Raw genomic sequence first — 46,856 nt, forward strand, 5'->3', positions numbered from 1 at the left:
ATCGTCCCGATACTGCTATAACCATCACGATGGTATTGATCTTCTTGGTCTCCTAAAATATCCGTTTCTTCCCCAAAGGTAAATTCTTGTCTTTGGGTGGTTTTAACTCTTTTATCATAGGTTTCTTGGGTTAGTTTTGCTGGACTCGTGTGTTCTTGATTGTATTCGTTCAACGATGTAACGATTTTGATCGAATGGTTTTTATCCAGTTCTTTTTTCAGCTTCTCTGTTTCAACGGTTTTTCTTGGTTTATCATGATCTTTGCGCCACGGACGATCTTTTGGTAAACAACGTAAGCGATCAGTCATGGTCGGCTGTTTCGCTACAGCCGTCAAGATTTCATGTAAGGTAACATCTTGATTGTTTAAAGATAATTGGGCTGTTCGGTCAGTTTGTTTCATCCAAGCTTTTAGATCGGTTTTAATTCGACGCCCATGTTCGGTTGCCGTACCTTTGATCACACGATTACCTAGTGCATCGTAGCCGTAAAGGGTATAAACACCGTGACTGCTCGTTTCTTGGATCAACCGGTCTTCTACATCATAAAGATAGGTCGTCACTTCCCCAGTCATGGCGATCTTTTTAGAGACATTGCCATTGGCATCATACTCAAATTTGCCACCTTTCGTACTTTTAAAATCAGACAATGAGCACATGGTCGCTCTTTCTTTCACTCCTTACTATAGACCTAAAAATAGAGGGTAAACTCATTCGGCGATGATTTTACCCTCTAATCTTAGTATGTTTCTATTGTTCGTATTTTGGCCTATACCGTAAAACCTTATTCTATTGAGATAGAACCTTGGAAACCATCCTATACATATTTCTTATCCATTTTATTAGGTATTATCTAATTTTAGCCAAAAAAATTAGCTGTTCTGTTACGGTCCAATTCGGCTGAATACGACTTTTTGAATACCAAAGGGAGCCTTTTCTTATCCAATTTTCTCGCCATTTTTGTATTCCTTTATTTTTGTTTGGATAATCATCCAAGCCAAATTGAAAACCACAACATGGACAAATTTCATCAGAAGGGTAGCCATATTCTTCATCATAGGCTGGTTCAAATAATCCATCAAATGCACAAACTGGACAACTATTTTTTATCACATTACTCTTTTTATACGTGACTCCGATCTCTTTTAATTGTTCTTCTACATCCCAATTTTCTGGACAATCAGGACTATACCAAAAAGGACACCCTTTTTTTATCCAAGATTCTCTCCACCCATTATGAGAAATCCCTTTATCATCATCTTCACCAAATTGAAAGCCGCAACAAGAACATACTTCTCCTGATGGATACTCTTTTCCATATGATTCCATTTCCAAATCTTTATAACCACAAATAATACATATATGCACTATTTATCATCTCCTATTTCAAATTATTTTCCCGGTTGTTTATCCCAATAAGCTTTTCCTTTTCCGGGTTTAAATATAGTTCTACTACTACCATCTCTGTTATATGTGCATGTATGCTAATAAAGTAGACAGCTTTTTTGTTATACTATTAATAAATTAGACACTATTTCAGAAAGGGCTTTTGATTATGGTAGACAAACGTAAAACAAAGCGAAAGTTTGACGAGGAATTTAAAAAATCAATCGTAAAACTTTATGAAAGTGGAAAATCACAAAACGCATTAGCTAACGAATATGGTATTGCCCTATCTTCTGTCGCTCGTTGGGTGAAACAATATTCTGAAGTTAAAATCGATGACGATACGATCCTCACGGCTCGTCAGATTAAACAACTTCAGAAAAGAAATCTCCAATTGGAAGAAGAAAATTTAATTCTAAAAAAAGCGATTGCCATATTCACGCCACACTTGACGAACGATTAAACGCGATTCGTATTCTACGACATGAGCACTCTGTTGTCACTCTCCGCAGGGTTCTTAAGGTCAATCGTTCGACTTACTACAAACGTTTTTCTGGGAAAATAGCTCCTAAGAATAGTAGTGAATCAACAATTAAGAACGATCATTTTAGAAATCTATATGACTTCTAAAAAACGAGTAGGTCTTGCAAAAGTAAGACGTATGCTTCTACGTGACTATGGCATTTCTATTAGCATTGGTCGAGTCTATCGTTTAATGAGTACCATGAATCTACCTAAAATGTCTACAGTAAAACCTACCTTTAAACCGACCAAAGGTCAGGTTTCTTTGAAGCACCCAAACCATTTAAAACAAGCTTTTAATCCTCCAGCACCGAATCAAGTATGGACGAGTGACTTCTCTTATATTCCTGTTGGGAGAAAATCTTTTGTTTACCTTTGCGTGATTCTAGATCTATTTTCCAGAAAAGTCATTGCTTGGACTGTCAGCCGAAAAATAGATACTGCTTTGGCTATTACAACAATAGAAAAAGCCATTCAAACTAGGAATCCTAAGGCGTCTGTTCTTTTTCACACAGATCAAGGTTCCCAGTATACTTCTTTTGAATTCAGACAATATTTAGAAGATCATTCTATTGTCCAATCATTATCGAAACCTGGTTATCCTTGGGACAATGCTGTCACAGAAGCTTTTTTCAAATATATGAAAAAAGAAGAACTCAACAGAAGAACTTTTTCTTCTCTTAAAGAAGTACAACCGGCATGCTTTGAGTACATCTATCTAAGGGTTCTATAACTCCCTACGCCCTCACGGCACCCTAAATATGCTTACACCAAATGAAAAGGAGGATACATACTTTGACTCTCACTAGGTATTTGCTCTTTTTGTGTCTACTTTATTGACATTTATCCACTCCTTCTTCTTTTTTTAAAATACTTCTATTGCCTCATCTGTTCTTTTAATTCAAGCATCTCCCTTATCTAAACTGTACTTATTTCTTTAATAAGATAATTTAATTTATTTAACCATTTTTTACATTGATCTATTGTTAAGAATTCTACAGCGTATGATTCATATTTTTCTAAAAACGTATCAAATGAATTGATTTCTACGTTTTCTTCATAAAAATATTTGTATAACGGTGTTACTTCAAAAATAACAGCATCATTTTTATTATATAGCCAAGAGCAGTTACTTTTATCATAACTTGTTACTGTTTCCCACAATAAATACTGTGCTGTATTATCTTCAACAGTAAAATTATCATCACTTATATTTTTCAAATATATCATATATTCATAACCCAAACCATTCAGCAATAATTTTTCATTTATATATAATTCTTGATTTAACGTTTTCTGCAAAATAGTCTGTAAAGTTTTAATACCTTCACCTAAATAATCTTTAAATAACAACAGCTGTAATTCAAGATTAGTATAGTATATTTCCACCTCACTAAAATACGATAGTTGTTCAGCATTTTCAACAATATACATACTTAAAAAAGCTGTTTTTGAAAACTTAAAAGTACTTATTAATTTCATTTTTTTATCCGCCCTTTTTTATCCACTTTTCCAGATTTTCTTAAAATACTTTTCATTTTTTCTGTTAAATCATCCCATTCTCTAACATGACCATGGAATAATCCATCACTTGTTTTATCTAAAATAACTATTTCTCCATCACTAATTCCAATTCTTCTATCAGTTGTGTCTGGGCTTATTGGTTCAGAATTGTCTAAAGCTTTTTGTCCATTTTTTGGTTTTTTACTTTTTACTGAGTTACCTTTATCACTATGGTAATCAGCATCTTCATAAGTACCATTCTTTGCTATTTTCTGAATATAATCCCCAATAAACCATCCTACTATCCCATTTGCAAGGTCTCTTGCACTTGGTATTTTTGGTAATGATGGAAATGAGAAGTTTCCAATATCTAGGCCTGGTTTAGGGATCATCGTTATAGGCGGGACTGGACGTACTCTTGGTATTGGAATCACAAATGCCATACCTACTACCAGACCTTTATTCTGACCCGTCCATTTCTTATCTGCCGTATCACAAACTTTCTTGATCCGAACAATTGCCCTAGTACGCGTTGCTTGCGCACGTTGAACTTGTACTTGATAGCGATAAGCCGCACTTTGATAGTATAACGCTTGATTGTACGTCTGATACCCTACAGGTTGCCAATTTCTTCCTCCAATGTAGTTGGATCCAACATAACTACGCTGTGCCGTATATGATCTTGCTACATAATTTCCTATATAGTTAATCCCTGAGGCAACCCCGCTCCAAGAACTTGGTGACCGATATCTTGGTGGGACAATCGCATTCCAGACAGTGTTGACCACTCTCTTTACGCCATTCCAAACATTTCTCACTGATTTCTTCACATTATTCCACGCTTTAGCCCACCAACCGGCATTTCCACTACGGTCACGGTATTTTTGCGGATTGTTTTCTACGTAAATATAGCGATTTTGACTCTGGGGTTGTTCCATTTTTCCATACCAGGTATCTTCTTGTAGGAAACGTCCTGTTGTGGTGCTGTATTCTCTTGCACGTAAATGGATCCGATTCGACTGATCATGGTATTCACTGCGGTATCCGTATTCGTTTTCTAAACGCAAGGCGGCTTCCCCATATTCATTATACAAGGTATTGGTGATTAATTCACCGCTTTGTCGATTCGTAATCGTCCCGATACTGCTATAACCATCACGATGGTATTGATCTTCTTGGTCTCCTAAAATATCCGTTTCTTCCCCAAAGGTAAATTCTTGTCTTTGGGTGGTTTTAACTCTTTTATCATAGGTTTCTTGGGTTAGTTTTGCTGGACTCGTGTGTTCTTGATTGTATTCGTTCAACGATGTAACGATTTTGATCGAATGGTTTTTATCCAGTTCTTTTTTCAGCTTCTCTGTTTCAACGGTTTTTCTTGGTTTATCATGATCTTTGCGCCACGGACGATCTTTTGGTAAACAACGTAAGCGATCAGTCATGGTCGGCTGTTTCGCTACAGCCGTCAAGATTTCATGTAAGGTAACATCTTGATTGTTTAAAGATAATTGGGCTGTTCGGTCAGTTTGTTTCATCCAAGCTTTTAGATCGGTTTTAATTCGACGCCCATGTTCGGTTGCCGTACCTTTGATCACACGATTGCCTAGTGCATCGTAGCCGTAAAGGGTATAAACACCGTGACTGCTCGTTTCTTGGATCAACCGGTCTTCTACATCATAAAGATAGGTCGTCACTTCCCCATTCATGGCGATCTTTTTAGAGACATTGCCATTGGCATCATACTCAAATTTGGCACCTTTTTCACTCGTAATTTCGGTGACTTGATTCATATTATTGATTTTGTATTCATAGAAGGTTTTCTCTTTGTCATTGACCTTTTCTGAATAAGTGATTCGATTACCAGCATCATCGTAATAGTATTCGATTTCGGTCTTTTTCTTGCCTTCGATTTCGATGACTTTCGTCAATTGATCTTCGGCATCATACTCATACGTTTTTTCAAGGGTTAATTTCGGGTATTGAATCGTTTCTTTTTGGAGATTATCATTTTCATCGTACGCGTAGGTCATTTTTGCTAATGATTTTCCATTTGCTTCTAAGGTTTCAGCCGAGCTGATTTCGCCTGTGGCTAAATAATCATAGTGTGTGATTGTACCATTTGGATAGCTGATTTTTTTGATTTGACCTGCTCCGTCATGCTCGTACACCGTTTTTTGATCACCATCAGCTACAACGGTTAGTTGGTTTTTCTTGTCATATTCATACGTGATTTTTCGTTCACTTGGGTAGGTTACGCTAGTCTTGCGTCCTAAAGCATCATAGCCGTATGTTAAGTTTTCACCTAATTCATCTGTTGCTTTTGTTAAATCTCCGTATTGATTGTATTCAAATGCAACTTCGCCTTTAGTTGGGACAGCTTGTTTCAGAGCTTCATTGCCGATTTCTACAGTTGGCTCCGTTGTTTCATAGGCTGCACTTGCCATTTTTTCTTCATCCGTATAAGTATACGTGAAGTTAGCATTTTTGGTGACTTTTTCGACAAGCTGATTCATTTCATCGTACTTGTATTGAATCGTCTCTTCTTTTGGTGTCGTTGTTTGTGCTAGTTGTCCATCTAATGTGTACTCATAGCTTTCTTTTTTGCCATTCGCTGAAAGAACACTATCCAACTCACCCGTTGGCGAATAGTTGAACGTAGTCTGATTGCCAAGTGCATCTTTGACACTAGTCAAATTACTTTGAAGATCGTAGGTATAATTGGTTGTTTTTCCTAATCGATTTTTCACGCTAGTCAGTTGATCATTTGCATCATAGCCAAAGTGTTTTTCTTGGCCTTTTGCATCTGTTTCTTTCACTAAATTTCCGTTTCCATCATATTCCATTGTCTGTTGATGGTTTCTAGGATCTGTGATTTTTTCGACTTGTTGTAATGGATCATAAGCATACGTTGTTTTGTGTCCAAGTTCATCGGTTTCTTCTGCTACTTGATTTAATTTATCGTACGTGTAACTAGAAGTAAACGCCATTGGATCCTGTTCTTTGGTTACATTTCCATTACTGTCATATTCATAGGTTGAAACTTGTTCACCAGGTGCGATAAAGCGGGTCACTTGTCCGTTGGCATCATATTCTGTCTTGGTTTTGTTGCCGCGTATATCCGTTAGTTCAGATACTCGATCTAGTAGGTCATAACTATATGAGACATTGGTTTGATTTGGATAGGTTAGTTTCGTTAGTTGTCCAAATTTATTGTAGTCGTAAGTCGTTTGTTTACCTGCTGCATTCGTTTCTGATACGCGTTGCTGGTAATTATTGTAGCTATATTGTTCAAGTGGTTCTTTTCTGACGTTGTCTTTTACTGCAAGTAAATTGCGATACGAATCGTACTCGTATGATCGTTTATAGCCTTTAGCATTCGTTTCAGATGCCAATTGACCATCGGCAGTATAGGTCATTTCAGTCACAGCTTTTTTAGGATCCGTGATTTTTGAAAGATTTCCATGTGCATCATATTCATAGGTTGTGATGCGTTTATTTGGTTCTGTTTTTTTCAATAGTTGGTCATTGACATTATACTCGTAACTTGTTTTATTGCCATTGAAATCTGTTTCAGCAATTTTTCGTCCAACTGGATCATAACTAACTGTTTGTTCGAATTTTTTAGCATTGATGGTTTGAATCAGCTGATTATTGCCATCATAGGCATAGGCTGTTTGATTTCCTTCAGCGTCGATTTCCGTTATAACATTCCCATTAGCATCATACTTGATTTTTTGACTATTGCCTAAAGGATCTTTGGTTTCGATCAAGCGATTATTTTTGTCATAGCTATAGGTTGTGACCTCATTTTTAGCGGTTGCTGATTGAATCAGCTGACCGTTTTTGTTATAGGCATAGCTTTGTATTTCGCCTAGTGGATTGGTTTCTTTGATCAAATTTCCACGTTTATCATAGCTGTAGGCATATTTCCCGCCGTTTGGCATCACTTCTTCCAAAACATGTCCTAATTGATCGTAGGTTAACGTTTGATTTGTTTCCTGTGGATGAGTGATTGTCGTTTGTTGTCCTAGCTTATTATATCCGTAGCTTGTTTTGTTTCCAACAGTATCCGTTTCGGCAATTTTTTCACCAAAAAGATTGTATTCATAAGTCACTTTTCTTTTTTGTTCATCTGTTGCTGTAAGCATCTGACCATTTTTATCATAGGTGTAGCTTTCACTTTTACCATTACTGTCAGATTGCTTAATACGCTGACCAAGAACATCATAGCTATACTTGATTGTGACTTTTCCTGGCGTTACTTCTTTTGTTAATTGATTTAGCAAATCATAAGAATACGTTGTTTTTCGGCCGATGGCATCTTCAAATGAAACTAAATTCCCACTAAGATCATAAGAGAGCTGCTTTAGTTGTCCCAATGGATCTGTTGCTGCTTGTAGCTGATTCTCTTTTGTATAACTATAGGTTGTCTTATTCCCTAATGCATCGATTTTTTCAACTAAATTACTGTTGGCATCATAATGATATTGGGTAATATCCCCCGTTGCTTCAACGGTTGTAGCTAGCTGATTCAATGAATTATAGGTAAATAATTTTTTATTTCCTAGTGCATCGGTTTGTGACAAGACGTTTCTTTCTCCATCATACGTGTAGGTTAACACGTTATTATCTGGATCTGTAATTTTCGTCACATTTCCTTGATTGTCAGTTTCATAGACTGTTTTATTCCCTGCAGCATCCGTTTGCTCTGAAAGATAACCTAGCGGATTGAATCCAAAAGAACGCTGATTAGTTTCAGCATCAGTTTCAGATGTCTTGTTGCCTCGTATATCATAGGCATAATTGGTTTCACGATCACCTGACAGTTCCTTTAATAATTGACTTTTTTCATTGTAAGAATAGGTAGTTTTCAGTCCATTACGATCCGTTTTAGCTGTCACATTGCCCAACTCATCATATTCATAAAGAATCGTCGTTTGATCTGGATAGGTTTCTTTGATCCGTTGATTTTTTTGGTCATATTCATAGGTTGTTTCTTGTTTTAAGGCATCAACTTTTTTGATTAGATTTTGATTTTTATCGTAAGCATAGGTTGTTTTTTTCTTGTCATCAACTGTTTCAGTTAGAGGATTCCCCAGGGCATTTAAGGTATAACGCGTAATGGAGCCTGTAGCCGTTTTTTCTTCGATTACTTGGTTTACTTCATTATAAGTAAATGTTTTCGCATTCCCCAGATAATCTGTTTCCTTTGTTATATTTCCATTTGCATCATATTCAAACGTTTTTTTCCCACCAGCGGGGTTGGTCTCAGCCGTTTTTCTGCCTAATTTATCATAGGTGAAACTTGTCTGATTTCCGTTGAAATCTGTTTCTGAAAGCAAGTATCCTTCTGGACTATAAGAATAGGTCTTTTTATGCCCATTGAAATCAGTTTCTTCAATCAGTTCACCACGCTTATTTCGTTTAAATGTTTTAGCATTTCCAGCTGCATCAAATTCTTTGGTGATTAAGCCTTTTGCATCATATTCATACCCTGTTTTTGCTCCATAAGCATCACTAATCGACGTTAAATTCCCCGCCTGATACGTATAATTTTCAGCGGCTCCATTTGCATCGGTCTTACTCGTCACTTTTCCTTGTCCATCATAAGAATAGGTGATTGTTTTTCCATCTGGACGTGTGGTTTGTAATAACTTCCCTTGTTCGTTATAGTGATAACTAGTTTTCTTTCCTAAACGATCGGTTTGCTCTGTCAATTGGTTATGAGCATTATACAAACTGACTTCTGTACTTCCATCTGGAAAGATTGTTTTTGTCACATTCCCGTTTGCATCGTTTTCATAGGTTGTTTTATTCCCTGCTCGATCGATTTCCTCAATCAGTTGGTAGCGATCATTATAGCGCTTGGTTTCACTTTTACCATCAGCGTACTCAATCTTTGTTGGTTGGAAATGGTCATTATAGGTGGTGATTTCTTGATTTCCGTTGCCATCGATCGTCGTCGTTTTATTTTTATCATATGTGATCGTAACAGTATTGTCTTTGGCATCCGTTTGTTCGATAACACGGCCTTCTTTATCAAATTTATTTTGATAAAGTAATGTTCCTTCGTCATCAGAATACGAGGTCATAAAGTGATTATCATTGTACGTATAAGCTATTTTTTTCCCTAACGCATCGGTCACTTTTGTTAAGTTTCCTTTTGCATCGTATTCGAAGGTGTTCGTTGTCTGATCTGGGAAAGTGGCTTTTTTTATGTGCCCATTACCATCCCAATCAAATAAAACTTTGCCTCCGTTAAATTGTTTGATTGCTTTTAAAAATCCAGTTTCTTCTTCGTAGCTGTATTCTTTAGTTTGACCGTAGGCATTCGTGATTTTTCTTATTTGCCCTGTTGCATCAAATAGATAGGTCAACTTTTGTTCTGTATTCGTTAATTCGAAGCTGCGTTTTTCATCTTTGATTTTTTTCATCAATGTATAAGGCGAATCGTCTGATACTTGATAACGCCCATCTTTCCCACGGTCAAAAAAGATTTTACCACCATCTTCTTTTGTGAGCATCATTGATTTGTCTTCTAATTGGTTTAGGGTCAAGTATTGATTTAGTGTCCAGTTTCTGCCGACTGGGCTATCCATACCGCCGCCTTTAGAATTATAGGTTCTGGCAAAAAGTTGCTCTTCTTCAAAATCGTACCAAACACTATCTGTCATTTCGTAAATTAGATTCCCGCTACCAATGTTGATTGGTTCAAACCCGTATTTACAATGTTTCCCTCGGCCAACAGACAAGGCATCTAAACGAATTTTATCCGCTTTAGAAAGTGTCTGTGATTGATACGCTTTTCCTTGATTTTTTTTGGGATTTCGGATAAAAACAGTATTTCCTTGGGTCAATAACTCATCTTTCATGTTATTATCCCGCATAAATGTAGCCCGCTGTTTTTCTAATCCATAAAATTTTAAGAGACGTGGTAATGTATCTTGGCTCGTGACCTTATAGAGTTGGAACTGATCGTAGGTTTGTTTTGATTCTTCCTTCCCATGCGTGATCGTGGCTTCTACTTTATAAAGATGATTTTCCTTCAAAGAACTGGGCAGTAATGTATTGGTTTGCCAATTGCTGGAAAGTTCTAAGTAACGATTCGCATGTTCAAATAGTTTTGGGTAATTAGGAAAAATATAATCTCTCCCAATCGATGGATCTGTTCCTGAAAAGGTTACTTTATTTTTATCACTTGTATCAATCACACGATAATTTATCTTAGCATCTGGTCGACCGATGCCATCCATCCCTAATGCTTGAAACTGAACTAAACCATCATTATCGGAGCTGACAAAGGGTCTTAGTTTCAAGGAGGTATCTTTGAGCGGCATATTTTTATCGATTGGCGGACGTTCACGATGCTTAATCACCAAATAAGGAGATGTCGTCGTTACGCCACCTTTAGGTGCAGCAAAAACTTCGGCAGTGGAATAAGGTAATTCATGTGACGTTACTTTATTGGTTTTAACGATCATCCCGAAATTACTGCCGCCATTGATCCAGTCGTTGGCCAAATTAGTGATGTCAAAATTAACTCTACGGTTATTTGGATCGATACCACCAATCATGGTTTCTTTGCCAGATTCATTAGCAGGTGGTCCATAAGGGAATTTTGCATCACTAAACCCTTTATACGTAGCTTTAGAAAAGGCTCCGATATCTTTAGTCAAGCCATGAACTTCAAAATGACGGTTGACTACTTTTCCGCTGCCATCTTTTGCACGATCTCCCCAAAAACCTGGTGCTCCTGTTCTAAATAATGAAAGATTTGCTGATTCGATTTCTCTACCTTTACCAATTTTTTTCAATTCTGCATCAGGGATCTTGATTAACCCATAGGTAACAAAATGTGCTGCGCCTAATGTTCCGTTATAGCCATCATCATAGCCAATATACATATAATCTTGGAACCAATAATTCATTTTGTCATCATACTGACGAATACTAGTTGCTTCAATCCCTTGCTCGATTTTCGCTTGGACAAATTGGACATTGACACGTGCTGCTTTTATGTTTTGACGTTTTTCTTTATCAAGGGCTTTTAGTGTCAAGGTATTCGTTTTACTGTCAAAATCAGCCTCTGCAGTTGAAATAAAATCGCCAGCTATTGTTTCAATCGTTGGTGTAGGAACAGCACTCACAAGCTTTTCACCATCATAAAGACCAATAATCCCCTGCTCTTTTTCATCTTTTGCTTGTAGGGTATCAGGTAGCTTTAACGTAAATTTAACGGTGGTCAGATCCGTTTCTTCTGAAATATATTGACTGACTTTCACTCCAGTTGGCTGATATGAAATTTCTACAGGCTCTAAATTATTTTCAGCAGCTAATAAAACTTTGTCGTCTTTAACTGACTGCACTTCATATTTATCGTCTGATAACCCGATTCCGACTGTTGCATCACCAACCTTGACTGTCGGCACTTCTTTTTCAGTCACTTCTTTTGGTACTTGAACTTCAATCTGCTCTTTTGCAATAAACGTATCTTTTTCTGCTTGAAACGTACCATCAAATTCTTGCCAATTGTCTTTCTCTTTTTCAAAATGTATCGGTTCTGTAAAAACAACAGTTTCCCCTTCACCCGTTTCAGGATGAACAAACGTTTTTGTTGTTTCTGAACGATCGGCTACCAGTTCTGTCAGCCCTTTTTTCGCCATATCGTCTTTAACTGACGTTAGCATACTGTTTTCGTCTGCTTCAAACGCTGATTTTAATTGTGGTGCAACGTCTAACGTTGTTTCCGTTTTATCCTCTGTTTTTTCAGTTGTTTCGTTTTCTTTCTCAGTACTCTCATCCGCTTTTTTAAGTTTTTGTTGTGTCTGCTGATCGAGATCTTCTTTTTTCACTTTTTCTTGTGGAGCGATTGCTTCACTTGAACCAACCGTTTCTGCTTGTTCATTTTCTTGTGCAAAACTTTGAAGTGCTCCCCAAGGAAATAACCCTAATAGTTGTATACCTGTCACAAACAATGTCAGGCTTTTTCTTTTCCACCCTTTTCTACTCATTCCCCTACTCCTTCACGCCTTCTTCTTTTTCTAAAATTAGTTCATATTGTGTATTTGCTTGTTCAAATTTCGATTTTTCAATTGTTTTCGCCAATTCCTTGATTTCTGATGATAATTGTCGATAGGTTTCATAAATCATTTTATCTTCTTCACTAAGAAGTTTTTGATAGCTACTTAATTTTGCTTTATCCCCAATAATTTTAAACTCAGTCGCTACTTTTCTTAGATCTTTGGGATATTCTTTATTCTTGATTTCTCCCATATTCTTCATATCTACCCACAATTGATATGTTTCTTTGAAACTTGTTTCTAGATCATAGATTTTTTTATCTAGATCTCCTTCATTTGCTTTACTACTACATCCCGTAAAGAATAATAATGAAGTAAAAACAATGCATAAAGTTATTTTTTTTATCCTTTTCACTTTTTAACCCCCTTTTTGTATTTTAAACTTAACAAAAAGAAGAGCTAATATCAATAGAATAACAAAATAAGATAATAATAAATTCCCGAAAAATATAAAAATACTACGTTTAATACAAATTAAACAGAATAAAAATAACACTTAGACACATATATAAAATCGCTTCTAAAAAAAAACTTTTTAATATCTAGTTATTTTTTTAGGTTTATCGATAAAACTGCTATCTTAAAATGTGAAAAAGCATTATAGTTATCTTAATATGAAATAAAGTAAAACTTTATAAGGAGTGAAGTCTGTGTCGGTTTATGAAAAATTTATTCAAAACGATCGTTTAAGACGATTTTTTGTTTTAGCGATTGTTATTTTTATTTTGTTTTTAGCTAGAAGTATGATCACGATGATTTTATTAACGTTTATTTTTACGTTTTTAGCGCTCCATTTCGTGAAATTTGTTCAGCGCTATTTAAAAATCCCCTCCCTCATTCTTGTTTTGGCGACCTATTCTTTGATTGTTTTTTTAGTCTATCTAGCCATTACAAAATATGTGCCGGTTCTGATTCATCAATCAGTTCAAATGTATAATTCTGTGATTCATTTTTATCAAACTCCGACAGATGATCATAATCAACTTTTAGTCGTCATTGATAATTATCTAGAGAAATCAAACTTAATGTCTCAAATTCAAAATGGGGCTAGTATTCTTTTGCGTTATGTTCAAGATATTGGATCGATTGGCCTTTCATTTGTCCTTTCGTTCATCCTAAGTTTCTTTTTTATGATCGAGAAAAAACAAATGGCAGATTTTTCTAAGTTATTTTTAAAAAGTGATTTTGACTGGTTTTTCCAAGATATTTACTTCTTTGCAGATAAATTTGTCAATACATTTGGTGTTGTTATGGAAGCACAATTTTTTATCGCAGTCGTTAATACTGGTATCACAACGATTTGCTTAGCTTTAATCGGGTTCCATCAGCTACCAAGCTTAGCGATCATGATTTTTATTTTAAGCTTGATACCAGTTGCGGGTGTGATCATTTCCTGTATTCCATTAAGCTTTATTGCGTATTCTGAAGGCGGCATTAATGATGTGATTTATATCTTAGTGGTGATCATTGTCGTGCATTTGTTTGAATCTTATGTATTAAACCCAAAATTTATGTCTAGTAAAACAGATTTACCGATTTTTTATACCTTTGTTATCTTACTGATCAGTGAACGTTTATTTGGGGTTTGGGGCTTAATCGTGGGCATCCCAATTTTTACCTTCTTTTTAGATATTTTAAAGGTTAAACCAATTCATTCAGTTTCAGTTACTGAGAAGAGCTCTGTTCCACCAACAGAATAAAAAAAAGTGAACGTTTGGATGTTACTCCAAGCGTTCACTTTTTTGTGGTTGCGGCTATTCTCGTATTTGGAAAATCAGTCAGGTAGCAAAGACTACTTGATTTCGGACCAAATAACGATATCTTAACTGCTACCTGTTCTACTAACACCAATACCTAGCCATATATAAGGAATGGTACTTCATTCCTTTGCCTCTTTTGAAGCGAAAAGCTAGTTATTTTCTCTGAAAGAAAAGCTAGCTAAACCACCTTTTTCAACCCTTTTACATCCCCAATTTACTGTAAAATAAACTCTTTTGTTAATTTCACTTTGTTACTAAATAATTTGGTTGCCTCAACGGATACCGGTGCGGTCATATCTGCTAATTTATAAGGAACCTTTAAATTCAATGTCGCTCCTGGTTGGATTTCAGTCAAGGAATCCACATACCCTGATTCCATCATAATAGCCGTTTCTAAAGCAATCCCATTTTGAAAAGCTTTTGTTGTGATCGATGATACAAACATCGCATTTTTATCGCTGTTATTTGTAAACTCATAATCAATCACCGCAACATCTGCTCCATCGTAATCTTTTGCAAAGGTCAATTCTTTAATCACAACATGATAATCACCTAAATCACCTGCATCAGTTTCAGCTGGAGCTTCTTCTTGTTTTTCTAGTACTTTACTTGTGGTCGTCCCTTTTTTAGGTTTTGTTACGTTACTTGTAGTCGCTTCTTTTTTGGTGCTTCCTTCTTCTTTAGAATCAGAACCCATATTTGCTAGAATACCGCCTACTACTAAAATGCCGACCCCAATCAAAACAATTTTCTTCATGCTCATTTTTTTGTCTCCTTTGTTATTTAGTCCGCTGATACATGTTAATCATACTAAAATGCTAAAGGAGAATCTTATGCATTTTGCATAATTTTAATGAAATAACTATTCAATTACTTTCTAACGCCTCCGTTGGTAACAAATAAAAATAAACCATAATAGACCAACCAACTAAGAACCAACAAACTATATCCAATTCCACGCAGGATATTTTTTTTAGCGTTCAGCAAGGGAATTTTTTCATGAAAGTTTAGAAAGTTCGTAAATAACAGCACAGGTAAAATGAAAAGAATACTGCCGTCTAGACCTAATAACAGCTTTTCACTCATTGTTCTGCCTTCGTAGATAGTTCCTGGTAATCCAATCAATACAAACACATAATAAATAATTGCCAATGTCATCTTCCATGGCTGGCCGGTCCGAAATCCCGGTACATATTTGCTTAAAAACGAACGGATTGGCGTCGTTACATGTTGCTGTTCACTATCATCAATGACCCTTTTAGAAATTCCATCTGGTTCAACTGTCTGCTGTTGAGCTAGGTTTAACTGATTCCATTTTTCTTTAACCTCTGCTTGCATTTCCATTGCTGACTGATAGCGATTTTTAGGGTCCAATTTTGTGGCTTTCACAATAATATCATGTAAAAACGGATCGTAGCTCAGTTGATTTTTAGGATACTCTTTGATCGAACAAACATTGATCACGACTCCTACCGCATAGAGATCACTTCTGGCATCTGTTTGCGCAAAGCCAAACTGTTCCGGTGAGGCAAAACCGATTGTTCCCAACTGCACCGTGTCCGTTTCTTTCTCCTCTTCAAATACCCTCACCGCATCAAAATCGATCAATTTTAACACACCATCATTCGTCAGCATAATGTTTCCAGGTTTCACATCACGATGAACTAACCCTTCGCTGTGAAGAGCAATCAGAGCCTCTAATAAATCCAGCGTTAGTTTCAAAATCATTTTAGTCTCCAACGTTTCGGACGTTTTAATGATTTCTGACAATGTTTTCCCGTGAATAAATTCTTCGTATAAATAAAGTTGCCCATACTCGCTCACAACTTCTTGAATTCGAGGTAAATTACTTTGTTTAATTTTTTGAAGTGTCATCAAATTATCCTGCAAATAAAGCGGGTAACATTTTTTGACAAAAAATTCTTTCGTATCGTTTTCTCTAACAAGAATCGGTCCATTGATTTGATCTGTTAATGGTTCAATTTCTTTATAAGAAAATTGCTTTAGATTATTTACATTTCCCATTATTACACTCCATTTTTTGGTTTACTTTTTTTATTATAGCAAATAAACTAAAGAAATACGTGCTCACTTTGCTAAAATCAATGTATAATAGCAATATGATATTGTAAATATGGGAGATTTTACTATGCAAGAAAAAGATACGGATACATTACTTCATTCATTAAAAAAAGCCGAAAATTTTCAAACCGCCCTTTCTGAAACTCGGGACCACACGATCGACCAAATGCTAAAAGACTATCTAAATACTTGGCTGCTTAATAAGAAAATAACCAAAAGCACTGTACTAAAAAAAGCCGGAATCACTGAAGCAACTGGGTATCAATATTTTGATGGAAAACGAAATCCCTCAAGGGAAAAAGTAATTGCTCTAGCCATCGGTTTGGACTTACTTTTAGAAGAAACCAATGAGTTGATGAAAAAAACTGGGTATGCCCAACTTTATCCTAAACACCCTTGGGATGCAGTCGTGATCTATGGTATCACTCATCATTTAACTATCACGGAAATCGATGATTTATTGTATAGTGAAGAACTTAAAACATTCGGCGAATAAATAAAAACAATACAACCTAATTCCTTTTTCAGAGTAGGTTGTATTGTTTGATTTATTATTTTTCAGTTTTCTTTTTACTCATAATCGTAATAAAAAATGACACTAATGGTAAAGCGTAACAAAATACCGCATAAGGTAAATAATTGATTGTGGCGATACCTAAGGTTCCTGAAATAAATACCCCACTCACACCCCAAGGGATCAACGGATTGACAACTGAACCTGCATCGTTCAAGCTCCTAGATAACATTGTTAACGGAACTTTTTTTTCTTTAAATTTATTTATGAATGATTTTCCAGGCAAAATGATTGAAAGATATTGTTCACCGATCAACACATTGATACCAATCGAACTCATCATCGTAATAAAAATCAATTTTTGACGGGAATTGATCACTGTTTCAAAGCGCTGTAGTAAGCACTCGATAATTTCCATTTTTACTAATAAGCCACCTAGAGCTAAAGCTAAAATAATCAGTGAAACTGACCACATCATACTTTGAATACCGCCTCTAGAAAGCAGTTCATCCACTTGTGCATTTCCTGTATGAGCAACAAAACCATTTTGGATAATATCAGCTGTTTCAACAAGCGAAAAATGATTCGTTGTAAAGAACAGTAAAATAAGTGAGGCACAAATACTCAATAACAAGGTCGGAATTGCTGGAATTTTTTTCCAAGCACAAATGAACAAGATCGCTAAAGGAATTAGCTCAACAAACGAAATCGAAAAATTAGCATTTAACGTATTAACAATTTCATGAATACCTGTACTGTCCAAAGCCCCATCATAGCGCAACCCCATGACCAAAAAATAACCAAACGAAAGGATCGCTGCAGGAATCGCTGTTTTATATGTATTTTTAAAATGTTCAAATAAATCGACTTCTGAAATTGCTGCAGCTAAGTTCACTGTGTCTGAAAGTGGTGAAATTGAATTCCCTAAGAAAGCCCCAGAAACAATGGCACCTGTTGTCAATGCTGGATCAACCCCAATCAAACTACCCATTCCTAAAAAGGCAATTCCGATCGTCGATATCGTGGTAAATGAGCTACCTACAGCACCACCTACAATCCCGCAAACAATAAAAACAGTCGGCATAAAAAACTTCACCGATAAGAAAGAAAAACCTAAAACCATGATCGTTGGAATCGTTCCAACGGCGATCCATACACTAATCAAAGCACCAATCAAAATAAAGACCAGCATAGGAATGATGCCAGAAGTAATCCCCTCAATCAAAGCATCATGAACAAACTCCCAAGAAAACTTTTTATACATCGCAAACAAAAGCAAATAGCCAATCGCAAGCAATATAGCGACATGAGCAGGAATGCCAAAGCCAATAATACTTGTACCGATCATCAACAATAATGTTATTAATAAGAAAACTGCTTCATTAAAATTTACTTGATATTTTTTCATACATGTTCCTCACATTTTTATAGAGAGTTGGCAACTAGGAGCCCGTGCCCAACCATTCCCTCTTATTTATTTTTTTATAGAAAAGCTGCAGCTGCGGTAAAGCTGTTTTATCGCCTTACCGCACCCACAGTATTCAACTCTATTGCTCAGCGTAGATCGCTTCTAATTTTTCTTGGATCGCTGTTTTGATTTTTGCTGCATAGTCATCAAAGACTTCTTTGTCATTCATGTATGGTGACATACCAGCTGCACGTAAAATCGTTACTTTATCAGCACGTTCCCATTCAGCACGAGAGAAACCAAGGCTGTTAACAAATTCAAATGGGCTGTGACCATATTCTTCGATAGCAAAATCGGTATGTGATGTGATGAATTCATTGTTATATAATCCGCCTTTTGCATAAGAAGCATAGTCATAGAAATCATGATTCAATTTATTCATTTTCACAAGATCTGTATTGCCTTTTTCATTGAATACATAATCGACCATGTTAAAATCTGGTTTTGTTAAAGCATGGATTTCGATTGTTTTGTCACTGACTTTAAATTCTAAGCCATCGATGAAATGATAGAAGTGATAAGCTCCTTCAATACTTGCGCCCATCAATCTACCATAACCAGTTACGTTTAGTGGCAATACTTTATGAGCAGTCCAAACAGCAGCTGCAGTTGCACCAGCTTTAGACCCTTCAAGAATATAAGCTCCTAGTAATGCAGGAATATCTGCACCTTTTTCAAATACGTATGTTGCAAAGTAAGAAATCACGTCACGCATGCGGATATCTTTGATCACGACACCACCAGCTGAATAAGGGATGTAACCCATTTTGTGTGGATCGATCGTTACTGATTCAGCTTGTTCGATTGCTTTAAATGATTCATAAACTTCTCTTGTTAACCAATCATTTTTTTCTTGGAAGATGTTATGTTTTGCATAAACTTCTTCAATTTTATCCCATTCGATAAATTGGTCATTTTCATCTAAGAAGATTGAGCGACCATAACCACCATAGGCAGCATCCACATGTACGTAGAAATAAATACCTTCTTTTGCTAGTTTTTCACGTAATGCAATGATTTGATCGATACGGTCAACTTGACCTTCTTCTGTTGAGCCGACAACCCCAACTACACCAAGTGTAGGAATTCCTTGTGCTGCTAAATCACGGATTTGGGCTTCTAATTTATCAATATCCATGCGATATTCACTGTTGACTTCCCCAGCAATCACTTGATCTAACCCAATTCCGATAATATCTGCTGCTTTTAACCATGAATAATGTTTTGTTTGTGGTACGATCCATTTACCTAATTTATCTAAGTTTTTACCACTACGAGCAGATTGCGCTTTGATTTCATCAAATTGGTCTTGCACTTGATCTAAAATATCTAGCACTTCTGTTGTAGACATATTTAATAATTCCCAATCTGTTTTACCTGCAACCATTTCTGGTACAACTGCTTTGATAGCGAATGGTAAAGATTTCATATTGCGGGCATACCATAGACCTTCTAAGTTAGCGATTGAACCATCTGCTGCGATGTGACCCCAACCATTTTTATAGCTCATCAATGTAGCAAATTCTAAGCCAACTTCTTCTTCCATTTGTGATGTTGCTGGTGATGATTCATAAGCCACGTTATTGCCGTTCCAAAGCATTGCTGTTGTATAAGCAATAATTGATGGCATTAATGTTTCAGCGTTCATATGGCCCCAGAAACGGCCTGCTGAGTGCCAAGGAAGAGATTCTGTTCTTAAACGTGAAGACAACACATTGAAAACACTTCTCATATTGTCGGCCGTTTCTTGGAAACTTTTAGAACTTCTATCTTGCGGTGTAATAACTGGTAAATCTTGTGGCATATAATTTTGTCTCCAGCCTACATGCTCATCGAGCATTTTATTTAATAATTCTTTGAATAAATCAACGTTTTCACCTTTGTCACCTATAAATAATGCTTTTAAATTCGTATCGTCAGTATTGAAATTTTTCACGATAATTTCCTCCAATATTTTCATAATTTGTCATACTAAAAAATTTATATTTATGCTCGTCTCTTATTTATCAAGTTTCTTCCATTCTGGTTTTTTGTTTTTATAAATGATCAACGCAATACCAATCATGATCACAGTTGCTGCTACTTGATAAATCACATATGCTAAATGTCCACTTTGAGGAACAGAGGTTGGTGGAATCAAGCTGACTAAGATCGTAACAATCACACTCACGATAGCTAAGACTGAAACAAACCACATTAACCCATTTCCTTTGCTGCCTAATCTAAATGGACGTTCAACATTCGGCATGCTGTAACGCAATTTAATAGCTGAAAGTGAAATCAATAGATAGACTACGCAATATAAAATTGTTGTTGTAATTGTAATAATCAAGAACGCTGCACTAATATCTGGTACTACTACATACAAGAATGAAACAAGTGAAATAACGATTGCTTGGATCATCACAAAAACGATTGGAATACCTTTTGCATTACGTTTTTGGAAGAATGGTGGTAAATTCCCTTCTTCTGCAACTTTGATCATTGATTTACTTGGTCCTAAAACCCAAGCACTTAATTGAACAAGTACACCGATTAAGATCATCAAGGAAATAATATTATTGAAAATCGCTGGAATTCCAAGATCTTGCGTCATGATTACAAATGGTTGTGTAATATTTGCTAATTCCATTTTTCCAGCTGGTACGCTATCTGCTACACTTAAGCCAGCCGCTAAGTTGAAGACCACTAATAGTAAAACAGATGCAATAACCGCGATTGGATAATTCCGTTTTGGATTATCAATATTATTGGCGTGAACAGAAGAAATTTCTACTCCGGCAAAAATGAAGATGATCCCTGTCAAGGTTGGTAAGCTACCTAAGTCACTAAAATCTGGTAATAACTTGCTTGCTTCAAAATGACCTAAATAACTATCTTGGTTGATCCCATGTTTTGCCATGTACATTATCCCTAAAATAACTAGTGCAACAAAAGGAATATAGACACCGATCACAGCACCCCAGTCACCAGCAATTTTAACCATGTCAAATTTCAAATTAAGTAATGTAATACCCCAATATGAAATCAATATCATAATGAAAATAAATAAGTTGTTGTGTCCAAGATCGGGACGGTTGATTACATAACCAAGTAATACACCAACAGTTGATGCTACCATTACCATTCCGAAAAACATTTGTACCCATAATAACCATGACGTAACAAAACCCCATTTTTCACCAAAAGCATTACGCACCCAAACTTGTGGTCCGCCTTCTTCTGGCCAACCAGTTGATAATTCAGCTGAAATCAACGCAATTGGTAAAGCAAAACAACAAGCTGCAATCAACATATAAAATATTTGTGCCCATCCTGTCGATGCTAACGTTGGAACACTACGAACCGTTCCGAAAAAGGCCATGGTAATTCCGATTAATCCAAATAATGATAATTTCTTATTCATGTTTCTATTGACCTCCTGATTTAATTTATTTTTTGTTTCCCACATGTGAAATCACTCCCAAAGTATAGGTACGATTTACCTTCAAGTCAAAAAGAGTAGAATTAAAAAAAAAGCCTATTATTTAACATTTTTCTACTCTATCTAGCGCGTCGACGCTTTACTGCGTTAAAGTAATTATGTGAAAAAAACAGCATAAAAAAGCTTTTTGTAAAAAGCTCGTTCGTAATTGTCAGAAATTCCATTTCACTCTTGCCACTTTCAATAAACCTAGATTAAAGAGAGAACCGCTTGTATGAGAATCCCCTCATTCAAAAATAATAATCGAAAAAAAGAAGTATTTGACAAGTTGGCTTATTTGTCGTAGAATTGCTACAAAATAACATATCAAACTTTAATAAAGCGAAGTAGCAAGAATGTCCCTATTTCAGAGAGTCAACATTTAGTGAGAGTTGGCATATACATTTTTTGTGAATTACACTTTTAGTTTCCTACCGTAAGTAGGCGTCTATCTACGATACAGATTTGAGAGGTATATGATAAATTCATATACAATTTGGGTGGTAACACGGCGGAGTTCGTCCCATAGGCTAATAGCCTATGGGGCGTTTTTTATCTTATTTAGGAAAGGAAGAAGAAACATGACAAATATTATTGATGAATTAGAATGGCGTGGCGCCATCAACCAACAAACAGATAGCGAAGGTTTACGCGCATACGTTGAAACCGAGAGCATTTCACTATATTGCGGTGTGGATCCTACAGGAGATAGCATGCATATTGGGCATTTGATTCCTTTTATGATGCTAAAAAGATTCCAAGCATTTGGACACCATCCATTTATTTTGATCGGTGGCGCAACTGGAACAATTGGAGACCCAAGTGGAAGAACAACAGAACGTCAGTTACAAACAATGGAAACAGTTCAACATAACGTTGACTCTTTAACACGTCAAATGGAAAAATTATTTGCAGTCGACACTGACAACACATTGACTCTGGTCAACAACTACGATTGGACACATAGTCTTACTCTATTAGATTTCCTAAGAGACTTTGGTAAATTCTTTAACATCAACACCATGCTTGCAAAAGATATCGTAGCGAGTCGTTTGGAAACGGGAATTTCATTTACAGAATTCACGTACCAAATCCTACAATCAATGGACTTTTTACACCTATTCCAAAATAACAACGTCCGCATGCAAATCGGTGGTGCTGATCAATGGGGGAATATCACAGCTGGTCTGGATTTGATTCGAAAAAAGGAAGGCGCAGATGCCAAAGCCTTTGGTTTAACGATTCCATTAATGTTAAAAGCAGATGGCACAAAATTTGGGAAAACTGCTGGTGGTGCCGTTTGGCTTGATCCAGAAAAAACAACTCCTTACGAGTTCTACCAATTCTGGGTAAACCAAGATGATCGTGACGTAATCAAATACTTGAAATTCTTTACTTTCTTAACAAAAGAAGAAATCGATGCACTTGAAGTCAAAGTAGAAACTGAACCACATTTACGTGAAGCACAACGCGTATTAGCTGCTGAAATGACTAAATTTGTGCATAGTGAAGCGGACTTAAATGACGCATTAGCGATTTCAGAAGCATTGTTTTCTGGTAATGTAAAAAATCTAACGTCAAAACAAATTGAAGAAGGCTTTAAAAACATGCCAACTGTTGAAACAGAAACGCTTGATCAAAACCTTGTAGATTGGTTGATTGAATTAGGCATTGAGCCTTCAAAACGCCAAGCTAGAGAAGATATTACAAATGGCGCAATTTCAATCAATGGTGACCGTATCAAAGAATTAGACTTTGTTGTAACCTCAGATCACAGCTTTGATGGGAAATTCATCATTGTTAGAAAAGGGAAAAAACAATACACTTTAGTAAAATTGATTTCTAAGTAAAAGAGCTTATTTTTAAAAGAGTGAAGTAAAACGAAAAGTTCGTTTTACTTCACTCTTTTTATGTCATCTTTCTCTTAAGGCTATTCAATTTACTGGACAAAATAGAAAAAAGTTTTATAATAAGAAAATGATTGCGCACAATTACTATTGAAATACGGGGGTATTTTTATTTATTTGTGTAAATTAGTCTGTTATTTTTAACCAGAGTTTGACAAACCTGTTATCTAGCTACACGGACTAGCCTTTCGGGAAAAAGATAAAAATGGCGTGAGACAAAAAAACGTCTCAATCAATTTTTCCTATTTTCCTGTCAAGCCTAAACGTGTCCGCTTCGCTTTTAAATTAGGAGGAACTTATGAAAATCGACAAGATACAAGACGGCCACGGCGATGAGTTTTTCCGTTCTCTATTAGCTTTAGAAACATTGGAAGATTGTTACAATTACTTTGACGACTTGATGACATTAAAAGAACTTGATTCTATGATTCAACGGTTTGAAGTCGCAAAGCTACTTTTACTAAATAAAACCTATACTGACATCGCTGAAGCAACTGGTAGCAGTACCACGACTATTTCTCGAGTAAAACGAATTTTAGATGAAGGGAACGGCGGATTGCTCGAGATGGTTCATAGAATTGATGAACAAGATGGCGAAGAGCTTCATCACTAAGTTTGAAGAACGTTAATCTCTAAAAAAGCCGACTTTTAAAACGAGTATTTCTGCTCATTTTAAAGGTCGGTTTAATTTTTAGTGCGACTATATAAGTAAAACAAAAGACCGAGCTTGGCCAGCTCGGTCTTTCTTTGTGTGACAAATATGCTATTTAAATATGAATTGGCAAACCTAAAGCCAATTCAGAAGCATCCATAGTAATTTCCCCTAAAGATGGGTGTGGATGGATCGTTAATGCGATATCTTCAGCATTCATACCAGATTCAACCGCTAATGATAATTCAGAAATCATATCACTTGCGCCAACTCCGCCGATTTGTGCTCCGATAATCACATTGTCTTCGTTTGTTGTTACCAAACGTACGAATCCTTCAGTTTTACCTAAAGAAATAGCACGGCCGTTACCAGCGAATGGGAATTTATAAGCTGTTGCTTCTAAGCCCGCTTCTTTGGCTTCAGCGATTGTCATACCAACACTTGCTAGTTCAGGATCAGTGAAGGCTACAGCAGGCATTGCTTTGTAGTCCACTTCTACTTTTTTACCAGAAATTGCTTCAGCAGCAATTTTCGCTTCGTAGCTTGCTTTATGCGCAAGCGCCGCGCCTGGTACGATATCACCGATAGCAAAGATATTTGATACATTTGTTCTACCTTGTTTGTCCACTTTAACTAAACCACGTTCGCCAACTTCAACACCCGCTTGTTCTAAACCAAGATCATCCGTGTTTGGACGACGTCCAACAGTTACCATTACGTAGTCAGCAGTGACTGATTCTTCTTTACCGTCTACTTCATATTTAACTGTTACGCTGTCACCATTGTCGATGGCTTCTTTAGCCATTGCTTTCGTTACAACTGTTACATTTTTCTTCTTGAAATCATCTGTAACTAGTTTAACCATATCTTTTTCGTATGTTGGTAAAATTGAAGGACTACCTTCTAAAATCGTTACTTCAGAACCAAGGTTCGCATATGCGCCACCTAATTCTGCACCGATAACACCGCCACCGATGATCACAAATTTCTTAGGTACTTCTTTCAAGTTCAAACCACCAGTAGAATCTAAGACACGTCCGCCAAATTTAAATCCTGGGATTTCGATTGGGCGAGAACCTGTTGCCACGATTGCATTATTGAATGAGTAAGTTTGCGCTGAATCTGGATGGATCACACGTAATGTGTTTTCATCAACGAAGAAAGCTTCTCCTTCAATAATTTCGATTTTATGTTTTTTAAGAAGGAAACCAACACCGCTTGTCAAAGTATTAACAACTTTGTTGTCTTTCCATTCTTGTGTCTTTGTAAAATCTAACTCAACGTCTTTAGCTGTTACACCAAACATAGTTGAATCTAGTGATTCTTGATAGTGATGTCCCGCTGCGATCAATGCTTTAGAAGGAATACATCCAACGTTTAAACATACACCGCCGATAAACTCACGTTCAATGATCGCAACTTTTTGACCCATTTCAGCAGCACGAATCGCTGCAACATATCCTCCAGGGCCTGAACCAATTACGACTGTATCTAATTCAATGGCGAAATCTCCTACTACCATGTGATAATCATCCTTCCATTAATAATAATTCTGGATCAGCTAATAAACGCTTGATGTTGTTCATTGCTTTTTGAGCAGTTGCGCCATCAACGATACGGTGGTCAAAACTCATTGAAAGTTTCATGACACGTCCAACAACGATTTCCCCGTCTGCATTTACAACTGGTTGAGTTGCAATTGTACCTACACCTAAAATGGCTACTTCAGGGTAGTTGATAACTGGTGTGAACCAGCCGCCGCCAACTGAACCGATATTACTGATTGTGATAGAACCGTCACGCATATCCGCAGCAGTTAGTTTACCATCGATTGCAAGAGCTGCTTTTTCGTTGATTTCATCAGCGATTGCAAACATGCTCTTAGTGTTCGCATTTTTAACATTTGGTACATATAAACCATGATCAGTGTCTGTTGCAATACCAATGTTATAGTAGTTTTTATAAACGATTTCTTGTGCTGCATCATCAATTGATGCATTCAAGATTGGGAATTTTTGAACCGTTGCAGTCAATGCTTTCACAACATATGGTAAGAATGTTAATTTCGTACCGTTAGCTGCTGCAACATCTTTAAATTTCTTACGGTGATCCCATAATTTAGATACTTCAACTTCGTCATGCAGTGTAACGTGCGGTGCAGTATGTTTACTGTTAACCATCGCTTTAGCAATTGCTTTACGAGTTGGTGTCATTTTTTCGCGTGTTTCAGCTTCACCTAAGTCAGAAACAAATGGTTTAGCTGGTGCTTTTGGCGCTGCTGTTTCAGTTGCTGCTGGAGTTGCCGCAGTTTGTTCAGCTTGTGCTGGTGCTGGTGCTGCTGCTTGTCCACCACTTGAGATAAACGCTTCGATGTCCGCTTTTGTGACACGTCCACCTTTTCCAGTTGGTGCAACTTGTGTGATATCTACATCTTTTTCACGAGCAAATTGACGTACTGATGGCATAGCCAACACACGTTTGTTTGGATCAGCCGCTGCTACAACACCCGTTGAGGCTGCTGATGCTGGTGCTGCTTGTTCTGTTTGGGCAGGTGCACTTGCTGCTGGTGCTGCTGCACTTGGTGCAGAATTATGTCCAGGTGCATCGATTTCAATCAATACATCTCCAACATTTGCTACTGTACCTTCTGGAACAACAATGTTTTTAACAGTTCCTGTAACTGGTGAAGGAATTTCTTCAACAGATTTATCGTTTTGAACTTCCAATAATGTATCATCTTCGTTGATTGTATCGCCTGATTTAACGAACCATTTTACGATTTCGCCTTCTGCAATACCTTCACCGATATCTGGCAATTTAAATTGGAATACACCGCCGCCGTTGTCAGCTGCTGGCGCTTCTGGAGTCGCTGCTGGTTGCGCAGGTGTTTGTTCTTGAGCTGGAGCTGCTGGTGCAGCGTCATTTTCAGGATGTCCAGGTGCATCGATTTCGATCAATACATCTCCAACATTTGCAACTGTGCCTTCTGGTACTACGATAGCTTTAACTGTTCCTGTAACTGGAGATGGAATCTCTTCTACAGATTTATCGTTTTGAACTTCTAATAATGTATCATCTTCATTGATGGTATCTCCTGCTTTAACGAACCATTTTACGATTTCGCCTTCTGCAATACCTTCACCAATATCTGGTAATTTAAATTGATAAGCCATTTTTTAAGCCTTCCCTTCCTTTATCGTATCTGTCTAACTAGTTATTTGCAGAAAACAACAGCGCTAAATTTCCACGTGATAAAAAATATCACGTGAAAATCAGAGTATGTTTTTAAAGCAAATTGGTTTAGTTTCTAATTAAAATTCTGCGATTTCTCTAGCTTTCGCTTCGATATCTTTAGCATTTGGCAACCAAATGTTTTCTGCTTGTCCAAATGGGAAGATCGTATCTGGAGCAGATACGCGGCCAATTGGCGCTTCTAAGGATAATACTGCACGTTCAGAAATTTCAGAAACAACCATAGCACCAACACCAGCTTGTTTTTGTGCTTCTTGAACCACTACTACACGACCAGTTTTTTCAACTGATTTAATGATTGTTTCAACATCTAAAGGAGCAACAGTACGTAAGTCAATGATTTCAACAGAAATATTATCTTTCGCTAAGTTGTCAGCTGCTTTAATTGCTTCACGAACCATTGCACCGTAAGTAATGATAGAAACGTCTGTACCTTCACGGGTTACTGCTGCTTTATCTAAAGGCACTTCGTACGCTTCATCCGGCACTTCCTCACGGAAAGAACGGTATAGTTTCATGTGCTCTAGATAGACAACAGGGTCATTGCTTCTGATTGCAGAAATCAATAGTCCTTTTGCATCATATGGATTTGATGGAATAACGACACGGATACCAGGAGATTGAGCAATCAATCCTTCTAAGTTATCTGAGTGAAGTTCTGGTGTATGCACACCACCACCAAAAGGCGCACGAACAGTAATAGGCATATTACGTGTTCCACCCATACGGTAACGAGTACGAGCCATTTGACCTACAATTTCGTCAAAGACTTCAAATACGAATCCAAAGAATTGGATTTCAGGAACTGGACGATAACCTTCTAAAGCTAAACCAAAAGCTAAACCACCGATTCCAGATTCTGCTAAAGGAGTATCGAAGACACGGTCTTCGCCAAATTTTTCTTGTAAGCCTTCTGTTGCACGGAAAACTCCGCCATTTTTACCAACGTCTTCACCGAAGACCAAGACGTTTTCGTCTTTCTCTATTTCAAGAGCTAAGGCATCTGTAATTGCTTGGATCATTGTTTTTTGTGCCATGATTATTTCGACTCCTTCGCTTCGTAGAATGCAATTTGTTCTTTAATATTTTGAGGTTGAACTTCAAACATGTTTTTCAAGAAATCAGAAACTTTTTGTTTTGGAACTTTATCTGCTTCAGCAATTGCTACTTTGATTTCTTCTTTCGTTTTTTCGATTACTTCGTTTTCTTTTTCTTCAGACCATAAGCCTTTGTCTTCTAGATATTTACGGAAACGAACTAGTGGATCTTTTTGTACCCATTCGTCATCCATGTCTTTTGAACGGTAACGAGTTGGATCATCACCTGATAATGTATGTGGACCATAACGGTAAGTTAATGTTTCAATTAAAACAGGACCATTTCCATTTGCAGACCATTCACGAGCTTCTTTAGCAATTGCATAAACTGCCAGTGGATCCATTCCGTCAACGACGATTCCTGGAATTCCTGCAGCTACTGCCTTTTGTGCTAATGTTTTAGCTGCTGTTTGTTTTTCACGAGGTGTTGAAATCGCAAAACCATTGTTTTGGATGATGAACACGCCGTTTGCATGATAGGCTCCTGCAAAGTTGATTGCTTCATAGAAATCACCTTGTGAAGAACCGCCATCACCTGTATAAGTGAAGACAACGTTTTTCTTGCCGCGTTTTTTCATTCCTAAAGCAACTCCTGCTGCTTGGATGTATTGGGCACCAATGATGATTTGTGGTGGTAGAGCATTTAATTCTGGCGCATAGTGGTTACCCGCTACGTGGCCACGAGACCAAAGAAAAGCTTCTGTTAATGGTAAACCATGTTGAACTAATTGAGGTACATCACGATAACCTGGTAATAAGTAATCTTCTTTTTCCATCGCAAATTGGCTTGCCAATTGACTTGCTTCTTGTCCAGCAGTTGGTGCGAAGAAGCCTAGACGGCCTTGACGGTTCAACGCAGTTGAACGTTGGTCTAATACACGTGACCAAACCATACGAGTCATTAATTCTACTAGTTCGTCATCTGATAAATCTGGTACAGCATCTTTGTTTACGATTTTCCCATCTTTATCTAAAATTTGAAATGTTGGGAAATCAGCGTCGACTTTTTCCATAAGTGCTTTAAAGTCAATAGGTTTTTGTTTCTTTGCCTTTGCCATTTTGTCACACAATCCTCTCTGTTACGTTTCTTTTTTTCGTAAAAAGTAAAACAGCGTCAAAAACTGTATTACTTTTTATCGACTACACTTACAAATTATCACTAATCAGATAAAAGAGCAAGTAAAAAGTTATCATTTCTTTAAATTTCATTAAAATACCTAAAACCTTTCGTACCAAAGGTTAGTGATTAAAATCACAAAAGAGAAACCGTTTTATATAATGCCTTCCCAATCGTATCTTTTGACAAACAACTGTTATATTCACTGTGTTCATTGTTATGCTACAGTAAATTTGTAAGTTAGAAATTGTTTGCTAAAAAATGTACAGACTTTTTTAACCCATAAAAAAATGAGCAAAGACAAAATTCTAGTAATTTTGTCTTTGCCCCATAAAAACGAATATTAATAAATTAAAAGGTATTTTTCTTCGATATTCACGAATAACAACTTTGATCCTAATACTATTTTTCGTTATTTACACTTCATAATCTTTTCTTAAAAAAGTAAATCGAAGTCTTCCATTTCCTAAATCAGCTGACTTATAAAAATAAAATCAGTATTTTTCTAAATTAAATCCACTCTTTAGTGATATGAATATATAGTCGTTTAGCAAATTCTACTGTGATCAAATATAGTACAATGATCAAAATGAACCAACCCCAATAATTAGCTGGAAGTTTCACAAAGTCGAAAACCTCTCTAATTGGTGTCAAGACAATCAATAACCCTAAGCCAACTGCGCCTAAACTAGAAAGAATCACAGCAGGTGATGCGATACTTTGGATAAATGGAAGTTTTCTTGTCCGGACCATTTGAACAACCAATGTTTGGCTAACTAAACCGACTACAAACCAACCAGTTTGGAATAAATGTTGACTGCCTACTGTATTTGCGCTGAAAACAAACCACATCACCAGATAGGTCATGATATCAAATATGCTACTGACTGGACCAATGCACAAAGTAAATTTCATCAATCCGTTTGTTTCCCAACGCACAGGTTTCAGTAAATCTTCCTCATCAACGTTATCCCAAGGAATCGCCAATTGCGCAATATCATAAATCAAATTTTGAATCAACAATTGAATCGAAAGCATTGGTAGGAATGGTAAAAAGGCACTTGCAATCAAAATCGAGAACACATTTCCAAAGTTAGAACTGATCGTGATTTTAATGTATTTCATCATATTGCTAAAGACTTTTCGACCTTCGATCACACCATCTTCTAAAACATTCAAACTCTTTTCCAATAAAATGATTGAGCTAGCGTCTTTCGTTATATCGGCTGCTGTATCAACCGAAATTCCTACATCTGCTTTACGAAGTGCTGGTGCATCATTGATACCATCTCCCATAAAGCCAACTGTATGGCCATTCCCTTGAAGTGTTTCGATGATTCTAGCTTTTTGCATTGGGTTTAATTTGGCAAATAAGTTCGTTTTTTCAACTTCTTTTTTCATTTGTTCATCTGACATATCATCGATATCTGTTCCAAGCACTACATGTGATACTTCGATCCCAACATCACTGCAGACTTTCTTGGCAACAATATCATTATCACCAGTTAACACTTTTACATTAACGCCATGTTCATGCAATGATTTGATTGCGGTGATCGCTGATTTTTTTGCCGGGTCTAAAAAGCCCATAAAACCGATCAACGTCATTCCGTGTTCATCTTCTACACTATAAATGGCCTCACTATGAACATCTTTTTTTACAGCAACAGCTAAAGCACGCATCCCTTGCTCATTCATTCGGATATTTACTTCACGCATTCTTTTTTGTAGCTCTGGTGTTAAGGGGACGATTTCACCATTGATTTCAGCATGTGTACAAACAGCTTCCATCTCTTCGACAGCACCTTTAGTGATCATCAATTGATGACCATCTGCATTAACGACTACCGTTAAACGACGACGAGAAAAATCAAAAGGAATTTCATCTAATTTAGTCACTGAGTGATATGGACTATGATTATCGTTTTCTTCATAAAAATTGATTACAGCGATATCCATTAAGTTTTTCCAGCCTGTTTGATAATGAGAATTTAAAAAGGCCATATCTAAAACTTGATCATTGACTTCACCTAATGGGTCTAGATGTTGAACCAAAACAACTCTATCCTCTGTGATCGTTCCTGTTTTGTCTGTACAAAGAATATCCATACTGCCTAAATTTTGAATAGATGGTAATTCTTTTACGATTACTTTATGCTTAGATAAACTTAATGCGCCTTTAGCTAAATTACTGGTTACGATCATTGGCAACATTTCAGGCGTTAACCCAACAGCAACAGCAATTGCAAAGAAAAATGCTTCGCTCCATTCGCCTTTGGTGATCCCATTGATCAAAAATACGATCGGAAACAGAATCATGACCATTCTTAGCAAAAACTTACTGACTTTGGTCAAGCCGATGTCAAAAGACGTTTTTCCACGTTGGGTCGTTGCATTTTTAGCAATGTCGCCAAAGAAAGTATTTTGTCCTGTTTTCAAAATAATCGCTTTTCCTTGTCCGCTTAATACATCCGTTCCCATAAAGACTAAATCTTGCATATCTAAGGCTGCAACAGATTCGGAATTTTTATCGATCCCTGCATCTACAAACTTTTCGACTGGCATTGATTCACCAGTTAATGACGATTGATTGATAAACAAATCTTTTGTCCAAATCAACACCGCATCGGCTGGGATCATATCCCCTGTCGCCAAAGTCACGATGTCTCCTGGTACAACTTCATCCATCGGAATTTCTTTTATTTGACCACCACGTGTCACAGCAGTTGTATTTTCAATAAGTTCTTTTAAACTCAAACTTGCTTTTTGAGAGCGATATTCTTGAATAAAGGCAATAATAACGCTAGCTAAAATCATGATCCCCATCACAAGGGCTGCTTCAAAATCTTTTGTAACTGCTGAAACAACCATCAATAAAGCTAATACATAAACAAATGGATCTTTAAATGCTTCTAAAAACATAATAATTGCTGGTGTTGGTTTTTGTGCAGAAACTTCATTGGGACCATATTCTTCTAATCGATGTTTAGCATCTTCTTCGGATAAACCTTTTTCTGAAGTCCGAAGCTCCATCATTAATTCTCGTTCAGACAACATTGCTAGTTTTTTTAACTCTTGATCTTTTGTAGCTTTTTTTAAATCTACTATTTTTTTATTCATCATTTTCTTTTCCTCCTTGCACTTCATCTTATCTAGAAGGAGAAAAGAAAGGTTATTTCAATTCCATCGTTTCTAAGATGAAGGGGACATTTATTTTATTTCTCGAATGACTGGGGTCTTCCATACGGCTCTTCCTCTCTTTTTGTTTATTTTGGAACGATGGATTTTTTTAGATGGGGCTTTTGTTTTTCTTCTGACCGCTTGTTTCTTTTTGCGGAACTTCGCTCCCTTTGGTCGCCAAGTACTGTCCATCATCAGCTCTGGCAGAGCCAGTCGCTGTGATTCATACAAAGGTCACAACTCTCCTTTCAGTCGCCTTGTACTGTTTAACATCAGATTGCTCCGCAATCTGTGTTAAACAGCAAAACGCACACTAAACAATAGAGTGTGCGTTAAAATAGCAACTTAAATAAAAGTTTCTCTATCGTTGAGCTTTAGCACTATAGGGCGTAGATAATTTCTTATCAGCTACGTTATGAATGACCTTCACGATCATTCCTGTTCAACCAACTAAGAGTCTCTCGATTCTTTCGCGGCAGTAGCATGTGTCCAAATAGGAGCCTCACCTAACAATTATTCAGTTCTTAATCCTTATTCATCATAGTTCATATTTTTCTAATTGTCAAAAGAAAACGAAATAATTCAAAAATACCTTTTTTTATTGCTCAGGCTAATTCTGCTCTCCCTTGAGCGATTTCTGTTCTTGAAAAATTAGCCATTGTTAACTCTTCATCTGATAACTCCTCCACGAGGTCATAAAACCAGTTACCAAGACCCACAAATTGCTCATTTGTCATGTTTTTAGATTCTAAAAACAAGATATTTTCAGCTTGATTCACTTCTTGTTTCAAAATCAGCTCTGATAGATAACTTTGAATTGGAACAGAATAATTTTCTCCTGTTCCTTCATCCATCACCATAATCATTGGCATAACTTGATCTGCTGAACTTTTCTTAAAAGGATTAAACACGACCATTTTTAATTGTCTCATATACCAATCTTCTTCGTATGCCATTATTATGTCACTCTCCTTTTCAGCCTTAGCCAAACTTCCAATTCATTTTACTCATCAGTTTCTAATCTACTCTTTCATTCTACCATTAAACATAAGCCATGTTAGTAGATGCTAAAGAAATAAGAAAGACTAAAACACAGATTTAACTGCGTTCAGTCTCTTTTTTATTTACACCATTCACTGCTTGTAATTTCAAATACAAAATAATAGAACAGGGCATAAGTGTCACAATATTCGTCAGTAAAACGGCAATATCTCCATTTAAAGCCCCATAAATCACCCATGAAAACACACCTATGACAAACATAATGTACGTAATTAGGGAAATCCCTTCCGTTTGTTTCGTCTTGATTGTCTGGATAGCTTGCGGAATAAATGAAATACTGGTACAGACACCTGCTATTACACCTAATAGTGTCATCATTTTCCTGCTAACTCTTCCACTAGATTTTTTAATTCATAAAAATTTTTATTCATTTCTAGAAGTTCGTTTGCAACATCTCTAAGCACAACAGTTGTCATCAACTGATCTTCTGCGTGCATAAAAAGCAGTGTAAGTTCAACATTTTTTTCTTTTGCTTCTTGTGTGATTACAGTAAAATGCTCCTTTTCTCCAGCTCGTAATGATTCATTAGCTTCATTGATCAGCTGTTCTGCCTCTTTAAATTTTCCTTTTCTTGCATAGTCCATGCTCTCCATCACTTTTGATTTAGCGGTTCCTACTGTACTGATAATATTAAAAGCTGTTAATTCTAATCCATCCATATTTGTCACATCTTTCTATTTGTAAGTTAAGGCAATTATTTCATATCCATCAATCTTCGATACATCAAAAACTAGTTTTCCTTCAATCATGTCAAATGGCAACTCCTTTTGAGCTGTTACTTGAACAAGACTTTCAACCATACACTCTTTTAAAGCTAACTTCAACGCAATCAATGATACATCCAATTGAACAGTTTGGTTATATAATGGAATTTTGTCTTCAATCGTATCTAAATCTAATGCACGTCGTTCTGGAATATAATGTAGCAAATTTAAAATGATCCTTTTTTCAATCGCTTGATGGTTCAATATTACATCTGCTGAAGTTGGTAAGTCACTATTGACTAGTTTTCTTCCCTCTAAAAGAAAATCAATTCCAGCTAAAATCAACTCTTTGTATGCTTTTACCCCTTGTTTTTTATACATGTCAAAAAGTGGAAACGGGTAATAGATTACTTGCGCAGCTACCGTAACTGCTGGATTACTTGTTTTTTGACCAACAGGTGCTTGAAAATGAGAATAATAATGTTGGTAACTTCGTTCCACAAGTGGTGCAGCCACAACTCCTTTTACGACGCTCGTGATAGGGGTAACTACAAGTCCTTTGCCATGTAAAACTAATTCACCTTGAGGCAGTTTAGAAAAGAAGTTTGCATCAAAATAACCATACATTGGCTCTGATTGATATTCTCCTTGATAGTGAACACCCCAACTTTCACTAAATTGTTGACCCTCAACTAGACCGCTGTAGTGGGTAGCTAAAATTTTCCCTCCTTGATCTAAGTAATCATGGATCAGGTTCGTTAATTCACGTGTCAATACCAATTTGTCTGGAAGTATCAACACTTGATAGTTAGACCAGTTCATTTTGTGATCGACAATATCAAATTGATAATGGGCTTCATTTAGCATATTCACTGCTCCAGCTAATGACAAATCAACTTTTTCTTCACACGTTTCAACGATTCCAGGATGTAAAATAGCAATTTCTGTTATTGCTTTTGAATCCTCGTTGTAGATTTCTAACTGTTTTACTTGACTGTACACATTGCCGATCAATTCATATGTTGCCTGCTGCAATGTTCCATCTGGATACATTTGATCCCCAATTGAACATTTGGCCCCATGTGCAAGTGCTAAAAAGGATTCATATTCCAGAGCAACTTGATTTTTGTAACTTCCAAAATCAGCCCACACCTTATGAAATTTTCCAGTCATACCAAGGTACTCTTTCCCTAAATTCTTAGCATAACGCACGACCGTTGGAAAATGTTGATAACCCCAAGCACCACTTGGTAGTGATTCTATTTCTAAATGACTGTACTCCGCAAGATTAGGACGAATACTGGGAATGATATTCCCTTCATTAAAAAAAATCGGACAATTATCGTCTATTGCTCTGATTGTTTGATAGATCTCAGCTTTTAAAAACTGCTCAGTTTTTTTTGCAAAAGTATCGCGATCACCCTCGTTTTCTGGATTATAACCACTCTCTAGCATTTTCTTGATACAATCATTACAACAACAAGGATCTTGCCAGACAATATCGAAGAATAATCCGTCCAGTTTACCTTTGAAATGATCCATTGTATCCTTAATTTGTCTTTTTAAATAACCTAAATAAGGAGTATTAAAACAGAGTGTTTTCCAGCCGGGAGCCAGTTGTCCATAGTCTTCAAACCCATACATACTACCGTCAACTTTACGTTCTAACCATTCTGGATGGTGGTCAGCTGCGTATGCATCCCAGCCAACACTTAAATAGATTGGCGCTTTGAGCCCAATTTCGTGACAAGCATCTACTTGCTCCATCAGGAAATCTTTTTTCATCTGAGGATGCTTGGCTGGTAAATCTGTTTGATAATAAATATGCCCATGATGACATCGTCCGGTCAATGTTACTGAATCAACTTCTGCTTTAAGTAACGTTTGCTGGAACTTTTTTTTATCAAAGTTTTTGCCTAATTCAAAAGGAAGTTCTGGCGTATGAAAATCCAAATGAATCTGCCGTGATGCTAGTTTACTCATCGTGATTTGCCTCCCGAAACTGGAATTTCGTCCACGGCTTAACATAAGGAATCAAAAACAGTTCATCTGATTTGATTTTAGCAACCAGATTTTTTTCGCCTTTGCCGTTAGGCATTTCTTGTTTGACGATATTTAACTCTCCTTTATATTGACCAAACCTATTATTCCCCACCGTGACATCACCTAAAGTAACTGTTTCAACAGTATTATTAGCTGGAAGATCACTCGTTTGATAGTTCAGTTTGACAAAAGTTGATCGAATACTATAACTATTGATATCTCCACGATTAAAATGCTGGTGCTCAAGCACGATCTCTTTTTCAAGCGCTGTGGTTCCTTCTGAAAAAACAACATCAAACTGAAGTTGATTCGTCAATAATTGACTGAGTGCTTTTATTTCATCCTCTGAGGCAAAAGCATTGGCGATAATAATGTCATCGATCAGACCTGTTGCAATAAAATGTTTAGCTTGTAGAGTGATCGGCAAGTCACGATGGAATTCAAGCGTACATAATCCATCAGTATATGGATGAGGACCATGGCTAGCTTCATGAGAGTTCACAAATGCAGCCGTTCGTAAGCCTAATTTTTTATATTTTTCAGAGCATTTGATAAAGTAATCATAATCCAACCCAGTAAAACGTTGTGGATAAAAGTTATGACAGCCAATGATTCTTTTTTTATTTGGCTGATATGAAAGAACATTCTCTAAATAGTACGTATCATTACTGATATTTACTTCCAAATCCAAATCAGTCAGATCAAAAGTAATCAAAGATTCTACTAATCCATCAAAACTTGAATCCAAACGAATGCCTGTTGCCCCCATTTCTTTAAAGAAAGATAAATCGTGATAGCTAATGTTCAATTGATCAAATACTGCTGGATTCAAGTCCAAAATCACTTCCATATTACGCTTTCTAGCATGTTGGATCGCTGTTTTTAAAACAGTGATAACTTGTTTTTCTTCTCCTTTGTCAATCATCAACAGATTAGTAAACACTCGACCAAAACCATATTTTGCCGCTAAGTCAATATAGGCAATTGTTTCAGCCATTTTTTCTTTATAGGGATAAATCGAAATTCCTAACATAAATTACGCCTGCTTTCTCTACTTAACTTATATTGTTGCTTGCTGCCCTTCTTCTAAAGCTGCTTCATCTTGTCTTTTCGCTGCAATTTCTTTTTCGACCATATTTTTGTCAAATGCTTTAAAGAATGGTAAATAAATGAGACCTGCTATAACGATATTGACCATTGCTAAAACAGCAGCTCGCCAATCAAGACCTGTCGCCATCATAGCACCGATTGGAGCAGGCAAAGTCCAGGGTGCAATTGCAATCGGATAATTGACTAAATGGAAAACACCCATTGCTAAGTAGGTGATGATCCCCATAACTACTGGCGCTGCAATAAATGGAATTGCAAAAAATGGATTCATCACAATCGGTACACCAAAAATCAGCGGCTCGTTGATATTAAAAATACCTGGAATTAAAGTAAATTTACCCATCTTTTTACAAAATTCTGATTTTCCGAAAAAGGCCATCAAAAATGCCAATGATAAAGTGGCACCAGCTCCGCCGATCCAAATAAACCATTGGAAAAATTGTTCTGTCATAAAATGCGGAATTGCTGTTCCTGCTGCGGCCGCATTGATATTGGCATTTAAGTTTTCGTACCAAAATGGATAGAGGATCGGTGTTGCAATGATCATTCCGTGAATTCCAAAGATCCAAACGATTGTAATCAATAAGATCGGAACAATTACTGATAATAGATTATCTCCTGCAAAATAACGAATCGGAGAAAAGACCCACTGTAACGCACTATTGATATCAAAATTCAAGCCAACCTTGATGATCCAAGCCGTTACGATCACAATTGCACCTGGAATCAACGCTGCAAATGAATTGATCACTGATGTTGGAACGCCATGAGGCATTTTGATTACCAGATTGCGTTTTACGCAAAAACGGACGACTTCTACTGTAAAAATTGAAATAATGATTGCTGTAAATAATCCGCCTGCTCCAAAATTTCCCATCGGCAACACTGTTCCACTAACCGTCAAACCTGCTTTTTCTGCAACTTCTGGATCAATCGTACCTGGTGTGATTGCGGCAATCAAAAAAGCTAACACTGCTAAAACGCTTGTTGATACTTTATCTAATTTGTAGTCTTCACATAAACTTGAAGCAATCCCAATGCAAACATAAACTGACATAAAATCCATCGTGAAGTTCATGGGAATCTTTAAATTGTCAGCATATGGCGTAATAAACTCTTTCCAAGCATCGATCGGTAGATTCAGCATGATAATAAAGACTGAACCAATAATCGTGACAGGAATGATTACGCTCATCCCATTTCTCACCGCAGTCAAGTAGCGATTATTTGCAATATGCCCCATAACCTCAACGACTTTACCAAAATTGAACTTACTTGCTTTTGTGTTCATTTTTTTCTCCTCTCGTTTTTGAACCGTTTCAATTTTAATTTAAAAATAAAAGATACTAGTCCTTTTATTTTTTTACTGATTGTTGGATCAAGCGATACAGATCTGGAATCCCCATCGGCGTATATAAAATACCTTCAATTGGAATCAATGGAATGTTTTTGGCATCTGCTTCTTTTTGTAAATGGGCCTTTCTAAAGCTAACCTGAGGCGCTAAAAGCAAAGCATCCCAATCTTCTTGCTGCATTTTCAAGCTAACTTCTTCTGTCCCCGTTGCCTCCATATAAAAATCTTCATTCCCGTTTTTCTTCGCTTCAGCAACCAAATTCTCTGCTAAAATCGATGAACTCATTCCGCCGCCACATGCTAATAATACTTTCATAAAATTGCCTCCCTCTTTTTTGAACCGTTTCAATTTTATGATGTAATTATAATATGCAAACGCTTAACTTTCAAGCCCTTTTTTTATTTTTTTTACCGAATCACGCCAAAGTAAGCTTGTTTCCAGCTCTACCACAGTTTTTTCAGTGATTGTAGTATCTTTGATTTTTTGTATCAATAAGGCTCCAACTGTTTCTCCGATTTGCTTAACTGGTTGTTCTACTACCGTTAGTTTCGGCTGAAAGATATCGCTTAGTTCAAAATGATCAAATCCTACGATTGATATATCTTCCGGGATTGCTAACTGACGTTCATAGACTGCTTGAACTACACCTAATGTCATATAATAATTGGTCGTGTAAAGCGCGGTTATATTTCCTTTATCTAGCATTTTTTTAGCTTTCAAATAACCTGATTCTTTTTTATAATCGCCAATTTCAATTGTTGCATCTGCATAAAGATCTAATTCCTTCATAGCATCGACAAAACCATTCAACCGTTCTCTGCCAATGAAACGATCTTGACTTCCCGCAATAATACCAATTCGTTCATGTCCTAATTCAGCAAGTTTTTGGACAACATCATACGACGCTTTATAGTTATCAACTAAAACTGTGTCCGTTTCGAAATCACTGATTGGTGAGTCTACGGCTACAATCGGAATACCTTCTTTTTCAAATTTATCTAAAACTGCCAATTTCTTTTCAAGGTGGAAAATAACAATACCATCTACTGATCTTGAGCGTAAAAACTCTAATTTTTGTTCTAACTTGTTTAGATCATTTTGGTAATCACATAGAATCAAGCTGTAGTTATTTTCTTCTAAGTAAGATTCCAAGTAGGTAACGATAGATGTTGCAAAAACATCTGTCAACGTATTGATCACAACACCAATCGAAAGACTTTTATTATTTTTTAGCCCTTTGGCAATAATGTTTTCTTCATAGCCTAATTTTTCAATTGCTTCGCGAATATTCGTCATATTACTTTCTTTTAGTTGATGACCATTTAAATATCTTGAGACCGTTCCTAGTGAAACGCCGGCTTCCTTTGCTACTTCTCTAATCGTTGCCACGCTAAATAAACTCCTTTCTATTATTTGCTATCTCAATACTAACTAAGGTTTCCATTTATTTCAATAAAAAGATGGCATGCTGTTAGATATTTTTAGTTATACTTCTGGAATAGGTTCACTTAAAAGAAGCTTTCCGTTTTGATTGAAATAGTCCACTTGTATAGAAGATAAGTCTGTCCGCCAATAAGCTACCCCAGCAGCACCTGCTAACTCTGTGAATCGTTCAAATGAAATCGTACCTGATTGTGCTTGCAAAACTGCCTTTTTAATTTCGGTCGCAGAGCCTTTATCTGTGACTTTTTTAGGTTTTCCATTCATTTGGATATCAACATACGATGCATCATCATAGTAGCGATAAATACCTGTAGCCACTAAATAATCATATCTTTTCACACCAATTTTTTTAAACTCTCGGATCAATTCTGCAAATCCACCAGCATTTTTTTCATTATTCACAATTGCTTCAATAGCATTAAAATCAAGACTCAACTTCTTCACTCCTATCTGATAATATAAAAATAGATCTAGGTCAAAACTTATCAAGTTTTGACCTAGATCTTGATCCGTAAACATTAGACTGAAACCTTAAATAGCTAATCCATTTTTTCATCTATTTAACTTCTTCAACTTCTGCCATATCTTCGATATATTTATAGACTTGTTGTCCGGCAGTTCCGCCTTCACCAACTGCAGTTGTGATTTGGCGCAATGTTTTCTCACGAACATCACCAATTGCAAACACACCTGGCATACTCGTTTTCATATCTTGGTCTGTTTCGATCCAACCTTCCGCATTCGTTAAGCCAGATTTCTTGAACGGTTCTGTCAATGGATCAAGTCCAACATAGATAAAGACACCATCAGCTTGGATTTCTTTTACTTCATCAGTCAATACATTTCTTAATTGTCCACCCGTTACAACCATATCATTTCCAACGATTTCTTCTAAAACGGTATTCCATTCAAAAGAAATTTTTTCATTAGCAAACGCGCGATCTTGAATGATCTTTTGCGCACGTAAGGCGTCACGACGATGCACGATCACAACTTCTGAAGCAAATTGCGTTAAATAAATCGCTTCTTCAACTGCAGAATCACCACCACCGATAACTAATAAGCGTTTGTTACGGAAGAACGCACCATCACAAACCGCACAATAAGAAACACCACGACCTGCAAATTCTTCTTCCCCTTTAACACCTAATTTACGATGTTCACAGCCTGTAGCAATGATCACTGTTTTAGCTTGATAGGTTTTATCATCACAAATCACTTCTTTATAAGAACCTTGATCTTTGATATCCATTACAATGCCGTATGCATTTTCAGTACCAAATTTTTCAACGTTTTCGTACATTTTATAAGCCAGTTCAGGTCCCATGATCGAGTCAAAACCTGGATAGTTTTCAACCTCAGCCGTATTATTCATTTGACCTCCTGGTGCTCCACGTTCAATCATTAATACTGACAGATTAGAACGAGACGCATATAAAGCGGCAGTCATACCAGCTGGTCCTGCTCCAATTATAATTACATCATACATAAATTTTTCACCCTCCGAATTTTTCAAGTACATTTACTTTACAACTTAACTAGTTGCTTGTCTACATTTCTGCCCAATAATCTTGTTCATTTAAAAGCAAAATGATGTTCAGCATGCTACTTTTCGTTTCCCATTATAGCATGCTTTTTTCTAGATAACATCTCTTTCTCCCTTACTTTTAATAAGAAAAAAAGCTTAGAAATAGCTTGCAAGCTATTTCTAAGTTTTTCTTTTTAACCTTCACTATTTTGTAACTGATACATATCTGCATATAACCCATTCTGAGCTAATAAGTTATCATGATTGCCACGTTCTACAATCCGTCCTTTGTCTAAGACCAAAATCAGATCAGCATCACGAATGGTGGATAAACGATGGGCAATAGCGATCGTTGTTCTGCCTTGACGCATATTCGCTAACCCTTCTTGAATCAACCCTTCTGTCTCAGTATCAATGTTTGCTGTTGCTTCGTCTAGTACTAAAATTTTTGGATCTGTTACGATTGTTCTAGCAAATGAAATCAGCTGACGTTGACCGCTTGAGTAACTTGCACCTCTTTCAATCACTTTTGCATGGTATTTTTTAGGGAGGGTTTCAATAAACTTATCCGCTTGAACAAATTCAGCTGCTGTTTTGATTTGCTCATCGGTAATCTCTGGGTTCAACATTCGAATATTGCCAGCAATATCACCATAAAACATAAAAGCATCCTGCAGAACTAGCCCTAATTTTTTTCTTAACTCTGGTAATGGATACTCACGAATATCACGATCATCGATCAAGATTTCACCCTCATAAAACTCATAAAAACGCATCAAAACATTGATAATTGAGCTTTTACCACTTCCTGTATGACCAATCAATGCAACTGTCTCACCAGGATTTGCAATAAAACTGATGTTTTTCAACACTTTATTTTTACCATCATAGGAGAAACTGACATTACGAAATTCGATTTTCCCACGAATAATTTCCGCATTCGCACCATTATTTTGTTGCGGCGTCAACTCTTCATTATCAAAGATTTTTAAAATCCTACTGCCTGCAACCATGCCATCGGTAAAGACACTGAGGAAATCCATCATTTGTGTCATCGGATTAAAAAATGCTTGAACATACGTTACAAACGCATAAATCAAACCGACTTCAACAGGAGAGTGTAACGCATCATAACCAAATAAGGTTAATGTCAAACCAATCGCCAATGTATACAAAAAGTTAATGATTGGTCCTAAAAGCAATGAATTCGTTCTGATCATTGAAAAACGCGTACGCAAATAATCATTATTGGTTTCTTCAAATTCTTTTTCTAAACGACGTTCTTGTCTAAATTGCTGAATGATCTGCATACCAGAAATATATTCATTTAATTTAGTGTTTAACTGACTTAATTTTTCCCGCATACTGCGATAAATTCTAGAACTAAATTTTTGATAGTACCAGATCACAATCAAAAGAATGGGTAAGAAAATCAAGTTGTACAACGCAATTTTCCCATTAATTTGAAACATCGCAATAAATGATGAAACTACCGCAAAAATTCCTGTCAACACCATTAAAAAGACATACCAAAATTCAAATAAAGTTTCTGTGTCATTCGTAACTCTGGAAACGATTGAACCTGCTGGTGTTTGATCAAAGTACCGCATACCTAGAGTTTGTAGTTTTTCAAATAGCTTCACACGAATATATTGATAGGTTTTCAGCGAAGCAGTTGAATATAGAAACCATTGGAAAAACCAGACAATACTTTTAACGATCACACCAAATAGATATAAACCAGCAAAAAAGAGAATTACTTGGTTCGTCGCCGTTTTTGGTGTTAAATAATCGTCCATAAACAATTGAATAATCCTTGGCAAAAGGATATTAATAACAGCAAGTACCAAAGCAAATAAAATGGCAATTAAAAAGGTACCACGAAATGGACGCGCAAATTTTAGCAACCGTCTAACAATTGAAATTTGTTCTTTTATAGGAACTGATTTTGTCCATTCTGATTCATATTTTTCTTCCATTATGCTTCACTCCCTTCAATTTTCGCTTCTAATTGCTGTTTATCCCACATCCGCTTGTACCAGCCAGCTATTCTTAGTAGCTCTTGATGGGTACCGCGTTCAACAATTTTTCCTTCATCTAAAACAATAATCTCTTTGGCATGCATCACACTACTTAGTCGATGAGCTGCAATAATCGTTGTTTTTCCCTTTCTAACTTCTTTTAAATTAGAAAGAATCGCTTCTTCTGTTTTTGCATCCACTGCGGATAAAGCATCATCTAAAATCAATAATTCTGGATCAACAATTAATGCCCTAGCAATCGAGATTCGTTGCTTTTGTCCACCAGATAACGAAACTCCTCGTTCTCCAACCAATGTATCGTACCCTTTTGGAAATGCTTTGATCTCGCTATTGATAAACGCCATTTCTGCGGCTTGCTCCACTTCTGCTTCGGTAAAATCTGGATTTGCAAAACGGATATTATCCCGAACTGTCATTGAAAACAGAAAGTGATCTTGTGGAACATAGCCAATCGAATGCATCACAGCATCCAATGAATAATCTTTGATATCATGACCGCCAAATGTCACACGCCCTTGATAATGATCAAACTCACGCATCAACAATTTTAAAATCGTTGTTTTTCCGGCACCCGTTTTACCAACGATTCCTAATGTTTCACCAACACCCACCGTAAATTTAATTTGTTCTAAAGTTGAATGGTCATTTTTAGGATAAGTGAACTGCGCAACTTCCATTGAGAGCTGACCTTTCGCTGGTGTTTGGATGGCATCTTTTTTTTCAATGATATGAGTCTTTTCATGCAACAATTCATTGACACGATCATAGCTAGCATTTCCTCGCTCCAGCACGTTAAACAGGCGACCAATTGCAAACATCGGCCAAACGAGCATTCCTATATAACTTATGAAAGAAATCAACTGCCCAATCGTAATCGTGCCTTCCATAATAAATCGTCCGCCCATAATAATTGTTAGAACATATGAAATCCCAATGATCAACGTAATAAACGGATCAAATAAAGCATCTAAAAAGTTAACTCGTTTATTTTTAACAATAGCATCATCAATTTTCTCTGTAAAATCTTGAATATCCTCTTTTTCCTGGCCAAATGTTTTAATAACTTTCATCCCAGTGATACTTTCTTGAGTTTTGTCGTTAATCGTTGAAAATGCTGCTTGTGAATCTCTAAAAGCATCATGCAATTTTGACCCTAAAACTCTTGATGTTACCGCTAACAAGGGTAATGGAATCAAAGCAATCAACGTTAAACGCCAATCCACAAATAAAATCATGGCAATAATCGTGGCACCACCTGTGATCAATGAATCCGCAAAAGTCAAAATCCCTGCTCCAGCAACATTTTGAATCGCATTCAAATCATTTGTTGCATGGGCCATCAAATCACCGGTTCGATATTTCTGATAAAAAACACTATCCATTTTTGTAAAGTGATGAAATAATTGCCGTCTTAAATCTTTTTCTAATCTAGCTGCACTTCCCCAAATATAAATTCGCCAGATGTAGCGAAAAACATATTGTGCAACAGCCGCAGCTAATAAAATTCCAATCCAAAATAAAATTGGTTTGATCGTTAAATTTTTGTCGGCAATTTTATCCACAACAATTCCGATCACCTTCGGCGGAACTAACTGCACTAGTGCAACCATCACTAATGAAAAGACCCCAATAACATAACTTTTCTTCTCTTGTTTGAAAAACCACCCTAATTTTTTAAATATAGACATGTATCATTCTCCTCTTCTAAATTGACTACTGTGCGCTCACATCTTTCATTTGTTGTTTTCCCATCTTAATACAACTCCTTTCATTTATTAAAAAATAAGTGCAAAAAAAACGAGCTGAAAAAATCAGCCCGTTGTGCTCTTGAAATCTGAATCGCAATGTAAAAACCTATTTGTCTCCTTGGTTCTTCATTTGCTGCATCATTTGACGTATCTTCTTCTCAGAAGGTTTTTGTCCCATAGACATCATCATCATTCGTAACATTTCCTCATTAACGGGAGGATTCTTTTTAAAATAATCTTGCATATATTTGCGCGCAAGGAAAAATCCGCCTGCTGCACCTGCTAATAAAGCGATAATCGCGATTAACACTACTAAACCTGTTGACATATAAATCTCTCCTTTCCACTAGAAAAGTTGAATAAGAACTTCTGCTGGATAAAAGTTGCAGTCACTATTCCTATTGAACTTCAATTTCTAAATTTTATTGGGATTATTTATCCCTAATTTATTAAATTACTCTCAAGAAACCATTTTACTAGAAACAGACCAAAAAGAAAAGGTCTTTTGTCATATTCCTCACAAGAAATTTCTGAAAGACGATTTCTACTTATTTTGTCTAGCTTTACAGGCTAACACTATGCTCTGCTTCGATCTCATCAATTCCTAATAGCTAAAGCTCAAAGGATTGAAGATCTTCGGAAAATTGTGACAAAAAACGTCACCCTCTGATTTTCCTATTTTTCAGTCAAGGCTAAACGAGCCTGTTCAGCTTTTAATTTTATCCAGCTTTACGGGCTAGCCCTTCGGAAAAAAGATAAAATCCGATTGTGACAAATAAACGTCACCCTCTGATTTTCCTATTTTTCAGTCAGAGCTAAACGAGCCTGTTCAGCTTTTAATTTT

33 protein-coding genes, 1 pseudogene, 1 riboswitch and 1 other annotated feature are annotated in these 46,856 nt (G+C 36.5%); of the genes and pseudogenes, 5 read left to right on the forward strand and 29 right to left on the reverse strand.

The features are described 5' to 3' along the window. Window positions 1-647, reverse strand: a 647-nt coding sequence (locus A5819_RS00445) for an RHS repeat domain-containing protein (RefSeq protein ID WP_176271328.1), incomplete at its 3' end; no start/stop codon positions are given. Window positions 648-846: 199 nt separating this feature from the next. Continuing rightward, the gene (locus A5819_RS19570; protein WP_254907172.1) at window positions 847-1,365 is read right to left on the reverse strand and encodes a hypothetical protein; all 519 of its coding nucleotides are present in this window, start codon (window positions 1,363-1,365) and stop codon (window positions 847-849) included. Between the two features lie 187 nt (window positions 1,366-1,552). Between A5819_RS19570 and A5819_RS00460 the strand changes: the two are divergent. Further along, window positions 1,553-2,714, forward strand: a pseudogene (locus tag A5819_RS00460) (IS3 family transposase). A gap of 109 nt (window positions 2,715-2,823) precedes the next feature. On the opposite strand, the gene A5819_RS00465 reads toward A5819_RS00460, so the two are convergent. Genes A5819_RS00465 through A5819_RS00475 form a run of 3 tightly spaced genes read right to left on the reverse strand, consistent with a single transcriptional unit; the run spans window position 2,824 to window position 12,840 of the window. Further along, window positions 2,824-3,387 (reverse strand): hypothetical protein, encoded by a 564-nt coding sequence (locus A5819_RS00465; protein ID WP_086281221.1) that lies wholly within the window; start codon window positions 3,385-3,387, stop codon window positions 2,824-2,826. Continuing rightward, complete coding sequence (locus A5819_RS00470) at window positions 3,384-12,416, reverse strand: RHS repeat-associated core domain-containing protein (RefSeq protein ID WP_254907173.1); 9,033 nt, start codon at window positions 12,414-12,416, stop codon at window positions 3,384-3,386. The genes A5819_RS00465 and A5819_RS00470 overlap by 4 nt, the downstream gene beginning before the upstream one ends. Window positions 12,417-12,420: 4 nt before the next feature. Beyond that, on the reverse strand, window positions 12,421-12,840 hold the full coding sequence (locus tag A5819_RS00475) for a hypothetical protein (RefSeq protein WP_086281217.1): 420 nt from the start codon (window positions 12,838-12,840) through the stop codon (window positions 12,421-12,423). A 295-nt stretch (window positions 12,841-13,135) separates the two neighbouring features. Between A5819_RS00475 and A5819_RS00480 the strand changes: the two genes are divergently transcribed. Further along, entirely contained in the window at window positions 13,136-14,185 is a 1,050-nt protein-coding gene (locus A5819_RS00480; protein ID WP_086281213.1) for an AI-2E family transporter, read from the forward strand. A gap of 274 nt (window positions 14,186-14,459) precedes the next feature. On the opposite strand, the gene A5819_RS00485 is transcribed toward A5819_RS00480, so the two are convergent. Both A5819_RS00485 and A5819_RS00490 read right to left on the reverse strand, forming a co-directional pair. After that, the gene (locus tag A5819_RS00485; RefSeq protein WP_086281209.1) at window positions 14,460-15,008 is read right to left on the reverse strand and encodes a DUF5067 domain-containing protein; all 549 of its coding nucleotides are present in this window, start codon (window positions 15,006-15,008) and stop codon (window positions 14,460-14,462) included. Window positions 15,009-15,115: 107 nt separating this feature from the next. Further along, window positions 15,116-16,270, reverse strand: a complete 1,155-nt coding sequence (locus A5819_RS00490; protein ID WP_086281206.1) for a serine/threonine-protein kinase — start codon at window positions 16,268-16,270, stop codon at window positions 15,116-15,118. Window positions 16,271-16,394: 124 nt separating this feature from the next. Here A5819_RS00490 and A5819_RS00495 point away from each other — a divergent pair, with 124 nt between their 5' ends. Next, a complete protein-coding gene (locus A5819_RS00495; RefSeq protein ID WP_086281203.1) occupies window positions 16,395-16,823 on the forward strand; it encodes a helix-turn-helix transcriptional regulator in 429 nt (142 codons plus the stop codon). A gap of 55 nt (window positions 16,824-16,878) precedes the next feature. On the opposite strand, the gene nhaC is transcribed toward A5819_RS00495, so the two are convergent. The 3 genes from nhaC to tyrP all read right to left on the reverse strand — a co-directional run bounded on the left by nhaC (window position 16,879) and on the right by tyrP (window position 21,715). Beyond that, complete coding sequence (gene nhaC, locus A5819_RS00500; protein WP_086281200.1) at window positions 16,879-18,249, reverse strand: Na+/H+ antiporter NhaC; 1,371 nt, start codon at window positions 18,247-18,249, stop codon at window positions 16,879-16,881. Between the two features lie 139 nt (window positions 18,250-18,388). Then, window positions 18,389-20,245 carry a tyrosine decarboxylase gene (gene tdc, locus A5819_RS00505; RefSeq protein WP_086281197.1) on the reverse strand — a complete coding sequence of 619 codons (1,857 nt, stop codon included), beginning with the start codon at window positions 20,243-20,245 and terminating at the stop codon, window positions 18,389-18,391. Window positions 20,246-20,308: 63 nt separating this feature from the next. Then, window positions 20,309-21,715, reverse strand: coding sequence for a tyrosine-tyramine antiporter (tyrP, locus tag A5819_RS00510; protein ID WP_086281194.1), 1,407 nt, complete (start codon window positions 21,713-21,715; stop codon window positions 20,309-20,311). Window positions 21,716-22,097: 382 nt separating this feature from the next. Next, window positions 22,098-22,301: a binding site (T-box leader), on the forward strand. A 52-nt stretch (window positions 22,302-22,353) separates the two neighbouring features. Here tyrP and tyrS point away from each other — a divergent pair. Further along, on the forward strand, window positions 22,354-23,622 hold the full coding sequence (gene tyrS / locus A5819_RS00515; RefSeq protein WP_086281192.1) for a tyrosine--tRNA ligase: 1,269 nt from the start codon (window positions 22,354-22,356) through the stop codon (window positions 23,620-23,622). 355 nt (window positions 23,623-23,977) lie between these two features. Next, a complete protein-coding gene (locus tag A5819_RS00520; protein ID WP_086281189.1) occupies window positions 23,978-24,292 on the forward strand; it encodes a YerC/YecD family TrpR-related protein in 315 nt (104 codons plus the stop codon). Window positions 24,293-24,446: 154 nt separating this feature from the next. Here A5819_RS00520 and lpdA read toward each other — a convergent pair whose 3' ends face one another. The 19 genes from lpdA to A5819_RS00615 form a co-directional block, all read right to left on the reverse strand. Next, window positions 24,447-25,853, reverse strand: a complete 1,407-nt coding sequence (gene lpdA, locus A5819_RS00525) for a dihydrolipoyl dehydrogenase (RefSeq protein ID WP_010760823.1) — start codon at window positions 25,851-25,853, stop codon at window positions 24,447-24,449. 7 nt (window positions 25,854-25,860) lie between these two features. Then, complete coding sequence (locus A5819_RS00530) at window positions 25,861-27,504, reverse strand: dihydrolipoyllysine-residue acetyltransferase (protein WP_086281186.1); 1,644 nt, start codon at window positions 27,502-27,504, stop codon at window positions 25,861-25,863. 138 nt (window positions 27,505-27,642) lie between these two features. Beyond that, window positions 27,643-28,620 carry an alpha-ketoacid dehydrogenase subunit beta gene (locus A5819_RS00535; protein WP_025869282.1) on the reverse strand — a complete coding sequence of 326 codons (978 nt, stop codon included), beginning with the start codon at window positions 28,618-28,620 and terminating at the stop codon, window positions 27,643-27,645. Between the two features lie 2 nt (window positions 28,621-28,622). Then, window positions 28,623-29,738 carry a pyruvate dehydrogenase (acetyl-transferring) E1 component subunit alpha gene (gene pdhA, locus A5819_RS00540; protein ID WP_010764467.1) on the reverse strand — a complete coding sequence of 372 codons (1,116 nt, stop codon included), beginning with the start codon at window positions 29,736-29,738 and terminating at the stop codon, window positions 28,623-28,625. Between the two features lie 569 nt (window positions 29,739-30,307). Beyond that, on the reverse strand, window positions 30,308-32,944 hold the full coding sequence (gene mgtA / locus A5819_RS00545) for a magnesium-translocating P-type ATPase (protein ID WP_254907174.1): 2,637 nt from the start codon (window positions 32,942-32,944) through the stop codon (window positions 30,308-30,310). A 63-nt stretch (window positions 32,945-33,007) separates the two neighbouring features. After that, complete coding sequence (locus A5819_RS00550) at window positions 33,008-33,208, reverse strand: hypothetical protein (RefSeq protein ID WP_086281180.1); 201 nt, start codon at window positions 33,206-33,208, stop codon at window positions 33,008-33,010. A 121-nt stretch (window positions 33,209-33,329) separates the two neighbouring features. Beyond that, window positions 33,330-33,498, reverse strand: a riboswitch (M-box (ykoK) riboswitch). A gap of 84 nt (window positions 33,499-33,582) precedes the next feature. Beyond that, window positions 33,583-33,933: a DUF6483 family protein gene (locus A5819_RS00555; protein WP_254907175.1), complete on the reverse strand. Its 351-nt coding sequence runs from the start codon at window positions 33,931-33,933 to the stop codon at window positions 33,583-33,585. Between the two features lie 142 nt (window positions 33,934-34,075). Then, window positions 34,076-34,357 carry a SemiSWEET transporter gene (locus A5819_RS00560; protein ID WP_086281177.1) on the reverse strand — a complete coding sequence of 94 codons (282 nt, stop codon included), beginning with the start codon at window positions 34,355-34,357 and terminating at the stop codon, window positions 34,076-34,078. Continuing rightward, window positions 34,354-34,698, reverse strand: coding sequence for a PTS lactose/cellobiose transporter subunit IIA (locus tag A5819_RS00565; RefSeq protein WP_086281175.1), 345 nt, complete (start codon window positions 34,696-34,698; stop codon window positions 34,354-34,356). The genes A5819_RS00560 and A5819_RS00565 overlap by 4 nt, the downstream gene beginning before the upstream one ends. A 15-nt stretch (window positions 34,699-34,713) precedes the next feature. Further along, window positions 34,714-36,726, reverse strand: a complete 2,013-nt coding sequence (locus A5819_RS00570; RefSeq protein WP_086281172.1) for an alpha-amylase family protein — start codon at window positions 36,724-36,726, stop codon at window positions 34,714-34,716. After that, window positions 36,719-37,819, reverse strand: a complete 1,101-nt coding sequence (locus A5819_RS00575) for a DUF871 domain-containing protein (protein ID WP_086281169.1) — start codon at window positions 37,817-37,819, stop codon at window positions 36,719-36,721. The genes A5819_RS00570 and A5819_RS00575 overlap by 8 nt, the downstream gene beginning before the upstream one ends. 27 nt (window positions 37,820-37,846) lie before the next feature. Continuing rightward, window positions 37,847-39,187 (reverse strand): PTS sugar transporter subunit IIC, encoded by a 1,341-nt coding sequence (locus A5819_RS00580; RefSeq protein WP_086281166.1) that lies wholly within the window; start codon window positions 39,185-39,187, stop codon window positions 37,847-37,849. A gap of 64 nt (window positions 39,188-39,251) precedes the next feature. Beyond that, entirely contained in the window at window positions 39,252-39,566 is a 315-nt protein-coding gene (locus A5819_RS00585) for a PTS sugar transporter subunit IIB (RefSeq protein ID WP_086281164.1), read from the reverse strand. 63 nt (window positions 39,567-39,629) lie between these two features. Next, window positions 39,630-40,640, reverse strand: coding sequence for a LacI family DNA-binding transcriptional regulator (locus tag A5819_RS00590; protein WP_086281161.1), 1,011 nt, complete (start codon window positions 40,638-40,640; stop codon window positions 39,630-39,632). Between the two features lie 96 nt (window positions 40,641-40,736). After that, window positions 40,737-41,138, reverse strand: coding sequence for a DUF1398 family protein (locus A5819_RS00595; protein WP_254907289.1), 402 nt, complete (start codon window positions 41,136-41,138; stop codon window positions 40,737-40,739). A gap of 112 nt (window positions 41,139-41,250) precedes the next feature. Beyond that, window positions 41,251-42,183 (reverse strand): thioredoxin-disulfide reductase, encoded by a 933-nt coding sequence (gene trxB / locus A5819_RS00600; protein ID WP_086281154.1) that lies wholly within the window; start codon window positions 42,181-42,183, stop codon window positions 41,251-41,253. A 233-nt stretch (window positions 42,184-42,416) separates the two neighbouring features. Further along, complete coding sequence (locus tag A5819_RS00605) at window positions 42,417-44,201, reverse strand: ABC transporter ATP-binding protein (protein WP_086281152.1); 1,785 nt, start codon at window positions 44,199-44,201, stop codon at window positions 42,417-42,419. After that, a complete protein-coding gene (locus tag A5819_RS00610; protein ID WP_086281149.1) occupies window positions 44,201-45,952 on the reverse strand; it encodes an ABC transporter ATP-binding protein in 1,752 nt (583 codons plus the stop codon). The genes A5819_RS00605 and A5819_RS00610 overlap by 1 nt, the downstream gene beginning before the upstream one ends. A gap of 166 nt (window positions 45,953-46,118) precedes the next feature. Further along, window positions 46,119-46,340, reverse strand: coding sequence for a YneF family protein (locus tag A5819_RS00615; protein ID WP_010760812.1), 222 nt, complete (start codon window positions 46,338-46,340; stop codon window positions 46,119-46,121). Window positions 46,341-46,856 lie beyond the last annotated feature (516 nt).

It is taken from the genome of Enterococcus sp. 7E2_DIV0204, assembly GCF_002140855.1.
GTDB classification, from domain to species: domain Bacteria; phylum Bacillota; class Bacilli; order Lactobacillales; family Enterococcaceae; genus Enterococcus_L; species Enterococcus_L lemimoniae.

What these genes read in the sequence shown, in the direction of transcription:
- lpdA (WP_010760823.1), bottom strand. Translation starts at nt 25,853, where the DNA reads ATGGTAGTAGGAGATTTCGCCATTGAATTAGATACAGTCGTAATTGGT.
- A5819_RS00495 (WP_086281203.1), top strand. Translation starts at nt 16,395, where the DNA reads ATGCAAGAAAAAGATACGGATACATTACTTCATTCATTAAAAAAAGCC.
- A5819_RS00605 (WP_086281152.1), bottom strand. Translation starts at nt 44,201, where the DNA reads ATGGAAGAAAAATATGAATCAGAATGGACAAAATCAGTTCCTATAAAA.
- A5819_RS00470 (WP_254907173.1), bottom strand. Translation starts at nt 12,416, where the DNA reads ATGAGTAGAAAAGGGTGGAAAAGAAAAAGCCTGACATTGTTTGTGACA.
- A5819_RS00575 (WP_086281169.1), bottom strand. Translation starts at nt 37,819, where the DNA reads ATGTTAGGAATTTCGATTTATCCCTATAAAGAAAAAATGGCTGAAACA.
- A5819_RS00520 (WP_086281189.1), top strand. Translation starts at nt 23,978, where the DNA reads ATGAAAATCGACAAGATACAAGACGGCCACGGCGATGAGTTTTTCCGT.
- A5819_RS00485 (WP_086281209.1), bottom strand. Translation starts at nt 15,008, where the DNA reads ATGAGCATGAAGAAAATTGTTTTGATTGGGGTCGGCATTTTAGTAGTA.
- A5819_RS00565 (WP_086281175.1), bottom strand. Translation starts at nt 34,698, where the DNA reads ATGGATGGATTAGAATTAACAGCTTTTAATATTATCAGTACAGTAGGA.
- A5819_RS00610 (WP_086281149.1), bottom strand. Translation starts at nt 45,952, where the DNA reads ATGTCTATATTTAAAAAATTAGGGTGGTTTTTCAAACAAGAGAAGAAA.
- A5819_RS00570 (WP_086281172.1), bottom strand. Translation starts at nt 36,726, where the DNA reads ATGAGTAAACTAGCATCACGGCAGATTCATTTGGATTTTCATACGCCA.
- A5819_RS00580 (WP_086281166.1), bottom strand. Translation starts at nt 39,187, where the DNA reads ATGAACACAAAAGCAAGTAAGTTCAATTTTGGTAAAGTCGTTGAGGTT.
- tyrS (WP_086281192.1), top strand. Translation starts at nt 22,354, where the DNA reads ATGACAAATATTATTGATGAATTAGAATGGCGTGGCGCCATCAACCAA.
- A5819_RS00615 (WP_010760812.1), bottom strand. Translation starts at nt 46,340, where the DNA reads ATGTCAACAGGTTTAGTAGTGTTAATCGCGATTATCGCTTTATTAGCA.
- A5819_RS00555 (WP_254907175.1), bottom strand. Translation starts at nt 33,933, where the DNA reads ATGGCATACGAAGAAGATTGGTATATGAGACAATTAAAAATGGTCGTG.
- mgtA (WP_254907174.1), bottom strand. Translation starts at nt 32,944, where the DNA reads ATGAAGTGCAAGGAGGAAAAGAAAATGATGAATAAAAAAATAGTAGAT.
- A5819_RS00585 (WP_086281164.1), bottom strand. Translation starts at nt 39,566, where the DNA reads ATGAAAGTATTATTAGCATGTGGCGGCGGAATGAGTTCATCGATTTTA.
- tyrP (WP_086281194.1), bottom strand. Translation starts at nt 21,715, where the DNA reads ATGAATAAGAAATTATCATTATTTGGATTAATCGGAATTACCATGGCC.
- A5819_RS00490 (WP_086281206.1), bottom strand. Translation starts at nt 16,270, where the DNA reads ATGGGAAATGTAAATAATCTAAAGCAATTTTCTTATAAAGAAATTGAA.
- nhaC (WP_086281200.1), bottom strand. Translation starts at nt 18,249, where the DNA reads ATGAAAAAATATCAAGTAAATTTTAATGAAGCAGTTTTCTTATTAATA.
- A5819_RS00465 (WP_086281221.1), bottom strand. Translation starts at nt 3,387, where the DNA reads ATGAAATTAATAAGTACTTTTAAGTTTTCAAAAACAGCTTTTTTAAGT.
- A5819_RS00560 (WP_086281177.1), bottom strand. Translation starts at nt 34,357, where the DNA reads ATGATGACACTATTAGGTGTAATAGCAGGTGTCTGTACCAGTATTTCA.
- A5819_RS00535 (WP_025869282.1), bottom strand. Translation starts at nt 28,620, where the DNA reads ATGGCACAAAAAACAATGATCCAAGCAATTACAGATGCCTTAGCTCTT.
- trxB (WP_086281154.1), bottom strand. Translation starts at nt 42,183, where the DNA reads ATGTATGATGTAATTATAATTGGAGCAGGACCAGCTGGTATGACTGCC.
- A5819_RS00530 (WP_086281186.1), bottom strand. Translation starts at nt 27,504, where the DNA reads ATGGCTTATCAATTTAAATTACCAGATATTGGTGAAGGTATTGCAGAA.
- pdhA (WP_010764467.1), bottom strand. Translation starts at nt 29,738, where the DNA reads ATGGCAAAGGCAAAGAAACAAAAACCTATTGACTTTAAAGCACTTATG.